Source organism: Companilactobacillus mindensis DSM 14500 (assembly GCF_001434275.1).
Classification (GTDB): Bacteria; Bacillota; Bacilli; order Lactobacillales; family Lactobacillaceae; genus Companilactobacillus; species Companilactobacillus mindensis.
This window is the reverse complement of the sequence record NZ_AZEZ01000099.1, coordinates 57,672-98,379: the sequence shown is the minus strand read 5'-3', so window position 1 is coordinate 98,379 and position 40,708 is coordinate 57,672. Positions and strand designations below refer to the sequence as shown.

Annotated in this window: 34 protein-coding genes (1 of these 34 running past the window's edge); 21 read left to right on the top strand and 13 right to left on the bottom strand. The window is 38.6% G+C overall.

The genetic code is table 11. The features are described 5' to 3' along the window. Positions 1-84: 84 nt before the first annotated feature. Positions 85-2,520: a glycyl radical protein gene (locus FD29_RS10250; protein ID WP_057888841.1), complete on the bottom strand. Its 2,436-nt coding sequence runs from the start codon at positions 2,518-2,520 to the stop codon at positions 85-87. Positions 2,521-2,681: 161 nt separating this feature from the next. After that, complete coding sequence (locus FD29_RS10245; protein ID WP_057888840.1) at positions 2,682-3,446, bottom strand: DeoR/GlpR family DNA-binding transcription regulator; 765 nt, start codon at positions 3,444-3,446, stop codon at positions 2,682-2,684. Positions 3,447-3,585: 139 nt separating this feature from the next. Between FD29_RS10245 and FD29_RS10240 the strand changes: the two genes are divergently transcribed. Together FD29_RS10240 and FD29_RS10235 are read left to right on the top strand one after the other, a co-directional pair. After that, positions 3,586-4,386 carry a glycyl-radical enzyme activating protein gene (locus tag FD29_RS10240; protein ID WP_057888839.1) on the top strand — a complete coding sequence of 267 codons (801 nt, stop codon included), beginning with the start codon at positions 3,586-3,588 and terminating at the stop codon, positions 4,384-4,386. Positions 4,387-4,398: 12 nt separating this feature from the next. Then, positions 4,399-5,121 (top strand): VIT1/CCC1 transporter family protein, encoded by a 723-nt coding sequence (locus FD29_RS10235; RefSeq protein WP_057888838.1) that lies wholly within the window; start codon positions 4,399-4,401, stop codon positions 5,119-5,121. A 180-nt stretch (positions 5,122-5,301) separates the two neighbouring features. Here FD29_RS10235 and FD29_RS10230 read toward each other — a convergent pair whose 3' ends face one another. Continuing rightward, complete coding sequence (locus FD29_RS10230) at positions 5,302-7,956, bottom strand: HAD-IC family P-type ATPase (RefSeq protein WP_057888837.1); 2,655 nt, start codon at positions 7,954-7,956, stop codon at positions 5,302-5,304. A 379-nt stretch (positions 7,957-8,335) separates the two neighbouring features. Between FD29_RS10230 and nagE the strand changes: the two genes are divergently transcribed. Further along, positions 8,336-10,318, top strand: a complete 1,983-nt coding sequence (gene nagE / locus FD29_RS10225) for an N-acetylglucosamine-specific PTS transporter subunit IIBC (RefSeq protein ID WP_057888836.1) — start codon at positions 8,336-8,338, stop codon at positions 10,316-10,318. A 72-nt stretch (positions 10,319-10,390) separates the two neighbouring features. Here the strand turns inward: nagE and FD29_RS10220 are convergent, their stop codons facing one another. The 3 genes from FD29_RS10220 to FD29_RS10210 all read right to left on the bottom strand — a co-directional run bounded on the left by FD29_RS10220 (position 10,391) and on the right by FD29_RS10210 (position 14,189). Then, positions 10,391-11,428 carry a PTS sugar transporter subunit IIC gene (locus tag FD29_RS10220; protein WP_057888835.1) on the bottom strand — a complete coding sequence of 346 codons (1,038 nt, stop codon included), beginning with the start codon at positions 11,426-11,428 and terminating at the stop codon, positions 10,391-10,393. A 38-nt stretch (positions 11,429-11,466) separates the two neighbouring features. Beyond that, positions 11,467-12,405 (bottom strand): 2-dehydropantoate 2-reductase, encoded by a 939-nt coding sequence (locus FD29_RS10215; protein WP_057888834.1) that lies wholly within the window; start codon positions 12,403-12,405, stop codon positions 11,467-11,469. Positions 12,406-13,172: 767 nt separating this feature from the next. Then, positions 13,173-14,189, bottom strand: coding sequence for a zinc-binding alcohol dehydrogenase family protein (locus FD29_RS10210; RefSeq protein WP_057888833.1), 1,017 nt, complete (start codon positions 14,187-14,189; stop codon positions 13,173-13,175). A 124-nt stretch (positions 14,190-14,313) separates the two neighbouring features. Between FD29_RS10210 and FD29_RS10205 the strand changes: the two genes are divergently transcribed. The 8 genes from FD29_RS10205 (at position 14,314) to FD29_RS10170 (ending at position 22,565) form a co-directional block, all read left to right on the top strand. Then, positions 14,314-14,670 (top strand): winged helix-turn-helix transcriptional regulator, encoded by a 357-nt coding sequence (locus FD29_RS10205; RefSeq protein WP_057888832.1) that lies wholly within the window; start codon positions 14,314-14,316, stop codon positions 14,668-14,670. 711 nt (positions 14,671-15,381) lie between these two features. Beyond that, the gene (locus tag FD29_RS10200; protein WP_057888831.1) at positions 15,382-16,350 is read left to right on the top strand and encodes a PTS sugar transporter subunit IIB; all 969 of its coding nucleotides are present in this window, start codon (positions 15,382-15,384) and stop codon (positions 16,348-16,350) included. Between the two features lie 48 nt (positions 16,351-16,398). Next, complete coding sequence (locus FD29_RS10195) at positions 16,399-17,214, top strand: PTS mannose/fructose/sorbose transporter subunit IIC (protein ID WP_057888830.1); 816 nt, start codon at positions 16,399-16,401, stop codon at positions 17,212-17,214. A gap of 19 nt (positions 17,215-17,233) precedes the next feature. Further along, positions 17,234-18,145: a PTS system mannose/fructose/sorbose family transporter subunit IID gene (locus FD29_RS10190; protein ID WP_057888829.1), complete on the top strand. Its 912-nt coding sequence runs from the start codon at positions 17,234-17,236 to the stop codon at positions 18,143-18,145. 109 nt (positions 18,146-18,254) lie between these two features. Next, a complete protein-coding gene (locus tag FD29_RS10185) occupies positions 18,255-18,668 on the top strand; it encodes a DUF956 family protein (protein ID WP_057888828.1) in 414 nt (137 codons plus the stop codon). Positions 18,669-18,836: 168 nt separating this feature from the next. Beyond that, positions 18,837-19,370, top strand: a complete 534-nt coding sequence (locus FD29_RS10180) for a hypothetical protein (RefSeq protein ID WP_057888827.1) — start codon at positions 18,837-18,839, stop codon at positions 19,368-19,370. A gap of 148 nt (positions 19,371-19,518) precedes the next feature. Continuing rightward, positions 19,519-21,228, top strand: coding sequence for a hypothetical protein (locus tag FD29_RS10175; protein ID WP_057888826.1), 1,710 nt, complete (start codon positions 19,519-19,521; stop codon positions 21,226-21,228). 602 nt (positions 21,229-21,830) lie between these two features. Continuing rightward, complete coding sequence (locus tag FD29_RS10170; protein WP_057888825.1) at positions 21,831-22,565, top strand: CPBP family intramembrane glutamic endopeptidase; 735 nt, start codon at positions 21,831-21,833, stop codon at positions 22,563-22,565. Between the two features lie 141 nt (positions 22,566-22,706). On the opposite strand, the gene FD29_RS10165 is transcribed toward FD29_RS10170, so the two are convergent. Beyond that, positions 22,707-23,450: a DUF5067 domain-containing protein gene (locus FD29_RS10165; protein WP_057888824.1), complete on the bottom strand. Its 744-nt coding sequence runs from the start codon at positions 23,448-23,450 to the stop codon at positions 22,707-22,709. A 196-nt stretch (positions 23,451-23,646) separates the two neighbouring features. Between FD29_RS10165 and FD29_RS10160 the strand changes: the two genes are divergently transcribed. From FD29_RS10160 to FD29_RS10140, 5 genes are all read left to right on the top strand, one after another. Further along, the gene (locus FD29_RS10160) at positions 23,647-23,859 is read left to right on the top strand and encodes a hypothetical protein (RefSeq protein ID WP_235804300.1); all 213 of its coding nucleotides are present in this window, start codon (positions 23,647-23,649) and stop codon (positions 23,857-23,859) included. A gap of 100 nt (positions 23,860-23,959) precedes the next feature. Next, complete coding sequence (locus tag FD29_RS10155) at positions 23,960-24,838, top strand: cation diffusion facilitator family transporter (protein ID WP_057888822.1); 879 nt, start codon at positions 23,960-23,962, stop codon at positions 24,836-24,838. A gap of 64 nt (positions 24,839-24,902) precedes the next feature. After that, entirely contained in the window at positions 24,903-25,577 is a 675-nt protein-coding gene (locus tag FD29_RS10150) for a 2,3-bisphosphoglycerate-dependent phosphoglycerate mutase (protein ID WP_057888821.1), read from the top strand. 317 nt (positions 25,578-25,894) lie between these two features. After that, complete coding sequence (locus tag FD29_RS10145; protein ID WP_057888820.1) at positions 25,895-26,752, top strand: GRP family sugar transporter; 858 nt, start codon at positions 25,895-25,897, stop codon at positions 26,750-26,752. A gap of 148 nt (positions 26,753-26,900) precedes the next feature. Continuing rightward, entirely contained in the window at positions 26,901-27,704 is an 804-nt protein-coding gene (locus FD29_RS10140; protein ID WP_057888819.1) for a Cof-type HAD-IIB family hydrolase, read from the top strand. Positions 27,705-28,061: 357 nt separating this feature from the next. Here FD29_RS10140 and FD29_RS10135 read toward each other — a convergent pair whose 3' ends face one another. After that, positions 28,062-28,349 carry a hypothetical protein gene (locus FD29_RS10135; protein WP_057888818.1) on the bottom strand — a complete coding sequence of 96 codons (288 nt, stop codon included), beginning with the start codon at positions 28,347-28,349 and terminating at the stop codon, positions 28,062-28,064. 225 nt (positions 28,350-28,574) lie between these two features. Between FD29_RS10135 and FD29_RS10130 the strand changes: the two genes are divergently transcribed. Next, on the top strand, positions 28,575-29,099 hold the full coding sequence (locus tag FD29_RS10130) for a hypothetical protein (protein ID WP_057888817.1): 525 nt from the start codon (positions 28,575-28,577) through the stop codon (positions 29,097-29,099). A gap of 70 nt (positions 29,100-29,169) precedes the next feature. Here FD29_RS10130 and FD29_RS10125 read toward each other — a convergent pair whose 3' ends face one another. The 5 genes from FD29_RS10125 to FD29_RS10105 all read right to left on the bottom strand — a co-directional run bounded on the left by FD29_RS10125 (position 29,170) and on the right by FD29_RS10105 (position 36,339). Further along, positions 29,170-31,254 carry a KUP/HAK/KT family potassium transporter gene (locus tag FD29_RS10125; RefSeq protein ID WP_057888816.1) on the bottom strand — a complete coding sequence of 695 codons (2,085 nt, stop codon included), beginning with the start codon at positions 31,252-31,254 and terminating at the stop codon, positions 29,170-29,172. A gap of 123 nt (positions 31,255-31,377) precedes the next feature. After that, positions 31,378-33,801 carry a Xaa-Pro dipeptidyl-peptidase gene (locus FD29_RS10120; protein WP_057888815.1) on the bottom strand — a complete coding sequence of 808 codons (2,424 nt, stop codon included), beginning with the start codon at positions 33,799-33,801 and terminating at the stop codon, positions 31,378-31,380. A gap of 188 nt (positions 33,802-33,989) precedes the next feature. Beyond that, positions 33,990-35,333, bottom strand: coding sequence for a C1 family peptidase (locus tag FD29_RS10115; protein WP_057888814.1), 1,344 nt, complete (start codon positions 35,331-35,333; stop codon positions 33,990-33,992). A 13-nt stretch (positions 35,334-35,346) separates the two neighbouring features. Next, positions 35,347-36,036, bottom strand: a complete 690-nt coding sequence (rpiA, locus tag FD29_RS10110) for a ribose-5-phosphate isomerase RpiA (RefSeq protein WP_057888813.1) — start codon at positions 36,034-36,036, stop codon at positions 35,347-35,349. Further along, a complete protein-coding gene (locus tag FD29_RS10105) occupies positions 36,037-36,339 on the bottom strand; it encodes a GNAT family N-acetyltransferase (protein WP_057888812.1) in 303 nt (100 codons plus the stop codon). It abuts the gene before it with no gap. 131 nt (positions 36,340-36,470) lie between these two features. On the opposite strand from FD29_RS10105, the gene FD29_RS10100 reads away from it, so the two are divergent. The 4 genes in view from FD29_RS10100 to gltX are tightly spaced (at most 18 nt apart) and all read left to right on the top strand, a layout consistent with a single transcriptional unit that may run on beyond the window. Next, positions 36,471-37,013, top strand: a complete 543-nt coding sequence (locus tag FD29_RS10100) for a dCTP deaminase/dUTPase family protein (protein ID WP_057888811.1) — start codon at positions 36,471-36,473, stop codon at positions 37,011-37,013. An 18-nt stretch (positions 37,014-37,031) separates the two neighbouring features. Next, complete coding sequence (gene radA, locus FD29_RS10095) at positions 37,032-38,408, top strand: DNA repair protein RadA (protein ID WP_057888810.1); 1,377 nt, start codon at positions 37,032-37,034, stop codon at positions 38,406-38,408. A 10-nt stretch (positions 38,409-38,418) separates the two neighbouring features. After that, the gene (locus FD29_RS10090; RefSeq protein WP_057888809.1) at positions 38,419-39,696 is read left to right on the top strand and encodes a PIN/TRAM domain-containing protein; all 1,278 of its coding nucleotides are present in this window, start codon (positions 38,419-38,421) and stop codon (positions 39,694-39,696) included. Then, on the top strand, positions 39,677-40,708 hold the 5' portion of the coding sequence (gene gltX / locus FD29_RS10085) for a glutamate--tRNA ligase (RefSeq protein WP_057888808.1). It continues 465 nt past the right edge of the window; only the first 1,032 of its 1,497 coding nucleotides appear in the window; its start codon is at positions 39,677-39,679; its stop codon lies beyond the right edge, outside the window. Before FD29_RS10090 ends, gltX begins: the two co-directional genes overlap by 20 nt.

Sequence of the window (40,708 nt, the reverse complement as noted above, 5' to 3'; positions counted from 1 at the left end):
TGCTTAAATTAATGAACCGCCGTATACGGAGCCGTACGTACGGTGGTGTGAGAGGTACTCGATTTTAAATGTAACTAAAATTCATTACAACGATTGTTCAGTACGTTCAATGATATCGTCTTGGGTTTCTTTAGATAGTCCTACGAAGAAGGCAGAATATCCGGCAACTCTGACAATCAAATCACGATGTTTATCAGGGTGGTTTTGGGCATCGATCAACGTGTCTCTAGATACAATGTTGTATTGAACATGGTATCCATGCAGACGGTTGAAGAAGGTCCGCAAAAGGGCAACTAGTTTCATACAACTTTCGTCGTTTCTAAGAATCTGTGGTGACATCTTTTGATTAAGAAGTACACCACCAGTGATATCTTTAGTGTGCAATTTGGAAACGGACTTGAATACGGCAGTTGGACCGTCGGTATCCATAGCGTGTTCAGGTGAGCAGCCTTCAGCAAGTGGCGTTCTAGCATGACGTCCATCTGGTGTGGCTAAAGTACTGTGTCCTTGTCCCACGTTGGCAGAAATCGATGAAGTTCCGGCATAACGTAGACCACCAATAGGGCCACGGCCGTAACGAGTATTCTTGTACTTGGCGATTTCGTCGATATATGGTTGGTAAGCATCGACAATCAGGTCATCAACATAATCATCGTCATTACCATATTTAGGAGCATCGTTGATCAACATTTGACGGATCTCTTCGCCATCTTTACCAGCAAAGTCAGTTTGAAGAGCCTTCCAAAGTTGAGCTGTAGTTAACTTGTGTTCTTCAAAGACTAACTTCTTGATGGCAGCTAATGAATCAGCTAAGTTGGCAATTCCGACTTGAAGGCCACTGATAAAGTCATAAACAGCGCCACCTTCTTTGATAGTTTTACCACGTCCGATACAATCATCAGTTAAAACGGAGCAGAGAATATCAGGATAATTTTGTTCAAGGGCTAAATCACAACTATTTTCGATGATGACACTTTGACGCGTCATTTCACGAAGAGCTTTGTCCCAAGCATCCATTAATTGATCGTAGGATGTCATTTCGGTAAATTTGCCATAATTTGGTAGAAGTTGTTTGCCAGATTCGGGAGCAACGCCACCGTTCATGACAATCAAAAGTACTCGTGGGAAGTTGATGAAACTCATTCCGGTACAACGGTAACCCCATTTACCAGGAATAGCAGTTTCGACACAGCCGATGGCACTGTAATTATAGGCATCTTCTTTTTTGATACCACGTCTGATAAATGAAGGGATTATAACTTCATCGTTGTTGAAAGCAGGCATTCCCAAACCTTGTTTGATTACTTCGACACATTCGCGCATAAACTTGTCGCTGATATTCTTGTGGTAACGAACTGTCAAGTTTGGTTGAGGCAAGTGTGCTTGAGCGATTGCTTTTAGAATTAAATAAGACATTGGGTTAACGGCATCTTTGCCATCAGGAGTTTGTCCACCAATGGTGATGTTTTGGTAAAGGGGACTTCCGGCTGAAAATTCAGTGTGTTGCCATGAACGGACTTTGTTGATCGTCAAGGTCTTTAAGCAGAGGTTAGTCAATAGTTCGATAGCTTCGTCAGCGTCGATTTCACCAGACTTTAGGTCATGTTCGTAGAATGGATCTAAGTATTGGTCCAAACGACCATAAGAAACAGAGTGTCCATTAGATTCGATCTGCAAAGTCAAATGAGTCAACCAAACAGCTTGAATAGCTTCATAGAAAGTGTCGGCAGGTTCGTAAGGAACCTTGTTTAAAATGGCACTCATTTTTTGAAGTTGAGCTTTACGTTTAGGATTAATTGCTTCACGAGCTTGTTTAGCTGCCAGGTCGGCATAGCGTTTGGCAAAGTTATGAATTGCATCGATTACGATCAAGCCAGCCTTGTAGAAGTAATATTGTTTTTGTTGTTTGAAGTCAGTCAAATCTAGATTATCAAGGGCAGTTTTAATTCGGTCTTCATACCATTTGAGACCCTTTGTGACAACATTCTTGTAATCAACGGCGATATGTCCGTCACCTGAAGTGATATTACCATCAGCACCGATAATTCCTAAATCATAAAAAATCCGGCTTGATTCAGGGAAACTAGCATAGCCACGATCTTCTAGAGTATTGTGTTTCCAGAATGGGGCGATTTTTCTAAGCTCTTCTTTGGATTCTTCGGTAATGTAAAAGACATCGCCAGGACGTTTTTCAAAAGTGTCGAGTTCGTCAATTACCCAGTTCATTGAGTACTCAGGGAAAACAGGTGCCCAGCGATTTTGACGAGCTTGGTTACCAGCTAATAACGTGTTGTCTTCGATGAAGATAGTCATTTTGCTGAGAACATTTTGCAACATCTTTGCACGGAGAATATCAACTTGTTCATCTTGATGGGCTTTGTAAGTTTCAGTCGTAAGGATTGCACGTTCTGGATCAACATAAGGTTTGGCATCAATGATGCTATCTCTTAGGCAGTTCATCATAGGGGTCAGTTGACCAAAGTGGTTTATTGTTTCTTTTTTTGTGATTGTTTCAGGCATATTAAAAGCATCCTTCCTATCGTTCAAAATTAATTAACCTTTCTTACGAAACAATCATAGCATGAATTGTTAATTTAATTAAGCGCTTAATCGCAAAAATAAAAAACAGGACCAACAATGCACATCTGTGCTTTGTTGGTCCTGTTTTTAGTCTGATAAGATTATTTGATTTGTTCGGCTTGGACAAGTTGTACCTTAATATGATTGTCTTTGAGACGTTTACTAATAGAGCTTTCTAATTGATTGTCAGTAATCACTTCGTAAACTTGTTGGAAAGATAGTTGTCGGACAGTACTTTTAGCCTTGAATTTACTAGAGTCAGTCAGGACATATGCTTGATCTGCATTATCGGCCATAGATTTTCCAGTATCGGCACGCATGATGTCGTTACCGTAGAATCCATATTGACCATCGAAACCGTCGACACCGATAAAGAGTTTATGAGCATGGAAATTAGTCAGCATGGATTTGGTGATTGGACCAACGGTGACTTGTGCATCGGATTGATATTCGCCACCGAGTACGTTAACCGTGATATTAGGGTAGTCACGAACATAGTTAGCAATGAAGAAAGAAATCGTGATGATGGTAACGTGTTTTTTGCTTTGGGCCAATTCCTCAGCTAAAAGTGCGCATGTAGAACCGGATTCGATCATAATTGTTTCGTTGTCTTCAACTAATTGTGCTGCTGCGTGGGCAATTCTTTTTTTGGTATCGTAATTTTGAGCCAAACGAAACTTCAGGTCATTTGGATTATTAATAATGGCATAACCATGTTGACGTTGTAACAGTCCACGACTTTCCAGTTGCGTTAAGTCCTTTCGAATCGTTACTTTCGAAACTTGCAACAAATCAGCCAATTCGTTGACTTCAATTTTTTTATGTTGATTAACTATGTTTAATAGCTGTTCATTACGTTGATTCATTGTTATCACCTTCTCTTAAAATTAAGTATATCATTTTCTAAATGAATTTGGTCTGTGTTTCATTCGAAACATATACTATTTACGTTTGATAATTTTAATGTTATGCTTGCAGCAAGAAATACATGAAGGAGTGGTTAAAATGACAACTGCAGCGGCAGAGCCATTGAGGGGATTGGTCTTTAATATTCAAAAATTCAGTATTAACGATGGACCAGGAATTAGAACAGTGGTATTTTTTAAAGGTTGCCCATTGCGTTGTAAGTGGTGTTCTAACCCAGAATCACAATCAGGAATTCAAGAGTCGATGTATGATGAACAGACTGCTAAAGAGACGATTGTCGGCGATTATATGACGGTTGATGAAATTATGAAAGTTATCATGCAGGACAAGGATTTTTATGAAGAATCTGGTGGTGGCGTGACATTTTCAGGTGGCGAAGTATTATTCCAAGCATCATTTGCAATCCAATTAGCCAAGGCAATCAAAGCTCGAGGCATCGACCTTGCCTGTGAAACTACGGGCTACACTTCACCGAGAGTGTTTAAAGAATTTATGAGTTATATGGATTTTATGTATTACGACTGTAAACAATGGAATCCAAACAAACACCGAGAAGGAACTGGGGCACTCAATACTGTGATTTTGAAAAATCTAGAAACGGCGGTTCAAGCCCACAAAACTATGATGGTTCGAATTCCAGTAATTCCAGGGTTCAATTATACTCTGGAAGATGCCGATCACTTTGGGGCTTTATTTGTAAAACTAGGCGTTCCCGAAGTAGAATTATTGCCTTTCCACCAATTTGGCTTGAAAAAATATCAAGATTTGGGCAGAGAGTATGAATTAAAAGATGTTAAACAGTTACAGGCAGACGATTTGGCTGACTATGCTAAGAAAATTGAGAAACATGGAATCAAAGTCAGAATCAATGGCTGGTAATGGGGGTATATAATGGAATCTGCAATTCGCAAAAGCTTTAAACACAGTACTTTATCAGATCGACTTAATGTAATTCGAGCTGGAATTTTAGGAGCTAACGATGGAATTATTTCTGTTTCGGGAATCGTTCTGGGTGCTTTAGGAGCTAATTTTTCAAGTGGCTCATTGTTAATGTCTGGTTTGGCAGGGATGCTAGCTGGGGCATGTTCAATGGCAGGGGGCGAATATATTTCAGTTCGAGCTCAACACGATATTCAAAAAAATACCGTCAAGCAGCTCATTGAAAAAGCTAGTTTGCCTAAAGAAGAACAGCGGAACCATTTCATCAAAGTTTATTGTGATCGTGGATTGAGTCAAAAAACCGCCACGATGGTTGCAGATGAATTGATAGCAAACAATCAAAAATTGGAAGTAGATGCAGAAGCTGCAGATGATTATCAATTAAAAGTGGGTCACTATTTGAATCCGTTGCACGCTGCAGGAACGTCGTTTTTATCATTTATTGCTGGGGCGATCATTCCATTAGTTACTATGACGACGGTACCTAACCCTTATAAAGCCGTAGGAACATTGATAGCGATGGTTGTGGCGTTAGGATTGAATGGATTTGTCAGTTCACGTTCACAAGTTTTGTCAACAAAGCAGACGATGGTGCGTAATATTGCGGTTGGCTTGTTGACGACGATAATTACCTTTGCACTTGGTGAATTCTTCCATACAACTATTGGGGGATAAACCCCAAATATGGAGTAGCAATTTGTACTTTCCGTCTTCCGTAAAAACGCCAGCTAAGACACTACCACGCTGAGCATCCACTGGGTTTTCATTCCAGACTAGTGAGTCTTAACTTATTTAAATTTACACTAAAAAGGGCCATCCATTTTTTGGATGATCTTTTTTGGCGAACACTTATTATTATCGAGCCATGTTCAAGCGAATCAATTTGTCAAATTCGGTAACGATTAAAACGATAGCTCCAGCGGCAATGGCTAAGCCCCATTCGTATAAACCGATTGTTCCGGTTGAGAATATCTTTTGCATGAAAGGAACATAAGTTAAGATCAATTGCAAAATCATCATCAATCCGACGAAAAGAAAAGCTTTAGGGTTGGAGAATAGTTCTTTGGAAAGTGCTAGTTCGGGAGTTCTGATATTAAATAGATAGAAAATTTTACCGATGATCAAAGTATTGACCATTGTCGTGCTAGTAATGACTTCACTGAAACCTTTGCTAGTCAGGTAAATGTCGATGATCAAACTGACAGCAGCAATTAACAATGCTACGTAAGTCATTTGGAAGACATCGTGGCGGTCCATTAGTTTGCTACCAGTTTTACGCGGCTTGCGTGTCATGATGCCATCTTCAGCCGGTTCGAAGATCAAAGCGAATTGAATCGTAATGGCTGAGACCATGTTGATCCACAACAATTGTGACGGCTGCAAGGGGATATCTTGTTTGGTCAAAATAGCGTAGGCGACGATCAGACCTTCGGAAAAGGAAATCGGCAAGAGATAAAGAATACTCTTTTTGATATTGTCGAAGATACGACGGCCTTCTTTGATGGCAGAGGACATAGTTGCAAAATTATCATCAGTCAAAATCATATCGGCTGAATCTTTGGCAACGTCAGTCCCTTTGATACCCATGGCTACACCGATATCAGCTCGTTTTAAAGCCGGAGCATCGTTGACACCGTCACCAGTCATAGCGGTAACTTTGTTATTTTGCTGCAAAGCTTCGATGATTTCTAACTTGTTACTAGGAGTTGTTCGAGCAAAGACTTGGTTTTCATCAGCGGCGATGATTTTTTCTTCAGCGGACAAGTTATCCCATTGTGTGCCAGTGATAGCATGAATCTCATCAGCCAAACCGAGCTTTTCACCGATTGATTTGGCAGTAATGGCATTGTCACCAGTGATCATTTTAACTTCCACACCGGCGCTACGCATAATCTTCAAGGATTCGATAACTTCCTCACGTGGTGGGTCGATGATAGCGGCGAGTCCTAAGAAATTAAGACCGTCGACGATCATTTCGTGAGTAACTTCATCGACGGATTTAGGAGCTTTTTCATAGGCAACGGCAATAACTCGTTTACCTTCGGCTGAGAAGCGTTGAACTTTTTCTAACCAGTAGTCGTAATTGAAGTTTGCATCTTGTTTTTGAGCCATTTCTAATAGTTTATCAGGGGCACCTTTAACGAAGAGCAATTGTTCACCGTTTTTATCTTTAACGATTTTACCGATATAACGATAGTCGGAATCAAACGGCAGAATATCGACTTCCTGGTACTGATTCTCTTGTTCGTAAGGAAAAATTTTGTGATATAAAGTCAAGAAAGCACCGTCAGTCGGTTCACCGTTGATCTTCCATTGATCATTTTCGTGTAACAGCGTTGTATCGTTAGCTTGATAACCGGCTTCTAAAAATAATTTTAACTTTGGCGTTACTTCAATTGGTCTACCATTTTGAATGATTTGTCCAGTTGGTTGATAACCGGTACCAGTCACTTGCAGCTCTTGATCGTCAATCAAAATATCGGTAACGGTCATTTCGTTCTTAGTTAATGTACCAGTTTTATCAGTTGCTACCACGTCGACGGAACCGAGTGTTTCTACAGCTGGCAAAGTTTTGACGATCGTATTTTGCTTTTTAGCCATGTCACTGACACCTTTAGCTAAAATAACTGAAGTCGTGGCAGGCATACCTTCGGGGATAGCACCAACCATCATGGCTACAACAGCTAGAGCTAGTACTGGCAGGGCGTAAGTGTCAAAAATCAAACCGATGATGAAGATAACGATTGAAGCGGCCACGATGAAGTAAGAAACGTTCGTTCCTAAACTATCGATGATCTGCATCAGTGGCGTCTTACGTTGTTTAACAGAGCTTACTTCTGATGAAATTTTACCAATTTCAGTTTCTTTGGCGACGGCTACGACGATACCACTACCACTACCGTTAGTAACTGCAGTCGAAGCAAAAGCCATATTCTTTTGATCGGCTAAAGCGACATCGTCATCAGTCAATTTGTCGGCAATTTTAGCAACTGAGTTTGATTCACCAGTCAAAGCCGATTCTTGAATCCTCAGGTTATCAGAATCAATGATTCTCAAGTCAGCCGGAACGTTATCACCAGCTTCTAAGAAGACTGTATCGCCGACGACTAATTCTTCAGCTGGGATGTCTTTTCTTTGACCATCACGATAAACCGTGGCGTCGATCGACAACATCTGCTTGATCTTATCCAAAGCATCTGAGGCGTTGGCTTCTTGATAATAGCCAATGATGGCATTGATAATGACCACCAAGAAGATGATGATCGAATCGGAATAATGTCCCATCAACATAGTAATGATCGTCGCTGCAATCAGGACGTAGATTACCATATTGTTGAACTGGCGGAAGAAGATTTTCCACTTAGGCGTTTTGTGTGCTTCCAATTTATTGGGACCATTTTCACTCAGACGTTTTTGAGCTTCAGTTGTTGAAAGTCCCTCTTTAAATTCATTTGTGTTATATGTTTCTTTTAAAGGCTTAAATCCTATCTGATAGGGTTTAGGTTTCAAATAATCTCTCCTCGTTGTTTTTAGGGTTTAAAAAAAGCGCATTGCTATTGAAAGTAATGTGCAGGTCAGCGGCGGATACGATATAAGAAATATATAAGATTCGTTTTCAGTTAAAGTGTTCTCCTTATTTGTCGGTAGTAATAATTTATCAGAAAGCAAGTATTAAGTCAATATTAATATAATGATTAGTTTTTTATAATAATAACTAATACATGGAGTAGACCAATTTGAAACCTATCTAGTCCAATTGAACATTGAAAGCACTTCAATGTCTTTCATAACGTTATAAATTTTAAAAAACTATTGCAGTTTTGAATGTATACCAGTATTATCGGATTCGTTAAAGAATTATCTTAAAACTAGGGAGGAAAATGGAAAAATGAAAACATATTTCCAACGGATGGGCCGTTCGCTTCAATTGCCAGTTGCTGTACTTCCGGCAGCTGCGTTACTTGAAGGTATTGGGCACTGGCTTCCACAGAATTGGGGTTTAGCCCAGTTCTTGCAAGTCGGCGGAACAGCCATCCTCAGTCAATTGGCTTTGTTATTTGCGGTTGGTTTGTCGATCGGAATGGCCAAAACCAAAGATGGCGCCTCAGCTATGGCCGGGGTCGTAGCTTATATCGTACCAACATTTGTCTTAGCACCAAAACAAGTCGCTTTATTAAAGGGAATTAAGGTCGGAGCAATTGATCCAGCTTTCAATGCGATTGCGGGTAACGTCTTTATTGGTATCGTAGCTGGTTTGATTGCGGCTGCTTTATTTGACCGTTTTCACGAAACAAAATTGCCAATGGCTTTGTCATTCTTTAGTGGTAAAAGATTGGTGCCAATCTTAGCTACTTTGACAATGCTACTCGTTTCAGTGGTTTTGCTATTTGTTTGGCCAGTACTTTATAATGCATTGATTGCATTTGGTAAATTTATTGTCAACCTTGGTTGGATCGGGGCAGGACTATTTGGATTCTTCAACCGATTGTTGATTCCAACTGGATTGCACCAAGCTTTGAATCAAGTCTTTGAATTCAATATTGCTGGTATTAATGATATCGGTAATTTCTGGGCCAATAAGGGAACTAAGGGTGTTACAGGTATGTACTTGGCTGGTTACTTCCCAGTTATGATGTTCGGTTTACCTGCTGGTGCCTTGGCAATTTATCGTAACGCTTTGCCAGAGCACAAGAAGACTACTGCTGGTTTGATGCTAGCTGGAGCTTTCGCCTCATTCTTCACGGGTGTTACTGAACCTTTGGAATTCTCATTTATGTTCGTCGCTTGGCCACTTTATGTTATCCACGCTATTTTCACTGGATTATCAATGGCTTTTGCAGCTTTCATGCACTGGACAGCTGGATTTACCTTCAGTGCGGGATTAGTTGATTATATTTTGAGTTTCCACATGCCGATTGCTAATAAACCTTATATGTTATTAGTTCAAGGGTTGGTCATGGCAGTTATTTATTACTTTGGATTTGATTTTGCTATTAAGAAATTTAATTTGATGACTCCTGGTCGTGAACCGGTTGATACTAATGCCTCTGCACCAGTTGAAGAAGTTGCTACTTCAGATACTGATGACAAGTATATGGTCATGGCTAAAAAAGTTTACGCAGGTATCGGTGGACACGATAATATTAGTGTGATCGATAACTGTACGACTCGTTTGCGTTTGCAGTTGAAAGATACTGGCAAGATCAACAAGTCGCAAATTATGAATGCCGGTGTTGCCGGAGTTAATGTTTTGGATAAAGTTAATATTCACATTGTTGTCGGTACTGAAGTACAATTCGTAGCCGATGCTTTGAAGAAACTCTTTGCCGAAAACGCTGCTGTAACTTCTAGTGATGCTAAAGAAGAAACAACAGTTAAGTCAGAACCAGCAAGCGATGTTAAATCAGGTGAGACAGATACCTTTTACAGTGTGGCCAATGGTCATCTTGAGGATATCGAAAAAGTCTCTGATCCAACCTTTGCTCAAAAGATGCTCGGTGATGGCTATGCGGTAATTCCAAGTGATGGCAAGATCGTTTCACCAGTTGATGGTACGATCGAAACGATTTTCCCAACTAAGCATGCACTGGGTATCAAGACAGCTAATGGTTTGGAAGTTCTAGTTCACATGGGAATCGATACCGTTCAGCTTAAAGGTGAACCATTTGATCTCAAGGTCACAGATGGCCAAGAAATCAAACATGGTGACCAATTAGCTCAAGTTGATCTAGAAAAAATCACTAATGCCGGTAAGAAGACTGACATGATGGTTATTGTAACTAATATGCCAAGTGTTGCTTACATGAAATACAATGTTTTGGATAAAGATGTTCAATTAGATACAGAAGTTGTTAGAGTGACAACAAAATAATAGATTTCACCCTTCATAACTCACGTAAAAAGGCCACCGAGAATTAATCTCGATAGCCTTTTTTTATTGATTTTAACCTAAGAATTCAAAGACATCTTTACGGTTGTATAGATGCAAGATCTTTTCTAGTAAGAATTGAAGAGCCAAAGCCACAACAACTGGGACTAAAAGCCAACTGATCAAAAGTAAGATCACATTGAGTCCAGCTTCCATTGAAGCCAAAGGTCCAACTAAACCAACTAAACCGAAACCAGCTGAGGCCGGTGTACCTGAGATGCTGAAGAGAGCAACTGGAATTGCTGAAACAGCAGCAGTGATCAAGCAAGGTACTAAGATAATAGGTTTTCTAAAGAGGTTAGGCATCATCATCTTCATAGCGCCCAAAGCAATCGCAATGGTAACACCAGGTTTGTTGATCTTCCATGAGTTGACAACTAAGACGATAGTCGTAGCAGCCACACCCATAGCAGCAGCACCGGCAGAAATACCTTTCAACTGAATAGCCATACCGATAGCAACGGTTGAAATAGGTGAGATGATCAAAGTGGCAAATGCACAACTGATCAAGATACACATTAGAATTGGCTGTAAGTTAGTGAAAGAGTTGATTCCATCTCCGATAGCTTTAGTAATATCGGTAACGTATGGGTATAAGTAGAACCCGATCAAAACAGCTCCGACACCAACGACGATTGGCGTTAAAACAATGGCAACTGAACCGAATTTGTCATCGATCAAAAGGATCAGGCCGACGGCAATCGCAGCTGTCAGCATAGTATTGATGATGTCACCCGTACCAGCTCCGATATAGGCTTGAGCTTTGGCGTCGAACTTAATAACTCCGGAACCGACAAAGGCGGCTCCACCAACGACCATCATTGGCATTGGTTTGAATTCAAATTGTAAAGCAATCAAAGCCCCAATCAAAAGTGGTGTTCCTAATTGGAAGATGATCGCCATTTGCCCGATTGCAAGAGCAAAAGGATTGTTACCGAACAATTTCAAGATAGCAGCTAAAACAGCATTGGGAATCAATCCGATAATGATTCCGGTTGCGGTTCCTGATAGAACTTTGTTTAAAAATATTTTGGCCGTTAATTTTTTATTCATAATAATAATCCCCCCTATGACCTAAAATAATATTTTTATTATTTTGCCTCAAGAATGTCTTCTTTGCAATGAATTAATTGTGTCAATAGGTCACAGTATGGAGTAGGGATGCCGTATTTTTTACCTTTACGTGCTACGGCGCCGTTGATGTAATCGATTTCTGTAAGACGGTGATTATTAATTAAATCTTGATACATTGAAGGGTAGTGTTTACCGATTGTTTCAGGATCAAAGCATGATTCAACATGTTCAACGACTTCTTTGACGTCTAGATCAACGCCTTCGTGCTTAGCAACGGCAGCAAATTCGTTAACAACTGTAACGACGATATCGTGAGCTGGTTTAGTAGCACCGAATTCAGCCATGTTGACGTCAAGGATTGAACAGAGACAGTTCATAGTTCCGTTAACACAAGCTTTACGATAGATCGAATAGTGAATGTTGTCAGAATACTTAGCATTCAAGCCAGAATCAGAAAGCACTTGAGCTAATTGCTTAGCACTATCTTCTTGGTTCTTACCAAGATTTTGTAGTTCAACTGAACCGCTTCCGAATAATTTAACTTGACCAGGACCAACTAGACCAGCTGTCCACATAGTGTTACCAATGAAGATATTTTCCATTGGAATGTACTTTTCGATGGTATCTTCATGACCAATACCATTCAACAGACAAAGGATTTTTGTTTCAGGAGCAATCAGTGGTTTGACGTCTTGCAACATCTTATCCAATTGCATTGATTTAGTGAATAATATAATTAAATCAGCCTTTTCACCAGCACTGATTTCAGATTGAAGCATAACGGGGATGTTGACTGTGATATCCTCACCGTTGAAGTTTGCCTTTAAACCATTTTCCTTGATAGCATTGACGTGATCTGGCCAACCGTCGACTAGAGTAACGTCGTTGCCACCTTTGTGAAGCATGATTCCAAAGCGGCTACCCATGGCACCCGCACCTGCGATAATTATTTTCATAGTTTTCCTCCTTAAATTTTCTGCAACTTTATTATACTCAGATTATTGTGAAAAAAGCTACAAATAATTAAGAAATAACGAAAAAAACTGATTTCGAAAATCAATTTTGTAATGAATTTTGATTATGAAAAGTTTGGGTGGTTATGAAAGAATTCCATTGATCGAATCATGAATGTAAACTTTTGATAATTGATCGGTTTATTTAATTTAGGTAGACCAATTTGAATGTTGTATATTAGATTGAAACTAATAGTGAGTTATAGCTTAGCTTGGGATTACGATTGTTAGTTCAACCAAAATTAAAATGGGCAAGATAACTTGATTTCTTTGGTTCTTTTTCAAGTTTGGTTGTTCACTGCCGTCTTCCATGAAATTCTGGTGGACGCTGGAACGCAGTGAGAGCAACTTAGAGCTAATTACAGTTCGAATTGTCTCTAAGCTTGTCTGTCTCTAACCTGGCAAAGGACCGCCAGCCAAGAGACTACCACGTGAGAGTCCACCAGAATTTCATTCCAGACTAGTTGGTTTTTTATTTGTTTTACATTAGTAGTGTTAAAATTTTAAATTTAATGATTCGATATTTTATTTACGATAATACTAAAAATGGGTCATCCAGCTGATTTTTGGATGGCCTATTAGTATATCTAAATAATTGTCTGTAACCAAAGTTGAAAAAGAACCATTTCTTTAGGGTTATCTTGCCCATTTGGTTTTTCTGGAGTTGGAGTATTTTTTACGTTAGTGCTAATAATCAATTATGATACTGTTTAGTTGTGAATCACGACTTTGCCGATCATGTGATTTGTCTCCACTAATTGGTGGGCTTTTTTGAGATTATCGACGTTAATAGGTTGAAGGGCTTGAGTCATAGTCGATTGAATAATATGTTGATCCAACAAAGCGGCGATGCGATTGAGAATTTGATGTTGAGTGATCATATCGGGTGTTTGATAGTATGATTTGGAGTACATCCATTCCCAAGCAAATTTAGCACGCTTAGTAGTTAACTTTTTCAAATTGATTGGTCGACGGTTCTCGGTGATCGAAGCGATGCGGCCACTAGGCTTGATTAATTCGGCCATTTCGTTCCAATGGCCATCGAGATCATTTAGTTCTAAGATATAATCAACGTATTGATAGCCTAAGTTGTGGACTTCATTCACTAGGTCCTTACGGTGATTTACTGTCAAATCTGCTCCGTGTTCTTTGGTCCATTGAATCGTTTCAGGACGTGATGCCGAGGCAATAACTTTTAAGTTGGCCCAATGTGCCAATTGAGTTGCAATAGAGCCAACGCCACCAGATCCGTTGATAATCAAAATAGTCCGTGACTGATTGTCGACTTTATTCTCAGGGTCAATTTCCAGCTGTTCAAAGAGAGCTTCCCAAGCAGTCAACGAAGTTAATGGCATTGCAGCAATTTCTGCAATCGATAAATGTTTGGGGGCTTTGCCAGTAATACGTTCATCAACTAATTGATATTCTGCATCGCTGCCGGGACGTTTAAAGGAACCAGCATAAAAGACTTGTTCACCAGGTTTGAATAAGGTTACTGACTCACCGACTGCTTGCACTATTCCAACAGCATCCCAACCGATAATTTTCGGCTGTTTTAATTTGGAACGACTGCCACGACGAACAAAGACATCGACCGGGTTCACTGAGACTCCTTGAATTTTTACGAGCAAGTCGTGTCCTTTAGGTGTAGGAGTTGGCAATTCGAATTCTTCAAAACTTTTGGGACTATTAATAGGTAGAGATTCTGTAAAACCAATAGCTTTCATAATTGATAACTTCCTTTCGAAATCAGCATAAAGCAATGGGGGAAAAGTACAATTCTGTAATATTTGTAATTAGTTACAAAAAATTCAGTAGCCAGATAAATAATTAACCAACAAGGAGATTTTTATGACGAGACGTGTTTATGATTGTCAGGCGGGCTGTCCGGTGGAAAGTACATTGCAATTTATTTCGGGCAAGTGGAAAAGCGTGATCTTATATCACTTACTAAAGGAAAAAACTTGTCATTTTGGACAATTGCATCGGGACCTAAAAGACTGTTCGCAAAGAATGTTGGCCCTACAACTGCATGAATTGGAACAGGACGGCCTGATTCAAAAAAATATTTATCAAACTAAGCCTTTGAGTACGGATTATCAAATGACAGACTTTGGCAAGAGTTTGGAGCCAGTGATATTGGCAATGGAGAAGTGGGGCAACTCGTACAATCAACAACATTCAACAATTGAAGAAGCCGAATTATAGATAGTTCAAATTCCGAATTGATAAAAATAATCAACGGAATTTGAACTATTTTTTTGGTTAAATTCTCCAAAAATGAAACCGTTTTAGTAATTTAACAAAAAAATAAAAAATATTTATTTGGGGAAAAAGGTCTATGCAAATTGGTACCTACCAGTTTCAGGAAAATGAAGTCCGATTGATTTATCACTTTTCATATCGACAAATTCATCAACCCCATGTAACAGAATGTTACGCGGAAGTAACATGTGAAAAAATATTTTCAAAATCGTCGTAGCTTTTTTAACTAAATTGAAAATGCTGGTATAAAAGGAATTAAACCCGAAAACGGCTGAAAATACTAAAAGCTATGAATCCCTTTCAGTCGTCACAAGTCACTGAATTAACCGTAAAAAAATGTTCTATTTTAGTCTCTCAAAGGCTGATCTTTTATCTAAACATGTTGCCTTGGTAGTCGCTTTTGAAGGCGGAGAAGCTTGAAAAATGAATTAAAAAAGTTATATCAAAAGTGCAAAATCATTTTTATTTATTACTATTACTTTTTTTTAAAAGAGCTGTTTTTTTTCTGAAAAAATGATATTATGTAAGGGTTCACATGAAGGGTGAGCTCTATTAAAGCGATTTATTTCGAAATTATTCTATTTTTGTCAATTCGGCCATAATGGGTGGTCAAAGTAAGCGCTTTAATGACAGAAAAATAAAGGAGGATTAAACATGGTTGGAATTGTTATTGCAAGCCATGGTGACTTTGCTGATGGCATCAAGATGTCAGGGTCAATGATTTTCGGTGAACAAAAAGATGTTCAATCCGTTACATTGCAACCTAGCATGGGTCCTGATGATCTCAAGGCAAAATTGGAAGAAGCTGTTTCTTCTCTTGAAGATCAAGAACAAGTTTTGTTCTTAGTTGACTTATGGGGTGGAACACCATTTAACCAAGTTAATGGTTTGTTCGAAGCACACAAAGACAAGTGGGCTATCGTTGCTGGTCTTAACTTGCCAATGTTGATCGAAGCATATGCTTCACGTCTATCAATGAATTCAGCACAAGAAATTGCTGCTCACATCATTGAAACTGCTAAAGATGGTGTAAAGGTTCGTCCAGAATCTCTACAACCTAAGGAAGCTCCTAAGGCTTCTAAACAAGCACCTACAGGTGGTCAACCAGGCTCATTGGAATATGTTTTGGCACGTGTTGATACACGTCTATTGCATGGTCAAGTTGCTACTGCTTGGACTAAGACAACAAATCCTACACGTATCATTGTTGTTTCAGATAACGTTGCTAAGGATGATTTGCGTAAACAAATGATTATGCAAGCTGCACCATCAGGTGTTAAGGCTCACGTTATTCCTATCAAGCAAATGATCAAGATTGCTAAAGATGATAAACACTTTGGTGGTCAACGTGCACTATTGCTTTTCGAAACACCACAAGATGCTAAGAAGGCAATTGACGGAGGAGTTCCATTGAAGACAATCAATGTTGGTTCAATGGCTCACTCAGTTGGTAAAGTTCAACCTAACAAGGTTTTGGCTTTTGATCAAAATGATATCGATACTTACAAGGCTATGGAAAAAGAAGGCATCAAGTTTGATGTTCGTAAAGTTCCTACAGACTCAAAAGATAATCTCGATGCCATTATGAAGAAAGCTCAAGATGAACTTAACAAAGAAAAATAATTTAACACATACATATATGTTTGAGAAATTAAACGGAGGATTATAATCATGCAATTGAATGCTATTCAAATGATTTTAGTCGTTTTAGTATCTTTCTTAGCTGGTATGGAAGGTATCTTGGATGAATTCCACTTCCACCAACCAGTTATTGCTTGTACTTTAATCGGCTTAGTTACAGGTCAATTATTACCATGTCTTATCCTTGGTGGTTCATTACAAATGATCGCCTTAGGTTGGGCTAATATCGGTGCTGCCGTAGCACCTGATGCTGCTTTGGCAGCTGTTGCTTCAGCTATTATTCTTGTTCTTGGTGGCAAAGGTAAGGCTGGTGTTTCTTCAGCTATTGCCATCGCCGTTCCTTTGGCTGTTGCCGGATTGTTACTAACAATTTTGGCTCGTACATTGGCAACTGGTATTGTTCACATCATGGATAGAGCTGCCGAGGAAGGTAGTTTTAAGAAACTTGAAATGTGGCAATATATCGCTATTGCTATGCAAGGTGCTCGTATCGCTATCCCTGCTGCTTTGATCCTAGCAATTGGTGCTGGTCCCGTTAGAGAAATGCTTAACGCTATGCCTACTTGGTTAACTGATGGTCTTGCCATTGGTGGTGGTATGGTTGTTGCCGTTGGTTATGCAATGGTTATCAACATGATGGCTACTAGAGAAGTATGGCCATTCTTCGCAATTGGTTTTGTGTTAGCTACAGTTACACAATTAACACTTATTGGACTTGGTGCTATCGGTATTTCTATCGCACTTATCTACTTGAAATTGGAAAAATCAGGTGGTAACGGTGGCAACGGTGGCGGAGGAAACTCCAACACTGGTGATCCAGTCGGCGATATCATAGATAACTACTAAGAGGGGAGAACACAAAAAAATGGCAGATCAAGTAAAGATTTCTAAAAAAGATAGAATTTCCGTTTGGTGGCGTTCAACCTTCCTACAAGGTTCATGGAACTACGAACGTATGCAAAATGGTGGTTGGGCTTATTCATTAATCCCAGTCCTTAAAAAATTATATACAACAAAAGAAGACCGTGCCGCTGCTTTGAAGCGTCACATGGAATTCTTCAATACTCACCCATACCTAGCTTCACCTATTCTTGGTGTTACTATGGCTTTGGAAGAAGAACGTGCCAATGGTGCACCTATCGATGATGTTACTATCCAAGGTGTTAAAGTTGGTATGATGGGTCCTTTGGCTGGTATTGGTGATCCTGTGTTCTGGTTCACTGTTAAGCCTATTATCGGTGCCTTGGCTGCTTCACTTGCCATGACTGGTAATATTCTTGGACCAATCATTTACTTCATTGCATGGAATGCTATTCGTATGGCCTTCATGTGGTACACACAAGAACTTGGCTATCAAGCTGGTTCTAAGATTACAGATGACCTTTCAGGTGGTATCTTACAAGATATTACTAAGGGTGCTTCAATTCTAGGTATGTTCATCCTAGGTTCATTGGTTAACCGTTGGGTTTCTGTTAAATTCACACCAACAGTTTCAACTGTTAAACTAGATAAAGGTGCTTACATTGATTGGGCACACTTACCATCAGGTGCTAAAGGTATTCAACAAGCTTTGATCCAACAAAAAGCTGGTCTATCATTGACACCCGACAAAGTTACAACATTGCAAGATAACTTGGATCAATTGATTCCTGGTTTAGCTGCTTTGTTTCTAACATTGCTTTGCATGTGGTTACTAAAGAAGAAAGTTTCACCAATCGTTATGATTCTTGGCTTGTTCGTTGTAGGTGTATTGCTACACGTTCTAGGTATCATGTAATAATTCAGAAACTTTTAAATATGGGGTGGACTCAGATGAGTTCCGCCTCTTTTTTGATAATAGATAAAGACGTATAATACTTTTTAAAAAGATAAAGGGGTTAGTTTAAATGGTTCAATCATTAAATACGAAGTCGGATTTGGTCATGAATGCAACTTCTCACTTAGGAATGGCAGATTACGGTAAGATCATGGTCGGAGATAAGGGCTTTGAATTTTATGATGACCGTGATGCTAGTAACTATATCCAAATTCCTTGGACTGAAGTACGAAAGGTGATCGTTTCAGTGATGTTCGGCGGCAAATGGATTCCCCGCTATGCCATTGAAACTAAAAAGAATGGTACCTTTTCATTCTCTTCACGTGACCCTAAAAAAGTTCTACGAGCAATTCGAGTTTATGTCAAACCCGACCACATTGTTCGTTCATTAGGATTTTTCGAGGTTATCAAACGTGCCTTTACGAAAAATCCTAATAAGGCCAACAAGAAAAAGGGTCGTAAGAATAGAAAGTCTAAAAAATAGTATTATTTAATTGAAAAACGATGGAAGATAAATCCTAAGGTGGATTGTCTTTCATCGTTTTTTTTGGTGCCAAAAGAGACATTTTGACTAAAAAGGAAGCTTTATTTTGGCTAAATATCTACAAAGGGATTATTTTAATAGTAGTTAGAGATAATCAAGGTGATTAGTATGGAAAAAGAATTGAGTTTCGAGAGAAAAATCAGTTTTAAACCATTGTTGATCAGCATTTTTTTAGGAATAATGGTAGCAACAATAATTTGTTCGCTGTTTCCTAAATATCCGTTGATTGGGATCATCTTTGGTGTGATTGCTTTTGGATTGGAGAGTACGCTGATTTATCCAAGATATCTGCCCATTTATTATGGTTATTGGAAAATTGGCACTAAAGGAATTTATTACTATGACTACGGTAGTTGGTCAAAGAAAATTCAAGCTATCTTTTTGCCCAGACAAAATAAATTCTGCATCATACCATTTTCAGATATCAAACGTTTTTCAATCGTGGATGGCAAGTCGATCATGAATACGCAATATCCTTTGGGTGGTTCTTTGAATACACCCTTAGCTCGTAAAATTAATTGCTTGGTGATCGATACTGATCAACAGACGATCCGCCTAAATTGTGCTTGGAAATCTTCGGGGATTCCTACAACACAAACCGATATAAAAAATGTCGTTTCATATATAAATTCTAGAATTTAAACACTACAAAAAAGCAAATCTCTTTGGGATATGCTTTTTTTGTGTTGGATTAATAAAAATAATTATATATAAATAAAAAATCCTTTATAAAGGAAGATACTTAGGGTATAAATGAATATGTTCATAAAAATAAATTAGGGGATTTATTGTGGGGATTTTAAAGTTAAACAAGCGATATCGAAAGCTATTTTTGGTATTGGTTTTATATTTAGTACTTTCATTAGCGATGTTTTGGATTTTGAGACGGAATTTTATTTGGAATGGCGATGACATATATTATCAATTTCAACGGATCATGGGATTGGGATTCAATTTTACAGATGGATTATTGACATCAAATATTTCACCAACTAACTTTGGCAAAATGGGTTATGGAGTTAATATCTTTTATCCATGGTTGACCATGATACCGTTTCAGTTGCTCTATCATGTCAGAGGGAATTGGATCAGTGCCTATTATTTGGGGTTGTTGTTCTACTTTATGACATCATTTTTGATTAGTCATTATTCGATGAAAAAGTTTTCCGGCAGTAGTAAGTTAGCAGTATTATTTGCGATTATTTATAACTTTAGTACTTATCGTCTAATTGAAATGTTTACTCGAGCATCATTGGCAGAGTATTTAGCGAGCGTTTTTTTGCCACTTTGCTTCGTTGGTTTCTATCAGTTGTTTTTTAGCGAAGGACATCAGTGGAAAAATCTTACTATTGGATTATCATTGGTGATCTTCTCGCATGTACTGACAACTTTTATGACAGTCATATTGTTTATTTTGATATTGGCAATCTGGTATTATCGAATTAAATTTTCAAAAACGTTAGTTTTAAATACTTTCAAAGCTATGATTAGTACAGTTATGGCGACCTTAGTATTTACCGTTCCATTTCTGTCGGAGGAAGCTTATCAGAAATATAGTGTGCCAGATCCTACTAAATTGAAAGGACTGGATTTTTCTGCATTGTTCCAAGCTAGTTTGAACAATACAAGTTACCGAGCAATTGAGGGAAATACTTACAATATTGGTTTTATTTTAATAGTGGCTTTGCTGATTGGATTGGTACTTTTTAAAAAATTTAGTCGTACTTTCAAGGCGACTTATCTAATGTATATTTTTACCTTGGTCTTAACAACTAACTTATTTCCTTGGACTATTTTACAAAATACTCCAGTGCAAGTGATTCAGTATCCATTTCGTTTCTTGTTATTTGCTACATTATTCGGCTCTGTTGTGATGGCTCAAGAAGCAGCAATCATTTTCCAAGATAGTTTTGAGAAACGTTTTGTCTTAATGGCGATAGTTCTTTCAATTATTGCTGGTGGTTTGTGGACCGCATCGATTCAAAATGCTTATCCAAATTCGCTTCTATCGAAATCCCAGCTGATTATCGATCAGAGAATGATCAATGAAGATAGAATTCCTGATTCTTATCTGGCCCAATACGTTCCTGTTCGTGAACAAAAACAGATTGATTCGGTTGAAAAACACGATGTCTGGGTTGGTAATAAGGAGTCAGTTCAAATTCCTAGAGCTGATTACAAGGGCAACTATTTTACCTTCAGACATATTAGGAAAAATACCAAGATAGACTTACCTTATGTGAAGTACAAATACACCAATGCTAATATTTATGGTCGTCCAGTGACTACAAATTATAGTAAACGCGGTTCGGTTGAGATAATTGCGCCGAGAAATTATAATACGATGCGAATTGAATTGTCGTACGGCAATCGTAATTTGTTTATTCTGGCTACTAGTCTTAGCATATTAGCTTGGATCTATCTTTGGTTTTCTGAACCGATTGCACAAGTTTTAGTTCGATTCAAACGTAAAGAAAATAATGTTGAAATTGTTAGTTAGTTTGGAACAAAAAGTCGTTTCTGATTCGAAATGCGGTTCTTTTTCAACTTTGGTTACATACAATTATTTAGATACACTAATAGATCATCCAAAAATCAGCTGGATGATCTATTTTTAGTACTGTTTTGAATAAAATATAAAATCATTAGATTTAAAGTTTTAATACCACTAACGTAAGACAAACAAAAAAACGTTTAGTCTGGAATGGAATCCCGGTGGATGCTCAGCCGTAGTAGTCTCTTGGCTGGCGTACTTTGCCAGGTTAGAGACAGACGATCTTCAAAACAATTCGTAGAATTGGTTCGAAGTCGTTCTCACAGCGTTCCAGCAATCCGCCGGGATTTCATGGAAGACGGCAGTGAACAACCAAACTTTGAAAAAAAACCAAAATGCTGAATCAGAGACGACTTTTCGCTCTCGAAAGCTGCTTATGTTTTGTTTCACTCGCAAATATATGAAATTCGATCTGAAGGGTAGGCTCTGCAAAAATTGTTTATTGTGGAGGATCGACATCTCAACAATTACAGAATACTTTAGCGAACGCGTTTCATGTCAAGTCAATTTCTAATATAATTTAGGAAGAACATTCAAAGGAGATTTTTATGAAGATATTAAAGAGCAATGTGTCTAAGATCATCATCGCTTTTTTGATTTTTCCGGTTGTCTTAATGCTTGTCGGTTTGGTAATTAAAAAATCGAGTGTGACGAGTATCTGGCAAGGTGTCGGTGACTTGATAGTTTTTGTCTTGGCTTACTTGCTCAATCGGCAATATTTCCAACAAAAAATTTATTGGTTCAATCAACACAACTTATCTAAACAATTCACGACGTCGCTGCCTGCAATTATAATAGTAGCTTTTTTGAATTCACCAGTGTTAACGGTAGCGGACTTCCAAGTTAAGTTTCGGGTGATTGTAGTCTGTCTGTTAGTTGGTTTAGCTGAGGAGTACATCTTTAGAGGTTTATTGTTGAGTCTGTTTTTAGAATTATTCCACAAAAACGTCTATGGAGCTGTGATTGCTTCGAGTGCTTTGTTCGGATTACTGCACTTGATCAATTTAAAGGCGCTCTCGATTGGCTACGTGTCCTCACAAGTATTGTTTGCCATGGCTTTAGGAATCATCTTTGGTACGATTTACGTGAAGACGCATAATTTGAGTATTGTAATTTTACTGCATGCGCTGCGCGATATGTTCCCAATGTTTTCCGATAAAATGATGGCAGAGGCCGCTCATGTGGAATTTTCAGTGCTTTCTTTGTATGGTATGGGAATATTTTTAGTTATCGCTTTGTTTATCAGTTATATTCAGTTGCGGGATTTCAAAATAGAAGATTAATATAGTTATTTTTACATAATTTCTTCTATTATTAAGCAACTTCTATACACGCTTTCAAGAATAAATGAATCGTTGTCAATTTATTTAAAATTTACAAAAAATGGTCAGTTTTCAAAAGTTAAAATGAAAACTGACCATTTTTTAATCTAATTTGAGTGGCTGCGTACTGTCGAGCCAATCGTTCGTTTGGATGTTCTTGAAGTATATGGTGACTTCAGAAGTGGTGCTATTTACTTTAACTAACAGCGCACCATCGAAGCTCTTGCCTGGTTGAACGATCCCATTGTTGCTAGAGTTGACTAAAGTTGCGTTGTCTCCGGTAGCAGTTGTGGGGTTCAGTTGTTGGCCATCTTGTTTTAACATGATGCCGTTAGCTTGAACTTTTTGCGGTACTTGATTAGTTTGTGTCTTATTTGTGTAATTATATTTGATCAATAAAGCTGCATCTCCGTTGGCATCTTTGATCAATTTGACCTCATTTGAGATTTTGAAAGTATACCAATCAGTGTCATAAGTAAGATTATCGTAGCTGCCGGCATTTTTGATCTGGTTAGACGTGTCAGCTTTTTTCTCAGGTTCCTTAGTTACTTGTTTAGCAGGATTCTCTTTTTTGACCTTTTGAGCTGGATTGGTTTTCTTGGCTTTTGTTGTCTTTTTCTTGGTTGTTTTTTTCTTAGGTTTGACCTTTTCAATCTTGTGAGAAGGTTGCGTTGAATGTGTATCTTTGGATGGCTTAGACGTCCAGATTGCAAATATACCAATTATAATTATTATTAAAAAAATTACTGGAATGAAAAATCTTTTCTTTTTATAAAATGGCAGATGTTTGCGTCGAAGCGTTTCACGAGTCATACGAGAATTATTAGTTCTGTTTTGCCTTTTCATGCCGTTACTCCCCTGTGAATAATTCGTTAAGATTATAATATCATAATTACTAATTATGAATTAATTAACCAAAAAATGCTTAGTTTTTCTTAAATAAAAGAAATAAAAATTACGGTGTTGAACTGCCTTTGAAAAAGTGGTATAAATATCTGGTCGAAGTTAATGAGATAGTTATTAAGCATAGAAGGGGGTCACAATGATGTTGTTTTTTGGTAATCATGGCGATTATGAAGTTACTTGTAATTTCTTGAGCAAGGAAGGCCAAACAATTGCTGAGAAGCGCGTCTGTCACAACGTTTCTAAGAAAGAAGCCCGTGACGGTATGAGAGATTATGTTACAAACAGATTCTCTGATATCATTGATGTAGCTCATCCCATTAAAGTTGTCGCTAAATTGACAACGAAATAGAAGGAATATATAGGGATCTATAAAGGTGGAACAAAAGTTCCATCTTTTTTTTATTTTCTTTGAAAAAATATTGGTATGATAGAGACGAGGAGGCGAGACTATGGATCATGAAAATGTAACAGGAAAGCGGTTCTTTTACGTGACCGTTTTGAATGTCTTGATTACCGCCGTAGAATTCGTGGGTGGCTTTGTCTCAGGAAGTTTGGGTCTAATTTCAGACGCCTTTCACAATTTAGAAGATTCTTTATCGATCGTTATCTCCTACGTTGCCAATGTCATCGGAAAAAGAAAGAACAATACTAAAAAAACTTTTGGATACAAACGGGCTGAAATTTTAGCAGCTTTCGTCAATTCGATCGTTTTAGTCATCATTACGCTGATGATGGTCTTTGAATCTTTCAAAAGATTGTCGCAGCCCCAGCATATCAATGGTAAATTGATGATGATAGTGTCGATCGTTGGCCTACTGGCGAACTTTGTCTCGATGTTATTGTTGTTGACGGGTTCCAAACATAATTTGAATATCAAAGCGACCTTTTTACATATGTTGACAGACACTTTGTCATCAGTGGGTGTTTTCATTGCGTCAATTTTTGTCATTTTGTTCAACTGGAATTGGGTCGACCCACTTATTACGATCATAATTGCTATATGGCTCTTAAAAGAAGCATACAGCGTAGTTTCGGAAACAATCAACATCCTTATGGAGGCTAGTCCTAAAATTGATCTGGATGCCGTTCAGAAGGCGATTTTGACAATTCCCGAAATCGTTAAGGTCCATCACATGCACGTTTGGATGATCGATGAGAATCATATCATGTTAGATGCTCACATTAATGTTTTGAAAAATTGCAACATGAAGGAACTTGACCAATTGTATGACCAAGTCGATAAAATGTTGAATGATAAATTTCACATTACCCATGTGACCTTGCAAGCTGAGTGTTCTAGAGGATTGGATAATTCGTTGATCAATTAATAAGAAATGGCAATTGTGCTAAGATTAGAGAGTAATTCTATATGAAAGTTGGGAACGTCATAATATGGTAAAACTTGTCATGGTAAGGCATGGGGAGAGTACTGCTAATGCCTTGAATCAATATACAGGTTGGAATAATGTTGGCTTGACACAAGAGGGTATCGTCCAAGCACATGTGGCGGCCAAAAAGTTAAAGGGATTTGAATTCGATCACGTGCACACATCAGTCTTGAAACGGGCAATCATTACGGCCTATATCATTCAAGATGAATTGAATCTCAATTACGTGCCAATCACAAAGAGCTGGCGCTTAAATGAACGTCACTATGGGGCTTTGCGTGGCTTAAACAAGGACCGGACTAGAAGAGAGTATGGAGTCAGTCAAGTGCATCTATGGCGAAGAAGTTTTTATTCAATACCACCACAACTGCAGACCCCTGATCCTAATGTTGGCCCTTATAAATATCTTGATCGTCGAAGCATGCCGGTTGCTGAAAGTTTGTATCAAGCTTATCAACGGATAATTCCTTATTATGTCGATCAAGTAGCTCCACGTTTACTTGATGGCAAAAATCAGTTGATCGTCGCTCACGGCAGTACGATCAGAGCTTTGATCAAATATATTGAAGGAATCAGTGACCAAGATATTGACGGTGTAGAAGTGGCTAATGGGGAACCATTGGTCTACGATTTTGACAGTAAACTTAACATTATTAATAGTAATCGAACCAAGAAATAATTATATTCAAAAATAAATGAGAGTGCCTTTAAAGTCAGCGATGAACTTGAAGGCACTTTCATTTTTTTACACTTTTCAAAAGAAAATGCTTTCTTTTTTAAGAAAATGATGTAAACTATTTAAATGGTCTAGATAAATAAAAACGGTTTTTCATGCCAAATGGCACTTTTGACCATAATTTTTGTAATAATTTACCAATAAACATGAATAAAAGAGATTTTTTATAAGAGACAAATGGTTCCTTATGTATCTGAAATATATCACGTTAAAAAAAATAATTATTACTCGTATTTTGTCAAACAAAGAGGGAGTTTCATATGAATATTTTAATTGCTTTAATACCAGCAATCGGTTGGGGCTTCATGCCGCTTATCACTGGTAAAGTCGGTGGCTCACCAGCTAACCAAATGTTTGGGATTGGTGCTGGGGCTACAATTGTCGGCTTGATTTCTTACTTGATCACACAACCAAGCGTCAGCGTAACGGCGTTTTGGTTCTCAGTTTTGTGCGGGGCACTGTGGACGATCGGTCAAATTGGACAATTTATTTCTTTCAAACGTATCGGTGTTTCCGGTACAGTACCTTTATCAACTGTCTTCCAATTAGTTGGTAATTCAGTTATCGGAATGTTGATCTTCGGCGATTGGGCTGGAGCTCAAGCTAAGATCATTGGTATTCTCGCTTTAGTAGTCGTTATTATCGGAGCTTTATTGACTTCAGTCAGCGACAGTACTTCAGGTAAAAAACTGGAAGCCAAAGATGTAATCTTCTTATTATGTACAACCGTAGGTTTCTGGATCTACTCATCATTCCCAAGTATGCCAATCGTTAAGAATGAAAGTGGAACAGGTATTTTCCTACCTGAAATGCTAGGAATCTTGCTAGGAGCAATCCTTTATGCACTATTCACTGACCGCAAGGCCTTTGTTCAAAAAGAACAATATCAAAATATCATTGCCGGTATTTTCTGGGGTGTAGCGGCGTTCGCTTATATTTTCTCAGCTAAGGCTAACGGTAATACATCAGCCTTCATCTGGACACAATTAAATGTTGTTATCAGTACTTTTGGTGGTATCTTCGTACTCCACGAACAAAAGAGCAGTCGAGAATTGAAATTTACTATCGGTGGAATCCTGTTGATCATCATTGGTAGTGTCGCAACATCATTTGCTTAAAGTGAGAGCAGGCAAAATAAGCTTAGCTTTTAAACATTAATGTAGAATACCCTCTGATTCAGTATTGTTGAATCAGAGGGTATTTTTTCGTTTTGCGTTTAGGCAAGGTATTTTATAATTATATATATAATCAAGAGAGGTAATAATTATGATAAAACACATTTTTTCGGATATGGATGGTACTTTACTGGATGATGAGTGCCGGATTAGTGAAAAAAACATTTCTGTAATCAAACAGAGTCAAATACCTTTTACATTGGTCTCAGCCCGCTCGCCAGTTCAAATGAGTGAAATCGTTGATACTCTGGGATTAGACGAACCACAGATTGCTTTCAATGGTGGAGTGATTTTTCAAGAAACGCAAAATGGACGCCGGATCTTGCAGGAAAACGTTGTGCCATTAGAAGATGTTCGCCATATTTGGCAAGTGCTTGTGAATAATCTGGGTTCTGTGAACCTCAGTCTGTTTGGCGCCAGTGACTGGTATGTTGAAAAAATGGACAAATACGTTGAAAAAGAGGCTAAATATGGTGGACAGGCGCCAACAATGGTCGATTTTGTTTCTTTATTAAAACAGCCAGATTTAAAAATCTATAAAATCATGATGATAACGCCTGATGTATCGGAAATGAAAACTCTGAATGAAAAAGTAAGTCAGCTGCATCTGCAAGGATTGAACGTTCTGCAATCAAGTGAGACTTATTTAGAAATTACTAACCAAAAAGCTCAAAAGTCATTGGGCGTTCAATACATTCAACAATTAGAACACTTAGAACAAAGCGACATGGCAGCTTTTGGCGATGGCTACAATGATGTTTCAATGCTAGAAGAAGTTGGTACGCCGATCGTTATGGAAAACGCCTTGCCAGGAGTGAAGGACTACGGAAAATATCTCACGCTCGACAATAATCACGATGGTGTAGCTTATGGTATAGAGAAATACTTGTCATAATGATTATTATTCAATATTTGCGTTTGTCAGAAAGATTAACTGTGGATTGGTAAAGTTACTAGGAATATAAGAAAATGCTCTGACAAGTTAAATATGCAGCATAAACGTGCAACAGAACTCAACTTCTTCCGCACAATAGTAAAAATCTCAATATTCATAATGCGAATATTGAGATTTTTCAATTATTGCTCGGAAGTTAACCGAGTTCTGTCACACTCTGAAACAAGCCACACAAACCAGATTCCTGTGCATTGCTACGGCCTGAAAATTATCTGTCAAAACCCGACAGACAATTCCTAGGTCTAGGCAATTGCTCAGAATCTAACCGTTTTGCTCCGCTTTCTAGTTTTGTAACTGTTAAGCTGTGACCATTTTAGAAATACGATTCTTGAAGTAAGAAGATTCACCGTAACCAGTGTTGAAGAAACGATATTTTTGAGATTGATAGATGAAACTGATTTCCTCACTACCGTAGTAACCGTTGATGAATAGATCAGTGATTTCGTCTAACGGAATTTTAATACGATGTAAAGTCTTCGCACCACGAATCATAGTTATTGAAAGGGCGTCATCCGAAAATTCATAGTCAACGTATCCTTTGAAAATTGAAGCGTTTTTGTCGAGAATTTGAATGTAGCTGAACATAACAATTACTTTCTTTCTTAAAAAAATATCCATAACCAATGATTAATTTATTAAAGTCATTGATTAGCTGCATTATAAATGCCGACAAGCAACAATCTGAAGTAAAAGGTATGAATAATGACAAGTCGTCCATAATAGGCTCAGACAATTGAATTAAATGCTTCAGCAAGTTATTTTTAATCTTAGATTATGAATAAATCAATAAATCAAAAGTAGGCGATGAAGATGAAAAGAAGCTTTGCAAGAAAGCCTAGTTTGAAACCATTGTTCAACAGCTTGATTTTTGGAGCAGCCATTGGCACGTTTAGTTTTATCATTCTACAAAGGAATTTTCTTTGGGGAGCGATAACAGGTGTCTTGGCCTTTTTGATCCAAAGTACGTTGGTTTATCCTCGCAGTTTGCCAACGTTATATAACTCATGGAGCGTGACGGAAAAAGATATTTATTACTATGATTACAGTACTTGGGCTAAACGGCTCAAGGCAATCTTTTTACCGTTGGCTAAGAAGCAAAATACGGTTTCTTTCGATGATATCGACTTTTATTCTTTAGTCGTCAATAAGGACAAGTCAGGTAATAAAATCATTCCTCACTATATTATTTTAAGATTGAATAATGGGCACAACGTCATCTTGGATCTGTCGTGGAACTTGTCAAAGTCGGGTGCACCGGAAAAGGATGTCGAGTGGGCGGTTGATTTTATCACCAATAAATTAGGCCAAAAATCAGTTAAGATCTTCCAAGTTTGAACTTTTGATCATTAACGTAAAGAGTCCTCTGATTCCGCAATTGGAATCAGAGGACTCTTTTTAAATTAAATTATTCGTCGTCATCGTCGTCGATTTCGCCGTCAACCTTGATATCTTGCAAAGCTGAACGATCTTTTCTGACTAAACGCAAACGATTGAGTGAAACTTTACCAAGTACTAATGGGACACGTTCTTCCACAACATCGCTGTAGGAAAGACCGAACCAAGTAGCTGGTGAAATGAATTTTTGAAGAACCAATCTCATGTGAATGACACTCTTCTTCAAACCGCTGATCTTTGTATCTGGTGAAAGGACCTCTTTGATAATAACGAAGGAGAAGTCACCAACATCACGATCAGGAATCGTCGTATATTTCTGTGGTTGTGGCTTGATCTCGCCATTTGACATCATATCATTGACAACTTGACGGAGATAAACGTTAACCTTTTGATCAACTCTAAATCCTAAGTACAACTGAACGCTGACCATATAGTCAGTATCGAAAGTTTCAACACTGTAAGCAGCTGTATATGGTTCATCGGTAACATTGACCGTTACGAACCAATAGACATCAGCACGTTTAGGACGTTTATCGAGGATCGAATAAAGAATATTCTTCTTGATCCGGTAACCGTCGTGGATCTTAGTTAGGTAAACCAAGTTAGTTGTATAAAGTGGGTAGCTAGGATCTTTTCTCAAATCATTTAGTTGGTGCTTGAAAGCCAAGAGTGAAACGAAGTGACTCCGATAAGTATTGTCATCTTTGAGACATTCACCGTATCTCCAAATGAACATAACGGCAATCAACAAAGCAGCAATCGTCATAGTGATATAAGCACCGTGAATGAATTTACTACTGTTTGTTACAAAGAAGATAGCTTCAATGATAAAGAAGAAACTGATGATGATCGTTGTAAAGAAGCGATTAGCCCGTTTCATCAATAACCATTGGTGCAATAAGATCGTAGTCATTAACATAGTGATGGTGATTTCAAGACCGTAAGCATTTGACATGTTTTCAGAAGTCTTGAAAAAGAGGACGATTCCCAAACAGATGACCCAAATAATTGAGTTAACAGTTGGAATGTAAAGTTGTCCTTTGAAATTAGTTGGATAGTAAGTTTTTAATCTTGGGAAAATCTTTAATTTAGTAGCTTCAGAAACTAAAGTATAAGAACCAGAGATCAAAGCCTGTGAAGCAATGATAGCAGCCAAAGCGGATAAAAAGATTCCGAAGAGTCTGAAATTAGCTGGGATCGATTGATAGAACGGATTCATAGCTGAACCCATCTGTTGAAGGGCATGGTTATCTTTAGCATTTAGGATCCATGTGGCTTGACCTAAATAACTTAATAGCAAGCAGACCTTAACGAAAGGCCAACTTGTGTAGATATTAGGACGTCCAACGTGTCCCATATCAGAGTAAAGTGCTTCGGCACCAGTAGTAGCAAGGAAAATACTACCAAGGATGAAGACCCCACGAATGTTCATCGGACTTCTGAGCAATTCGATCGCATAATATGGGTTTAAAGCTCTGATAATAGTCCAATCGGAAGTGAGGTTGACGAATCCCATCAAGCCAAGGAAAGCAAACCAGACCAACATGATTGGTCCAAAGGCTCGTCCGATAAGTTGAGTACCGAATCTTTGGATAAAGAATAAGGTAGACAAAATAATCAGTGTAACGATGATTACTTGGTTCTGAGTACTGATAAGGACGGTATTGTGAATTGCAATGCCTTTGAGTCCTTCGATAGCAGCTGTAACGGTAACAGCCGGTGTCATCATACCATCAGCAAGAAAGGTTGCCCCACCGATCATTGCTGGGATGATCAACCACTTAGCACGTTTTCTAACCAAGGTATAGAGGGCGAAGATACCACCTTCACCACGGTTATCCGCCCGCAAAGCGATCAACACATATTTAATTGTTGTTACTAGAGTAAGTGTCCAAAATATTAAGGAAACACTTCCTAGAATAAAGTTGGTGGACATCTTAGATAGTCCACCATTCCCAACCATCAAAGAGTGCATAACATAAAGAGGAGAAGTACCAATATCTCCATAAACGATTCCTAAAGCAATAAGGAATCCTGCTAAGCTTTTCTTTGAATGGGGGTTATTCTTCAATGAGTTTAATTGCGTCTTTTCCATTATAAATAATCTCCAAAAATAAACAGTTCATCGGCAATTGTAACATTAGAATTGGTTGTATGAAACAACTTAATTTAGTTCAGTTGTTAGGCATATATATCAAAGCATTTAGCCGATTAAGGTTTAATTCGTGTGGGTCGGAACAATTAATGACGAATCGTCCAATTGAACTGTGTATTCAATATTTTGATTACCACGAACGGTCATGCCAAAGTCGGTCGCATAAACGATCAAGCCCAGTTGGTGACCTTTAAGTAGTTTATAGAACGTTGGTTGTAATTCAACACTAACATTATAAAAGACATTTGGTTTTAGTTCATCCACTTTGTAATTGTTTTCACGGTTTTGTAAATTGAGGTGACCTTTGGTGATCATCTTGAATGGAGTCTCTTTGCCAGCGGTAAATTCACGCAAGTCATCCTCACGCCAATCGTAGGTCCCAGCTAAGGCGTTTTTGCCTAAGATAGAAGGTGAGACGTTGAGTCGTTTGGCTTTTCCATAGTCGATCAGTTGGAAACTCAAGAGACCGATATTTTCATTGGAAGAAACTTTTAAATTGACAGTTGTCTTACCATTAATCGTCAAATCGTCAGCTAACGCATCAGTCTTAAAAGTAAGTTGATTGTTGGCCAATTTGGTATCAGTGGCAATCAAATCATGTTCCCAAGTATCGTTATGGTCGCGATACAAGTTAAAGACATTCTCAGGTAACTGGTCAGTAAATGTGTGAGTTGCTTTGGGACTTTTTTCAGTTACTAATTTATCAGCTGATAAATTATAATTAACCTGTTCATTTTCAGCACTGGCCCAGTCTTTATAAGCTGTCCAAGTTTCTGGTTTGGTATTGTCTTGAACGATTACGTTAGGAATGATTTCTTTGGCATGATTGTCGACGCCTAATAGTTCATGCGTTAACCAGAGATTAATAATGTCGCTGTAATCGATCGAACGGAAAGCGTTGATATAGATATGTTGACCTTGATGCAAGATAATTTTTTGTGTAACGCCGTTATGCTTGATACCGTTCCAAAGTCTTTCGACGTTTCTAGGTTTGACGTTCCAATCATTCAAACCGTGGACCATGAAAACGTCAGCCGTGATATTCTTGAAATTCTTGTGATAGTTGCGAGCGTCCCAGAAAGTATTGTAGTCGCCACTGTTACGGTCTTCACCTTGATAAATATCCTTGATCTGTTCGTTCCATTCATCCTTGATTTTGTGGAAATCGCCTGGCTGCAGACGACGTGAGAAGGTTTCTTCAGCTAACACATCAGCATCTTCACCAGGGAAACCGCCGGGAGCGATAACTAAACCGCCATCACGGTAGTAGTCATACCAGCTGGAAATAGCTGCTTCACTGATGACGGTCTTTAAACCAGTTACGCCAGTCGTGGCGGCAGCGGTCGCAAGCGTTCCTAAGTATGAACGACCAGTCATTGCTACTTTTTGGTTGGACCACCAAGCAGTGATTTGAATGTTATCAGTTCGGTTAGTGAAGGCTGGAAGTTGACCGGTCAACCACTTGATAATTGAAATAGTTGAAGTAGTTTCTTCAGGATCTCCCGTTGTTCTGAGACCGTCAGAATCCTTCGTACCGATACCAGCCATGTAGATGACCGCAAATCCACGAGCTAGGAAGTAATCATTCATAGTGTATGAACTTTCACGTGAGAAGGTTTCTTCGGCATGCTTAGTTTGGCCATTGATGTTACGAGCTTTTGGCAATGGCGTTTTGGGGTCGTTATATTCAATGTCAGAGTATTTGAGATCGTTCGGTTGTTTGTGTTTTAGAGGTACGTTGACATCGTGAGTTAATTTTTCGCCAGTTTCATCGTTAGTGCCTTGATTGTAAGGACTGGCTGTGTAAAGAACTGGTACTTTGAGGCCATTTTCAGTTTCTTTAGGACGTAGGATCTCAGCTTTTAATAAATCACGTTTGCCGTCGTGGTCACTGTCTTGTGGCGATTCGACATAGACAACTTCTCTGATCAGTTGATGTGGATCAAAGACAGGCAAGGTTTTACCGTTGAAAAGCATTGGCTTGTTGATCTTGCCATAAAATCTAGTGAAGTATCCCTTAGTTGCAAGTGAATCAATAAACGTTTGGCCAGTTTTGTTGTGAGTTGCAAGTAGCCAATACCATGCTGATTTTAATTCATCAGTGGTAAAGGTGTCTTTTTGATGGTCGGCAACTAATAATTGGATCTTTTTCATGGCGGCCAAGGGGGCGTCAAATGAAAAGTCGACATCAGGGTTGAATTTTAGTAACTGGAGAGCAACATTGTAGAAGGCTTCAACAGTAACGTTAGTGGCAGAATCCAAATATTCATCTAGGTTCATGTCGCTAGTTGCCATATAAGTTTGCAATTTTTCTTCAAGTACTGACGAGGTTTGAGCTTCCAAGAAACTCTTACTTAAAAAGCTTTTCCAAAGTTTGATCGTGTCGGTTTCGGACTCATTGTCTTGATCCAAAAATTGAATCTCTCTGAGTTCTGATAACTGAGTTTTAAAATCTGTGGGACGAATTGCAAATTGATTATTTTTCATTATGACAACTCCTTTTAGATATTAAATTCCTTATATAGTGCACTCTATAGTAAAACGCTTAAAACTTCAAACGCCATAGAGCCTTTTTATTAAAAAAGAGCTCAGCAATCTTCTAAGATTACTAAGCTCTTTAAAATATTAAAGTTAATCGGTCTGTTTATCTTTCTAAACCGAGTTTGTTTCACTCTCTATGCCAAAGCACCCATTGGATCCCATGGTGCCAAGACTTTAGGATCTTTAGATTCTTTGTCGAATGTTTCTTTGAGGTCATCAGACAAGTTCTTCTTGTTGATAACTAATTGGTAAACGAATTGATCGAACCATGAGTCGCTCATAACAAAGTAACCTTTGTTACCAACTTTTTCACCCCATGAGTTTTCGACTTTCCACTTCAATGGATTGCCGTTTTCATCCAAATCAACTCCAGTAATGACCATAGCGTGGGTCATCATACTTTCGATGTAGTCAAGACGTTCTGCCTTTGTCATTGATAGGTCAGTGTCTAATAGGCCTTCAAGGTCATAGATGTTAGTGTCCATGATACCAATCTTACGGTCAGAACTTTGACCAACATCACTACCGAACCAAACTGTTTCGCCATCTTGTAATTGTTTGATAGCGAGTTTCTTGAAGTCAGAGTTTTCAAGGTTCAAGTGACGAACTTGGCGTCCACCAACAACGTTGCCGAGCATTTCAACTGTGTAAACGTGGTTGTATGGTTTGTCAGCTGTTGGAGCATTGATAGTTGAAATGTAACTGTCTAAGTCCCAGCCAACATACTTCTTGAAGAATTCTTGAGGTGTGATGCCAGTTTCTTTGTGATAGTTCTTGTCATCATCACGGTAAGCCCAGTCGAATTTAACAGGTGGTTGACCAACTGTGTAAACCAAGATCTTGTAAATTTCGCTGAGAAGTTCGTTCTTCTTACGTTCGATATCTTCTTCAGATTTGTTGTCGTTGACAAGGTTACGAAGGATGATAGCATCTTTACGTAATTTCTTGTTGAGAACGTTATTTAATTCAGAAGAGTTTGTACGACTGAATGTATCGGGCATTACGGCCTTAGGAACGACACCATATTTTTGAACAAGTGCCATGACCATATCCCATTGACCACCATCTTGTTGAGGAGTAGTCATTAAGAAGTCGACTTTGCGGTCGCCAGTAGGTAAAGCGGCAGTGTTAATAACGTTTTCGAAGAAGTAGTTAGATTTTTCTAGCTTATCCCAGAAAAGCATGTAGCCTTGTGACAATTCGAAGCCCTTGATCTTGAAGTTGTCTTGAAGAGGGTGTCTCATAGTGTTCAAAGCTGCAAAGACCCAGCAAAGGCCTGATTGTTTTTGGTCAGCAACTTTACCAGTGTCGAGCTCAACTGAGAAAGTTGGATCCATTGCTACCTTAGAAGCAATAGTTTCACTTGATTTGAACAAACCGTTGTTAGCAACAGCATTTTTGATTGCTGAAGAACCGGGTGTGTTTTCAAATGCAGTTTGAAATTTTGATAAATCTGTTGATGTAATTTCTTTAGTCATACAATATTCTCCTCTATCTGATATTATCGATTACTTTTGGACCATCATCGTAACCAACGATAATAGTATTAACTATATCAAGAAATAGTCCGTGTGCAACTATTCCCACTTGGTGATCGAGCCAGTCAGCCAACAAATGTGGGTGAGTGATTGAACCCATTTTTAGATCGATGACATAATTCTTGTTGTGCGTTAAGACGCGTTCACCTTTGTCATCCAAACGGAATTCGGGATGAAGATCTTCTCTTTGAAGATCCTCAAAAGTCTTTTCGCAACCGAAGGGAATAACTTCAAGTGGCAATGGGAAACTGCCGAGAGTATCGGCCATTTTTGATTGGTCAACGATCCAGATGTTCTTAGTGGAGTTAGTTGCGACCATCTTTTCGAGTAGGTGAGCAGCACCGCCACCCTTGATACCTTGAAAATTCTTGTCGATTTGATCGGCACCATCGATCGTCAAGTCAATGTGGTCGACGTCATTGAGATCTTTGGTAGGAATACCTAAAGATTTTGCCTGTTTTTCAGAACGTGATGAAGTAGTGACGGCAACGATGTTTTTGATTTCACCGGCTTGATATCTTTTACCAAGTTCTTCGATCATGAAGTAAACTGTGGAACCAGTTCCGAGTCCAACGACAGAATTGCTCTTGATATAGTCGACGGATTTGATTCCAACGGCTTTCTTTAATTCATTTTGATCCAACTAATTTTCCCCCTTTAATAGCTTTTGGTAATTTTCCGTCAATAAAAATCTGATTTCTGGCTTCTTCTCAAAAGCAGCCTTAGCATATTCGCAAATGGGTACGATTTTAAGACTCTTTAGATCAGCAAAGTCAACGGCTGCATTGAAAAGCTTTCCAGCCAATCCTTGACCACGATAACTGTCACTGACATATGTGTGGTCGAGCGAAATAACGCCATCTTTAACTTTAGAATAAGTTATTTCACCAATCATTTCGCCGTTATCTTCGAGATAGAAACGACCATCCTCATGTTTCATTTCCATATAACTACCTCCTGCTTAATTAATTTAATTTTATACTACTCTATTATATGAAGAAAGTCAGCGTTATGAATAGTCTTATAGCGGTTAAAATGCTATTATTTTAGTTATCTAATGCTTAAGGAGTTTTCGATTTGACAAAAAAACGTGGATTTGAAATTGTAACAAAATACGAAGGTCAGGGAATCAATCTTCCGGTTCGTCAAACTAAAAATGCTGCCGGTTATGATATTGAAAGTGCACAAGATTTTGTAGTACCTTCAATTTGGAAATTTGGAGTTTTGAATGTGTTGAAATTTTTGCTCAACAAGGGCAAAATGGACGATACCAAAATAGCTGAAGTTCAAAAATCTATCAAGCCAGTTTTGGTGCCTACTGGTATCAAAGCATTTATGCAAGACGATGAAGTGTTGATCATTGCCAGCCGTTCCAGCAATCCTTTGAAGCGTGGCTTGTCGATTCCTAACGGTATTGGAGTAGTTGATGCTGACTACTATAATAATAGTAGCAACGAAGGGGAATTGTTTGTACAATTGATCAACTTTTTCCCAGTGGACTACAAAGTAAAGAAGGGCGAACGTTTGGCTCAAGGAATTTTCATCAAGTATTTAACAACTGATGACGATGAAGGTGGAATCAACGTTCGTCATGGAGGATTTGGTTCTTCAGGAATATAATGGAAAGGAACTAATTTATTGGCTAAAGCTAAAACAAAATTTGTTTGTCAAAATTGTGGTTATGTATCACCCAAATATTTAGGACGCTGTCCTAATTGTGGCTCTTGGAACCAAATGGTTGAAGAAGTAGAGCACAATGAAGCGGCCAAAGCTAGTGCTACTCCGAGTCGGCGCGTCAGTGACCGTGAAGCCAAACCAGTTAAAATCGATGAGGTATCTTTTGAAAAAGAACCCCGCGTTAAGACTGATATGGACGAATTGAATCGAGTTTTGGGCGGCGGTATCGTACCGGGTTCGTTGATTTTGATTGGTGGGGATCCCGGAATCGGTAAATCAACGCTCTTAACGCAAGTTTCCGGTCAACTGGCTAAAGATGGCGACAAAGTTTTGTATGTTTCTGGTGAAGAGAGTGCTTCGCAGATCAAAATGCGGGCCGATCGATTGAATATCAGTGGCGACAACTTATATCTTTACCCTCAAACTGATATGAGTTACATTCGCCAAACAATCGACGAAATGCACCCAGATTTCTTGATCATCGATTCAGTTCAGACAATGGATGAGCCTGAGATCACTTCAGCCGTCGGTAGTATTTCTCAAATCAGAGAAGTAACGGCCGAGTTGATGAATATTGCCAAGCAACAAAACATAACTATTTTTGTCGTAGGACACGTTACTAAAGGCGGTGCCATTGCCGGTCCAAAAATTTTGGAACATATGGTGGATACTGTTCTATACTTTGAAGGGGACACACACCACAGTTATCGAATTTTGCGTTCAGTTAAGAACCGATTTGGTTCAACTAATGAGATCGGCATCTTTGAGATGCGGACTCAAGGTCTGGTGGAAGTTGCTAATCCATCAGAGATTTTCCTAGAAGAACGTTTAGCTGATACTAATGGTTCAGCTGTGGTAGTTTCCATGGAAGGTACGAGACCAATTTTGGTAGAGATTCAATCGTTGATCACGCCGACTGTTTTTGGAAATGCTAAACGGACGGCTACCGGATTGGATCATAACCGAGTATCTGTTATTATGGCGGTTTTGGAAAAGCGTGGTAATTTGATGCTTCAAAATCAGGATGCCTATTTGAAATCAACTGGTGGGGTCAAACTTGATGAACCTGCAATCGATCTGGCATTGGCAATGTCGATCGCTTCCAGTTATAAGAATAAAGGTATTCCTGGGACCGACTGTTTTGTTGGTGAAGTTGGTTTGACAGGTGAAGTACGTCGGGTCAACCGCATCGACCAACGGGTCAATGAGGCAGAAAAATTAGGATTCAAGCGGATTTTTATTCCTAAGAATAATCTTGGCGATTGGGCCAAAGATAATAAAATACAAATAATCGGTGTTAGTACCGTAGCGGATGCAATGCATAAAATTTTTAATTAAGGAGGTTTTTATGCGAAAAGTAGTAATAAACATTATCTTTGCACTATTAGGTATCGCTGTCGGAATTACAGTTTTACCTAGTTTGTGGGAAGTTTCAGGTTTAGCAGGAATTGCTTTTGTCAATAACGGCTATTTTGACGGACTTATTGGATGTATTATATTTTATTTCTTGTCGTTCTTGTTTGTTAAACCAGTGATGGATCTGAACCAACGAATCGAAAAATATTTGAACTCTAGATCTCCAGGTTGGATCATTTATGGTTTAGGTTTCTTGATCGGTGGCTTGGTTTTGGCTAACATCATCTCGATACCGTTCTATATGATGCACAATATGTTTTCAAATGTGATCCCAGTAATCTTGATGATCGTCTTCGGATGGTTAGGATTTAGAATGGGAACTAGTCGTCGTAACGATTGGAACAATTTCTCAATTTCTAGACGAAACAATAGTAATAACAATAAAGCAAACGATAAAAACAGCGAGATAGCCCCAGAAGGCGAAGTAACTCGTCGTTCAGCTAAAAAGGATTTTTATCCATACAAGATCTTGGATACGTCAGTTGTTATCGATGGTCGTATCCACCAATTAGCTCAGACTGGATTTTTGGAAGGTAAGTTGATGATCCCGGACTTCGTGGTTCATGAATTACAACTGATCTCCGATTCCAGTGACAATCAAAAGCGTGAACGTGGCCGTCGTGGCTTGGATATCCTAAACGAGATCAAGATGGATCAAACCATCAACTATGAGACAACGACGCGTGATTATGATAATATTCCAGAAGTTGATATGAAATTACTTAAATTAGCTAAAGAAATCGGTGGTGCTGTCATCACAAATGATTATAATTTAAGTAAGGTAAGTGAATTTCAGAATGTTCAGGTCCTCAATATTAACGAATTAGCCAAAGTTTTGAAACCGATGGTTTTGCCAGGCGAGACGATGACTGTTAAAGTTATTAAAGAGGGTACTGAAAGAGAACAAGGTGTTGCATACCTAGAAGATGGAACAATGGTCGTCGTTGAAGAAGGTAAATACTTCATCAACAAGAGTATTGATGTCATCGTAACTAGTGCATTGCAGACTGATGCTGGTAAAATGATTTTTGCAAAACCTAAACATTCAATGCATGGTATCCAGGAAAAGAGTAGTGCCAAGGAGAATTCCGCTAGTCAGAACAAAGGCAGCGGCAAGAACCGTTCCAATAATAATGGCAACCGGAATTCGAATAGAAACAACTCGAGAAATAAAAGGGGAGAACAAAGAAATGGCAAAAAAGTCAGATAACAAAATTCGTGTAAGATATGCACCAAGTCCAACAGGTCACTTGCACATTGGGAACGCTAGAACAGCTATCTTTAACTACTTGTTCGCACGTAGTCACAAGGGAACTTTCGTTATCCGTATCGAAGATACTGATACAAAACGTAACGTTAAAGGTGGTACAAAGAGTCAACTAGAAAACCTTAAATGGCTTGGCGTTGATTGGGATGAAGGTCCAGATGTCGGTGGTGACTATGGTCCTTATCGTCAATCAGAAAGAAAAGATATTTATCAAAAATACATTGATGAATTACTTGAAAAGGGCTTGGCTTATAAATCATATCTGACTGAAGAACAACTAACAAAGATGCGTGAAGACCAAGAAGCTCATGGTCAAATGCCTCACTACGAATACGAATTCGAAGGCATGTCTGAAGAACAAAAGGCTGCTGCAATTAAAAAGGCCGAAGATGCTGGTTTACAACCAGTTGTCAGATTCCACGTACCAGTTGGTAAGAACTATGAATGGGACGATATCGTAAAGGGTAAAGTTTCAATCGGTTCTGATACAATCGGTGGCGATTGGGTTATTCAAAAACGTGATGGTATGCCTACATACAACTTTGCCGTTGTTATTGATGACCACTTGATGGAAATCTCTCATGTTCTTCGTGGTGATGATCACGTTGCTAACACACCAAAACAATTGATGATCTACGAAGCACTTGGCTGGGAAGCTCCTAAGTTCGGTCACATGACACTTATCATCAATACTGAAACTGGTAAGAAATTAAGTAAGCGTGATGAATCAATTCTCCAATTCATCGAACAATACCGTGAATTAGGTTACTTACCAGAAGCTATGTTTAACTTTATTGCTCTATTGGGCTGGTCACCAGTTGGTGAAGATGAATTATTCACACGCAAGCAATTCATCAAGATCTTCGATGAACACCGTTTGAGTAAATCACCTGCTAAGTTCGATCAAAAGAAGCTTGAATGGGTCAACAACCAATACGTTAAGAGTGCCGATGTT

Excerpts from the sequence above, each read along its gene's own strand:
- FD29_RS10250 (WP_057888841.1), bottom strand. The coding sequence starts at position 2,520 with ATGCCTGAAACAATCACAAAAAAAGAAACAATAAACCACTTTGGTCAA.
- FD29_RS10245 (WP_057888840.1), bottom strand. The coding sequence starts at position 3,446 with ATGAATCAACGTAATGAACAGCTATTAAACATAGTTAATCAACATAAA.
- FD29_RS10240 (WP_057888839.1), top strand. The coding sequence starts at position 3,586 with ATGACAACTGCAGCGGCAGAGCCATTGAGGGGATTGGTCTTTAATATT.
- FD29_RS10235 (WP_057888838.1), top strand. The coding sequence starts at position 4,399 with ATGGAATCTGCAATTCGCAAAAGCTTTAAACACAGTACTTTATCAGAT.
- nagE (WP_057888836.1), top strand. The coding sequence starts at position 8,336 with ATGAAAACATATTTCCAACGGATGGGCCGTTCGCTTCAATTGCCAGTT.
- FD29_RS10220 (WP_057888835.1), bottom strand. The coding sequence starts at position 11,428 with ATGAATAAAAAATTAACGGCCAAAATATTTTTAAACAAAGTTCTATCA.
- FD29_RS10215 (WP_057888834.1), bottom strand. The coding sequence starts at position 12,405 with ATGAAAATAATTATCGCAGGTGCGGGTGCCATGGGTAGCCGCTTTGGA.
- FD29_RS10210 (WP_057888833.1), bottom strand. The coding sequence starts at position 14,189 with ATGAAAGCTATTGGTTTTACAGAATCTCTACCTATTAATAGTCCCAAA.
- FD29_RS10205 (WP_057888832.1), top strand. The coding sequence starts at position 14,314 with ATGACGAGACGTGTTTATGATTGTCAGGCGGGCTGTCCGGTGGAAAGT.
- FD29_RS10200 (WP_057888831.1), top strand. The coding sequence starts at position 15,382 with ATGGTTGGAATTGTTATTGCAAGCCATGGTGACTTTGCTGATGGCATC.
- FD29_RS10195 (WP_057888830.1), top strand. The coding sequence starts at position 16,399 with ATGCAATTGAATGCTATTCAAATGATTTTAGTCGTTTTAGTATCTTTC.
- FD29_RS10190 (WP_057888829.1), top strand. The coding sequence starts at position 17,234 with ATGGCAGATCAAGTAAAGATTTCTAAAAAAGATAGAATTTCCGTTTGG.
- FD29_RS10185 (WP_057888828.1), top strand. The coding sequence starts at position 18,255 with ATGGTTCAATCATTAAATACGAAGTCGGATTTGGTCATGAATGCAACT.
- FD29_RS10180 (WP_057888827.1), top strand. The coding sequence starts at position 18,837 with ATGGAAAAAGAATTGAGTTTCGAGAGAAAAATCAGTTTTAAACCATTG.
- FD29_RS10170 (WP_057888825.1), top strand. The coding sequence starts at position 21,831 with ATGAAGATATTAAAGAGCAATGTGTCTAAGATCATCATCGCTTTTTTG.
- FD29_RS10165 (WP_057888824.1), bottom strand. The coding sequence starts at position 23,450 with ATGAAAAGGCAAAACAGAACTAATAATTCTCGTATGACTCGTGAAACG.
- FD29_RS10160 (WP_235804300.1), top strand. The coding sequence starts at position 23,647 with ATGATGTTGTTTTTTGGTAATCATGGCGATTATGAAGTTACTTGTAAT.
- FD29_RS10155 (WP_057888822.1), top strand. The coding sequence starts at position 23,960 with ATGGATCATGAAAATGTAACAGGAAAGCGGTTCTTTTACGTGACCGTT.
- FD29_RS10150 (WP_057888821.1), top strand. The coding sequence starts at position 24,903 with ATGGTAAAACTTGTCATGGTAAGGCATGGGGAGAGTACTGCTAATGCC.
- FD29_RS10145 (WP_057888820.1), top strand. The coding sequence starts at position 25,895 with ATGAATATTTTAATTGCTTTAATACCAGCAATCGGTTGGGGCTTCATG.
- FD29_RS10140 (WP_057888819.1), top strand. The coding sequence starts at position 26,901 with ATGATAAAACACATTTTTTCGGATATGGATGGTACTTTACTGGATGAT.
- FD29_RS10135 (WP_057888818.1), bottom strand. The coding sequence starts at position 28,349 with ATGTTCAGCTACATTCAAATTCTCGACAAAAACGCTTCAATTTTCAAA.
- FD29_RS10130 (WP_057888817.1), top strand. The coding sequence starts at position 28,575 with ATGAAAAGAAGCTTTGCAAGAAAGCCTAGTTTGAAACCATTGTTCAAC.
- FD29_RS10125 (WP_057888816.1), bottom strand. The coding sequence starts at position 31,254 with ATGGAAAAGACGCAATTAAACTCATTGAAGAATAACCCCCATTCAAAG.
- FD29_RS10120 (WP_057888815.1), bottom strand. The coding sequence starts at position 33,801 with ATGAAAAATAATCAATTTGCAATTCGTCCCACAGATTTTAAAACTCAG.
- FD29_RS10115 (WP_057888814.1), bottom strand. The coding sequence starts at position 35,333 with ATGACTAAAGAAATTACATCAACAGATTTATCAAAATTTCAAACTGCA.
- FD29_RS10105 (WP_057888812.1), bottom strand. The coding sequence starts at position 36,339 with ATGGAAATGAAACATGAGGATGGTCGTTTCTATCTCGAAGATAACGGC.
- FD29_RS10090 (WP_057888809.1), top strand. The coding sequence starts at position 38,419 with ATGCGAAAAGTAGTAATAAACATTATCTTTGCACTATTAGGTATCGCT.